Consider the following 55,861-nt stretch of genomic DNA (forward strand, 5'->3'; position numbering starts at 1 on the left):
CTCCCAAACCAAGGTTTGCGAGACCCTGTGCAACAGCTGCAGGACCATCAGCTTTGATATCCGCAAACGGATTCTCTCTGCTGAGAAAAAGCCTGGTGAATGCCGTGAGCAATTGCGTCGCATCTGCCTTATCTGGGTCAATTTCTGCCTGGTCAAGAATATTAAGTAACTCTGACTGAACGGTATTGAACCAGTCAGGGCCCGGATAGGTGGGAGGAATACCATTCCCCCCTTCAGTGAAGAACAGGCGCAAGGCACTGTACAGTGGTGACACGGCGGGCATAACCGGGACGCCCGTATTATTATCGACATGGAACATCAGTTATCTCCTGCATAAATAAATTCATAGCCTGTGCCACCCATACGATACTTTGTCATAACACACTCAAGCTCCCGGGCACGGTCACTGAGTAACGGCGTCATGACCGTATCCATACACGTAAACCGGCCACCACTTGAATCAAGAACCTCTATCTGTAAAAGCCAGCGGTAACGATTGGGCCACAGTGGATACATACAGCTCCGCATACAGTGGTGAGGAAGAATAACGTTTACCTTTACGTTAAAGCCCAGGTCAGCCGCGACAGCCTCTATTTGCCAGGGGGCAAGTCCACCTTTACGATGATATTTCTCAACGACAGCCCGTCTGCGGCCTTCGAAAGTGCTGGCAGGTAATTCACATTCAGGCAGCTCAAGATACCCCTCCCATTCATCCAGTAACTGCCGGGTAGTCTCCGGGCGCATTTCAGGAAGAAGCAGATCTGCATTGGTTTCAACGCGGTTTAAACGGGTTGCAAGAGCCAGTAAAAGACGGGTTAAATCTGAATCGGCTTCACGCGGCCACGCCTTACCTCTGGGCATAACCTGCTGAAGCGCATGTAACCACGCCGCTACGCCGTGAGCCATGTGACATCTCCTGTCGTAATCAGCTCATTGGTTTCTGCCGGAATATCAGCATCAACGGAAAGGGTGTAATCAGTCACGCCGCTGGCTGACCCGACAGCCGTCCTGAGTGCTGAAACAGGTAACTTTTGTCCGGGTGACAGCGTTTTCTGGAGCGTTGACAGGTTGGTCAGCACCGCCGTTCGTGTCGCCGCTGAGTCAGGCGTCAGCTTAATGCTCATATCGACGGGTTTCAGTTGTAGCTCAACAGGCCAAACCTCAATCCCGCCTGGCTTGCCAACATAATTGCCGGTGGCAGGGTCAGCATGCCGGAAGAGATACGTCTCCATGGATGCTCTGTCAGTGGCCGTTGGCGTAATATCGGTACGGTCATCATAGACCCATGCCAGACCAACAGTGCCTGAACCATGCCAGGCATCGAAACACCAGGCACGACTGACACCGGCCATCTCTCTGGCCCAGTTGACATAATCATGGACAGCGCCACCAACGGGCGGGTTACGTTTGCGGAAAAGAAGTCGATCAAGCAACTCAGAAATGGGTTCAATATCTGCACCACCCGTTATCCCGTCACTGGCAACAACCCCATTGCTTTCTGTGCCTGCAACAGGGGAAAGTAACGTTAATATTTCACCGGATGAAAGGTTTCCATCAACACCGGCTTCATCAGCCTGTACCTGAACAGTGACCACACCATCAACGGGTTCAGAAGACGCAGTGATGTGATAGACCACACCGGATGTGGTCTGCATTGATGTATCAAGCTCAAGTGCAGCAGAGCTGGTAAATTCAACCGGGCCTGTTGCGAAAGAGGTCTGTTTACGTATGACGCCTTCAGAAGCAGCAGTATCGATAATGGTCTGGTCATCGGAATCTGGTGAAGGAATTATCTGGTCTGCAATCCAGCTCTGATGGTCATATAAATCACGAACCTGACTGCTTACTGAAATATTGATGGCATTTTCAACGCCGACAGGCGGAAGCTCAGGAATATCGAGTTCAATGACGATATCCTTTTTCCCGTCTGAAATGATTTTTTTTAGCGTGGGAATATTAAATGGCATTCAGCGTCGCCTCCCATCGTTTATTCAGTTGAATGGTCAGCACCGATTTATCCGGGCGGGTCAGGGTTACAGTGAAATTAATGCGGTCACTGGTGGCAATTGTGGCAACCACCTCAGCCGTTCTGGCATAACCGGTACGCAACAAGGGTTGCATGGATAACGTGGCATAGTCCTCCACGCGCTGACGAACTGACTCTGTCAGTTTCTGGCGCTCAAGCAACCAGAGCTTTGAACCCCATGGGTAATCGCTGTAGGTATCACCCGGCCAGCCCCTCAGGTCATCAGAGCCATCAGGAATTTCATCATCTGCATCAGCACGGATATCGGTAAACAGGCAAATAAGCACCAGAGTAACAAGCCCGTCGTCAAGCGCCAGGCCGTCATGTTGAATGGTAATATCACCGCGTGATAAGAGATTTTGCCAGGTCAGTCCGATAGTCATAAGGGTTTGGTTGTATCTTCATTGTCGCCATCCTTATGAATATGGTCGAGGAAGGATTTACTTTTAACAGTAATATCCTCAGTAAACTCAGAAGGACCGACACATTTAAATTGAGCTGTAGTAATCTCAAATAAATCGTCGGCGGTGTAATTAACCGTTTTCCCCCTAACATCAATTATTCCGCCTTTCTTCAGAATAATCATTGACTGACCATCCTGATGATAAAGGCAGACGTCGCCTGCCTCCAGCCCTTTCGGACGACAGCGTTTATCTTCTACGGCAATCGCGACCAGACTTTCCCGACGCCCACCCACGGCCAGCACAATGGCTTCACTGCCTGCAGGTGGAACTGTAGTCAGACCGTATTGCTGAAAACGCTCAACATCGTCGTTCGTCGCATCAGCCAGAGACTGAACCTGGAGATTCTGTCGCCCGAGGCTGTCCGTAACCAGACGAACTACAGCACGATCAACTAACAGGCGTAGACGTCGTGCTATCTGGTTAAGGGTACGGCCAACATTTTCTGGATTCAGTCCCATGTTGCTTTCACCTTTGACTTTTTGGTTTTTTTGCCTTTTGTTTCAGGAAGGTCCAGAGATTCAGGCGGAACCAGTGACAGGACTGTGAGGCGTCCGTTATCACCATCAGTAAACGTCACGCTTTTGATTATCCAGGTGGTATTCAGGTTCTGGACAGGGTCACGGATATCAGCAAGCAGGTTGGTATGCCACAGCGTTCCTGTATTGCCGTTATCACGCCACCCGGACAGGGTAATTTCCGTTGTATTGGATTCACCCAGCATCCTTGCTTTATACCAGTCACCACGAATGCTCGCGCCGCCCACTGTCAGGCTGTCTTCATTGACCAGGATTCTGGGGCGATAACGGTTTATTTCACCGTCATCAATACTGACCTGACGGCCTCCAACAACACTGGCAGGCTGGGCATCCCATGTGGCACCACCCGCACTGGAACTGCCTTTAACAATGTACTGACTGGCCCGTTCACGCCAGCTGAAACGGCCACGGGCGGCGAGAATATTATCCCCAAGTACCAGGGCGACTGGGGCGCGTTTAGTTGAAGCGCGGGTAATAACGAGATTACCGTTTTCGTTCGATGTCAGCAGCACACCACGCTGACGGGCAAGACGATCAAGTAATTCAAAGCCGGTTTCACCCTGTTCCAGTACCACACTGGGAAAAGCCTCGCCAGTATCCGTTTCATTGATGACAGTAATACCATAGGGTTTGGCAACTTCTGTCGCCAGTTGCTCAAGGCGTATGCCTTTCCACTGCCCCGATTTATGCACGACAGAGCTGTCAACAAGGTCGCCCGTCTTATCACGACCTGTTACCCGTAATGACACATTCTCAGCATCATAGCTGGGAATAAAATCATCTATATACCCTGTCATAACGATATCGGTCCCAATCATGACCTTACAGGGTAAGCCTTCTTTTATGGTGCGTGGAGCAGCTTCTGACCACTGGGTTGTCACCGTGAGGTCAAACTCACCCGCTATCGCGTCCAGAGAACGGGTGATGGACATTTCAGTCCAGCCATCCCAGTTTTTCCCGTCCACAATAAGTGAAACGCTTTCTTGCTGGCCGGATTCAGTCATATCAGTCAGTCACCTTTATTGATGTGGAGGGGAGAATAAAAGAAGGATCACGAAGGCGATTACGCGACACAATAGTGTCCCTGTTCTCCGTATCACCCGTTTCACGCCATGCCAGCAGGGCTGCTGTTGTGGTCGTTGTTGGGTTAACCAGACGGGTGTCAGGTAACTGTGCACTACGAACCCTGACATCATTTACAACAGAAAAACGAAGGTCACGTAATGCACGCCACAAATCACGCTGTCCGTTTTCAACGGCAATAGCTGCCTGCTCAGACAGCTGAACGGCCAGCGTATCACCGGCGTTCGTGGCTTCTTCTGCTGTTGCAAAATCCATGGTGGCGACAGCCTCGGCCTTTGCCACCACAGAAGACACAATGACAAGCTGACGGAAGTCGTTGATGTTGTCCTTCATTGATGTGGTCATGGCAACCCCCGTTACCGGGACACTACTCGCCATACCAACGACTCCCTGAGACGGTGAGCTGGCTACAACAGGCATGTCTTTAGGAAGACTTCGGGTTGCGGATTTGGTGGCTTTATCTCCGGCCCACTGGTCACTCAACTGGTCATAAACGCGCAGCGACCAGGGTGGCTCACTGACAATGTCCCGGATACTGCTGGTCAGGCTGGTCATCTGCCTGACCAGTTCTCCGGGTTTAGCAATAATTACACCTGTCAGGTCTTTAAAGCGGCCCAGCCGGTCAACCCAGTCAGTCAGTGCGGAAGGTATGGTTGGGAGGTTCATTACCAGCCCTTCCATATCATCCAGCAGGCTGTCAGTCATATCACCGAGGCCATCAAGAGCGGCAAAATAATCGCCGTTTGCAAAAGCCTCTTTGACAGCATCAGCAGCACTGAGTGAGGTCAGGCTGGTATTTTCCGTTGGGGAAGGGAACAGGCGTTCACCCGCTTCAAAAACTTCAAATGAAATGTAGGCGACGCCGCCTTCCTCAGTGCTGAGTCGGTGAGAAACCTTACCCACCTGCACCTTTTGAACCCCAAACCACGGGTGGACCAGTTCGCCCGGGCCGGGAGTGTTCAAAGCAGACAGCAGGGCATCCAGTTGTTTCTGGTAATTGTTACCGACGAGCTTTCCGTTAATCTGCTGCTGGGACAGCACCGCACCATTGTCTTCGGTCCAGCCCACTTCTTTTTTGGGATATGCCCGAGGGATGGCTCGCCGCCCACTGGTGCCTTCATTATCGACCAGGTAAAACGAGACATTACGGAATGATGCATCACGCAGGGTTTCCCATTTTCCTGTTGCCATCAGTTCTGCTCCACACTGGAAATACCAGCAGAGGCACTGAGTTTCACGCCTGGCTGGTCCATCTTCACACTTTTAACCCGGGCATCACCTTCAACAACCACGCGAATTTCCCCCTGAAGCTGGGGTGGCACCAGAGGGTAATTCGGTGACTGATTTTGCATACTTGCCCATGGCCTTGGGTCCTGCGGCATTGATGATGTATCACTGACAGCAGTGGTAAAAAAGTTGACCAGTGCATCCCATACATCACTTCGTTTTTGTTTTTCCTGGGCAGGTGTATCAAGCTGTAATTCGGATGCCACCCTATACGACCAGTCGCGCGTAGGAGACTGACGCGCCTTTTCCCCAAGCCCGGAACCTTCGTAAATATTTTGGGCAATATAATCAGCCGCCTCACTCTGCAGATAGGTCATACCAACCCCGGTCATGGCACCGAGTGCAAGACCTGTCCAGCGTGTCATGCCTGTTGTAGGTAACTCAGGAAGTTTCGGTGATGAGGGACTGGAACCAGAAGGGACAGGCTTGGTGGGTTCAGCCCCTTTAGGACCTGTTGCCGGTGTCGGGCCATTCTGACTACCCGGACCACCATTACTGAAGCCACCACTCATGTTGACAACATAAACAGGCATCACACCAGATCCAAATGCATCAGAGACGTTCTTTGGAATTCCTTTACTTTTACCGCCGCCAAACAAATCCCAAGCACCTTTTCCAACTTTGAATACTTTTCTGGCCGCAATAAGCCCGCCCACTGCAATAGTGATGTTCTTACCAATATTCAACCAGTTTTGTACCGTTTCATGGTCAACCGAGTTAAGAGCATCAGCCAGTTCCTGTACAGGCTGTGCCAGATTTGATTCAGCAAAACGCTGCCATTCATTATTGAGCGACTGCATGGCTGAATTAAATCCCTCTGCATTGGTCTTTGCTGCATTCTGGGTGGACCCATATTCTACGGTGCCGTAAATCAGCTCCTGCATAAGCCTGATATTCTCAGGCTTGAGTAATGTTGTAATCCCCTGCATCCCTGTCTGGTCAAAGACATCCTGAAGTTTTACTGGATCGTTTTTAGCCCTTGCTAAAATTTCCTTCATCAATTCAAAAGGAAGCTTTAATTCTTTTGTCCCTTTCTGAAACACATCGATGCCATTCGCTTTAAGAAAATCAATGTTCTTTTTATTAGAGAGGGCTGCATACATGGCCTGAATACTGGTAACTGTTTCATCAGCGCTGCCCTTGTTTTTTGCAAATACCTGAGCGAATGCGCCCATCTGGGCAATCGCTACCGGGCCCTGTTGCTGAATAATAGAAAACAATTTTGGGGCAACCCTGGCAATATCGGCCACACTTACCGACCCGACAGCAAACTGGGCATACAACTTATCCAGCATTTTGCTAACGTCACCGGAACCTTTGACACCTTTTTCCCAGAACTGGGCAAGCAAGCCCGCTGCCGTCTGGCCGTCAACCCCAAAGGCCTGCATGAGCAATCCCATATTACGCAGGTTATCTGCCACAAATTTGTAATCACCGGTTTTTCCCAGCAACTCGCTTACACCCTGTCCCAGTGCAGACGCATCAAGGCGAATATCCCCCTGATTCGATATATCCCTGATTTGCTCATGTAAACTGATGACCTGCTCACGGGTTAACTGGGCATCCGTTCCCATACGCCGCATCTGTGCATCGAAATCAGCAACACCTTTTACCGTTGCCCCGGTAGCAAACCCGGCAATCATCCCGGTATAGCGATTACCCAGACTGTCAAGAGCCCGGCCTGCAGCAGCGCTGGTGGATTTAACCACCGACATGGCCCGTTCATTACGCCGGGCGAACTCAGACATATTGGCACCGTATTGCCGCGCTTTTGCTGTCAGGTTACCGGCAAGGTTAATGAGGATTTCTGTGGTCAGGCGGCTTGCCATATTGCTTCCTCAGTTGTTCTGTGAGACGAAACAGTTGCCGCAAGGGCAACTGCTGGAGGTAGGACATATCGAAACGTTGAGACAAATTGACGAGTAAACTACTGAGCGCCGTCGCCAGCGGCATCAGGTCGCCCCCGGGAACCAGTCTCCGCAAGCAGGTCATCCATCTTTGATGCCATGCCCGTCAGTAAATCAAGGTCTTCCGGGTGGAGCCTGTAGAGGTCTTTGATATTCAGCGGGCCGGGGATAGTACCTACAGAAAGTATCTGACGGCGCAACATCTCCAGCCCCATCAGCACCTCAGAGCAGTAAGCAACGGCCTTGCCGTTCTCCCCGATAACCACACGCTCAGCGGCCAGTTGTGATTTGATCACATCCTCTGAGTTCAGTTCACGAAAGGTGACGTCAACATGACATGCTTCATCCGCCGTACCTTTACCGGTCAGCAGGCCATGCTTCAGTGTACAGGTCATCTGAGCCATGTCTTATACCTTAACCAGATTGGTGCCAAGGAAGTTAGCCGATATCGTCCCGGCATCTTCATCCAGTGTTGCCGGGCCTTCTGTTGCTGACCCGGTCATCATATAGTTGAGGCCGTTATCCCCTTCAAACATGACAGTGACCTCTTCCCAGTTACTGATTTCAACCACATCCATGTCTTCTGCAGCCGCAATGGTTAACTGAATTGACGGTGCCGCCATTTTGCGCGACAACCCCCAGACCTTGCCGCCGCCCATATGCTGGGTTCGGGAGAAGCCACCCGGATTCAGGGTGGATTTACCTTCAGTTTTAATTTCACGGCCATTGATACGGATAGAGGCCATTCCCAGAATTGTTGACATACCACTATCCCCTTACTGTTTGAACTGAATAAGACCGGCCAGCACACGCAACTGGTTTACCAGGTTCGGGTGGGCGATAAAGTTGAGCCGGTTGGCATCGTTGCTGTCGATGTCCACCTCAAGCGTGTCTTTGTAATCATCAAAGTCTTCCACCAGACCGGCTGGCACCAGTTCGGTCAGTGCGATATCCAGCAACTCAGCCCGGGCGATTTTGGGTGTCATTACGGGCTGTCCCGGGTCAAGGCGGTCCAGAACGTCATCCCCGGCCAGTTTGTGGCGGGGGTAACGGTTAGTGAAGCGGTTCTTAATGATGTAGCGAATGCGCCCCAGTGTGGCCGGTGACTGGACGTCAAGGTAAGACGTATCCGTATCACCGTACTGATTAACCCGGTACATCGTGACTTCACGCTCAATACAGGCATTATCACCCGCATCAACAAAGTGGGTTGCTATACCGTCATGCAGCAGCAGATTACGTTCCTGCAGATCCCAGCGAATATCTTTAACCGGAACAAGTATCCCGGGAAGAACCAGTGTCTGAAGCGGGCGGGCCGGGTCAACAGCCAGATAGTATGCGGCGATACCCCCGTAAGATGCCGCCCACTGCCAGTGAGGCTGAGGGGCAATATTGGTACTCATGCAGGATATCAGCCAGTCATTACGGGCATGACCAAACGTACCTGATTCAGCATGCGTACCACGAAAAGCAGTCCACAACTGCGCCTCAATCATCTTCAGCGGGCCCCAGCGGGTGACCAGTTCGTCACGGAGGGTGTTAAGGCTCTGGGTGTCATTAAACGGGCACACAATATCGGTAAACCAGTCATCACCCATTGCAGCCACGACAGCCGACATGTCCGGTGTACCCGTACCGCCTGCAAAACCGGCAATGGTCACCCCAAGACCCGAGGGTGTCTGCTCGCCGGTATAATAATTCAGGCGCACGTCCATACCATTTCCCGTACTGCCCGGCCAGTTTGCCGTCAGTTCAACCGTATCTGTCAGCCCTTCTTTCAGGGCGGCAGTGACCTGTGTCTCAGGCTGGGCCGTCATAGCCGTCACTATTGCCCCCGCCACGGTATCCTTGTCGTCACTTTCCGCCACGGCAATCTGTACAGAGATACCGTTCACCAACAGCGCCAGTGTGCCGGCTGCTGAAGCAGAACCGATAATCGTCAGAGAAGCCTTTGCCGCGGCCCCTTCAGGAACAGGCACACTCATTGCCCAGGTCTCGGTGTAACTGTTCGCCTTGCGGAATATTTTCAGCATGGCCGCCAGCATTGAACCTTTACCGTATAACTGCCCGGACATACCATCACCGGTGATCCGGCTGCGGGTCAGTGCCACTGATGTCCCGTCATCATTCTGGTGTCCGATAACCAGTACCTTACGTGACTGAGCCGGTGCGCTGCTCAGGGCCTGAGAATTATCAATTTCGATGACAGCCAGTGGTACGCGGATATCATCAGGAATAGTGCCAAGAGACATGGTTATTTCTCCCCGCCAGTACGTTTCTGTGTACCACTGTCAGTGGACGCAGTGCCTTTTTTTACCTCAGTCATGATCACATCACCCTGAGCCTCACGACGATACCACCAGGCATTGACCTGCAATGGCTCGCCTCCGGCAGCAAGGAGGTCGCCATTCTGTTTTCTGACCCGTAAGTCAGGCCGGGCTGGCGTTATATGCTTAATCATTCATGTTCCTCTCTCACGTCAATATCGCCCTGAATTTCCGTTGCGCCATCGTTAACCACAAACGTGGCACCCAGTCGCAGAAAGTCAGGGAGCGCATTAATATCGATTTCTTCATCCAGCCTGAATTCCTGCTCCCATGTCACCGCCCATAAAGTGAGGCCCAGTTCGTTAAGGCCTGCGGAATAAATGTTGTCAGCGCTGATGGAAACCGGAGCCCGTTCAGCTTTCATACCTGCAGCGGCATCACGGGAGGCAATTCGGCGGACCAGTTTTCCCACGATGACCTCGCAGCGGGTATCCCGGGAATGGCCCCATGAATCTGTTGCCATCACATAGGCACCCCAGATGACATCACCGACCGTACCCCCTGCACGCTGGCGGATATTGCGAATACGCAGAGCGGTAATGCGAATGCAGCCACTGCGGTCAGACAGATAGGTTTTCACCTCAGCAGGTGTATTGAACTGGCCGATATGTCGCTCAATTGCCCTGACCTGATCCGGACTGTCACCCTGCAGGGCAGGGATAAGCCATGACACAATATTCTCAGCAGCGGCAACCGTGCTGCCGGTGGTCAGTAATACGGGACGGTTACTCATGGCAACACTCCATTCCAGAAATCACTGATGACGTGCATCAGCTCATCATTGTTCTCTGCAGATAACCCGAGGTATTCACGCTGCGGGATATTCATCATGCGCTTATGTGCCCCCACGGTTTGCCAGACGCCATGCTTCAGTGCCCGGCCAAATGCCTGGGTGATGAGACGCTTATGCGCACTGACCGACACGTTGCCGGAGAACCCGTCCTGGTGAACGGCTGCATAGGCCAGTGGAGAACCCACGCGAACCCGGCCACGCTCGGTGATGAACTGAATACTGTCCAGTAAGTCACCATTTCCCTGTAACAGACTCTGGTTACCGTTACGGGTCTTTCGGTAGCGCTCTGACCAGTCCTGCCACTTCTCCCCGGCAGGGCTGGTTTTCTCATCACTGATACGACGGCGGGTCTGCGATTCAACCGTGGCACCAATGCTTTCCAGCAGTTCCTGTTGCAGGGCACCGTCGGACAGCTTTTCAACCGCCATACGGACCTTAGCCAGTTGTTCAGTGCCTGATACCTCGACGGATATCGCCATCACAGCACCCCACGCAACTTGTTACGGGTGAAGAGTCGCTCGTTATCGGATACAACAATCAGTCTCCCGTTATCCGTTTCCGGTGCCGGTGTGTCTGTTGGCAGACCCAGGTCACGGGTGCCGTTCGCCATCTCTTTCAGGGTCTGGATGGCACTGTCATACCGTTTCTGAATCAGGTCTGTTATCTGGTTGTCGCGTTCAGATAACCAGTAAATGGCGATGGAGACCGCTACCCGGTGCAGTGGCCGCGGGACAGCTGTAATATTCAGCGGCAGCTGGTAACGCTTGGACAGAAACGAATTGATCTCTGCATCTGCGTCTTCAATCGCTGTGGCAATTTTGGTTTCATCAAGCTGCTCGGTGTCCTTGTCTATAGCCATGTTCCAGACCAGAGAGCCGTCTGCCGCCAGCAGGTCATCACGGGTAACGTAAATCCCCATCAGCCTTTCTCCGCCACAACCGGGACGTCAGTCACTATCAGGCCGGGTTCCGCTTTCAGGCGTTGCGCGGTGGCATGGCTGATGAAGCAACTGATGACCACATCACCGTCCAGAGCATTCGCCTCGTTGTCACCATCCGGGTCATCACTGACAAAAATATGCACGGTCTCATGCGGCCAGAAGCGGCCACAGCGCCAGAAACCACGACGGGATTTTGCCCTGACAGACAGAACCTGCACGTCATCGGTTGCCGGACCAGCCGGGAGAAGACGTGTTTCATCACCGGTACTCAGCGCCTGCAGCGGTGTCATCACACTGATGGCACCCGCACCCACCGGTATGTAATGCCCGGGCAACGCAAGTGACAGTTCAGGTCCCGGCACGTTTGATGCAACATCCGGTGCCACTTTCTCCGCTGATACCTTGCCAGCGCCACCTTTAGTGACTTGCTTACCCGTTGCTTTTGCTTTCGTTCCACTCACTGTTCCATCCTCTTTAAAGGTGGGTTACAGCAGGTATAAAGCCTGCTGTAACGTTGTTTACCGACGCTGAGAATTACGCCGGGGTGGTGATGAACGGTGAGTTGACGATATCCACATCTTTGTAATAGATATTGGAATCCCCACCATCGACCAGCATGGCATCAATGATTTTCTTCGCTGCGGCACGGTTGTTGGGTCCCACCACCAGAGTGGTCGGGCGGATACCCAGAGGCTGGCCGGAGTCACGTTTCATTCCCTGCAACACCTTCACTGCCGCTTCATAGTTTTCAGTGGTCAGGGCCGCTCGTGAGCCACAGGCGGTTTGCCAGAACCCGAACCCGACATTGCAGCGACCATCAACGCCATACAGGAACTCGTTATTTTTGAACGTATGCTCACTGCTCAGGTCGTCCAGCGATTTGAAATCGAAATCACGTCGCTTCTGGTAAATCACCGGCTTCAGTACCTGTGACTCATCAATCAGGAACCAGGGTTCACCGGTATCGGTGGCAATATCCCCGACGATATTGCTGTAGGTGGAACCCGCCATGGGGTGGTCGGTATCAAAGAAATACTGACCGTCAAAGCATTCTGTCGTGAAACCGGCAACCAGCATGGGGAAGCTCAGGGTGTCAGGAAACTCAGCAACCTGCTGGCCGAACGCGGCGGCAATCACGCTGTACTGACCAATCTCGTCATCTTCAATGTTTTCCCGTTTAACCCGAATAGAGTTTTCCCAGGTTTTGTTGGTGATGACGTAGCCATACTGTGCCAGCAGTGCCATCTGGCGTTCGCTGACCCACTCTTTGATGGTCGGTAAATCCGCCAGCCAGCCGTATGTATTGGAGGCGGAACCACTGGGCACTTCAGTCGCAATACGCAGATACTGTGGTGTAACCCCCGTAAGCCCACGGTTAAACGCAGCACTCAGCGACGTGGTGAGTGCGTGCAAAATTTCAGCAGAAGGTGCTGGCATCGTGATTACTCCTGTTCAGGTTTGGCTGCGAGAAACTCTTTTTCGGTAATGCCCATGCTGCGACACATTGCCAGTTCAGTTTCCGTGAGCTTTTTATCGGTGGTGGTGGTTTTCCCTTTTGTGGCGTCTTCATTGTTCACCAGTGCAGGGGCCGTTTTGACAAAGCCGATAAACTGCTCCCGGCCTTCTTTGGTACGACAGGTCGCGAGATACATCTCACGGTTCGCCGGGGCGACCTTCCCGCCTTCAATTGCCGCATCCACCAGAGCCTCAGCATCTTTGTTGTTGCGGGCCTGCAGCTCACCTTCAGCTGTCTCAGCACGGTTCAGTGCCAGCTGGTGTGTCTCAATGGGAATAAACTTCGTCACATCCGGGTTTTCAGCACGGTTCAGCGCCACCGTTTCACGGTCTTTGAGTTGCTGGATAGCTTTAACTGTGTCATCAACAGACGCAGCAGCGGCCAGACCCAGCACTGTCGCAATCTGGACAGGTACGGTCATGTCGTGGTTCTCCGAGTTAAGTGCGGGTAAATCAAGGTTGGGTTTGTTGGTCAGGCCCGCACTGGAAATACGGGTCACCTGACCGTCGGCAGTAAAGCCAAAGGCCGGACTGTAGTAGCGGTATTTTTTGCCACGGATAAGGGCTTCGCCATCGGGCGTCCATTCGATGTGCGCTTCAATGACGCCATCATCACGCAGCCGGTAGTCGTCCAGCCAGGCAAATGCAGGAGCCTCTTCGCCTTTCGGCCCTTTCAGCTCAGTGGCATGCTCCATATCAAACGGCAGTTTGGGATAGCTCAGGGTGGCGCGGATAACAGCTTCCGGCTGGTTATTTACCCAGGAACGGCCATCACGCCCGGTGAATGTGCCAGCCGGTATCATCGGCAGCCATTCTGGCAGCGGGGTGTTAGCTGTCAGTTCCGGCAACTCAAAGCAGAGCGCCAGAAGTTCAATGTTGGGGAGCGGTTTGCCCATGATGCTGTCCGTTTAAAAAAGGTGTACGGACAGTATGAGGAAGGGAAAATAAAAGCCGGATTTACCGGCTTCACTGTAAATTATCGGGTTAACCCCGTTTAAAACACGTTTAAAAACGCCTGTAAGCGTTTAATAAATTTCTGGTGAATCATCGTACCACAAAGCATGACAGCGCCACCATGAAGCGTACAAACGTCTTTCAGGCAACATTATTTATTACTGTCGAACTGCTGCTGCCGGGTTTGTAACTGACGATCCAGTTCACGTTCCCGCCCTGTACCGGGGTTATAATCCCATCCCGGATCAATACCCTGTGGCACCATTTCCTCTTCACCGGTACGTTTGTTCACCCACTTAACCCGTTTTATTTCCGGCGCTTCAGTTTGCACCGGCACTGTCTGCCGGATGACCTGACCCGTTGGATTACCGCTGTCATCGAGCTGCTGAACGTTACGGGTGACACCCTGTTTCAGCAATTGCTGATACTCATACTTACTGACCTGCCGCACACCACATTTACACCCCCAGCCATTTGGTCCCATATGCGTTTTCCAGAAAGGATCATCAACCGGCAGACAGAGGTCAGCCCAGCCAAGGTGTTCCTTGCGGTGTACCCTCGACGGCCCGACAGTATAGAGCAAATACGGCATGGCCCTTTTGGTTCGCTCTATGCGGTCCCACTGACCGGCACTGCGTGCAGTACGCATATTCGTATCGTAAAGGGTGCGCAAACGTCTGTCGCTGCCGAGCTGTACCACCCGGGTTTCCTGCGTCAGTGGGTCATCCATCATCTGAGTGCCCCACCAACCCCGCTTTATCAGCAGCGGTTTCAGTGTTTCGCGGAACTGCGCGAAGGTCTGGCCATTCTCCAGTGCATCCTCCAGGATCATTTTCACATCCTGAAGAAGGTCGAGCTGGGTCATTTTTGCCACGGTAAAGCCGATACGGTGCTCTTCACGCCAGACGTCACGGTAATCAAAACCGGGCTTAAGCTTTTTGGCTTTCATCCAGGCAAGTGCCTCTTCAGGGACAATATCCTGAGCCATAAGTCACGCCTCCTGTTCAGTGATAATGGTCAGGCCATCAGCCTTCCTGAACTGCCGAATGAGCGCGGCAGAACTGTTGAAAAACGGTGTGCGGTAACGCATACAGTCATGCAGTTCAGGGAACATCGCTTTTGCTTTCCGTTTACCAAACAGCTTTTCCAGCTCAGCCACCCGTTTTGCCGAATAATAACGGCGTCTTTTCTCACACCAGAAAAGCCGGGTCAGCGGGTTAAACATATCACTGGCTTCACTACCCCATCCGGCGCACATTTTCCCGTCAAAATAAACAGCGAGAACCGTGCGGCTCTCACCGTCACGCTCCCGCGTAATACTGACCACTGTATCCTGGTAGCGGAACCGGACATGACAAAAGTAGCCTTTCAGCTCATCCGCAATGTTTGTCCACATGGCTTTCGTTACTGGCTTATCAACCATCATTCGCATCCCCCAGCGCCCGGGCTTTAAAACTCAGGAGCGCCAGCTGCTGCACGAACTCATCCGGTTTCAGCGACTGCTGAAGCTCAGGCAGGCGGGCAAGAAACTCTTCATAACTCCCGACATCTTTAGCCAGCTGCAATACCGGACTGGTGAATGCATCACCGGTCTGCTCCCAGTCTTTCATTGCTTCACTGACCATGACATCAATGTCGTCTTCCTGGCTTCGGTTGAGTGCAATGTGTTCACGGTTCAGTGCAGGGGCAGGACTGAAGGCTGTGAACGTGCTTTCAGGCACGAGAACGGCGGCACCGTCTTCGGGCTCTGCCAGCCCGAACCGGTCACGAATTTCTGATTCCTGAATTTTCATGCCCCTGTCTATCAACGGTGTCAGGGCCTCAACAAAGGACTTGAGGTCTTCGGCCTCACTGACTGACATTTTTATCCTGGGGTAATTCTCCTGAGGCCCGTAATTGAACTGGATAAACGGACGAACCAGAAACTCATTGAGCGTATCGGCCAGTTGCCGGGCGTCCCAGTTCACAATGTCCATTCTCACCCGGTCATGAACATCTGCCTGGGCACGGGAACTGCCGTTATCCGTGGTCATCGTCTGACCCAGCACCGCCTTGGATGTCTGGGCATCACACCATTCAGCCATTTCCTTAAACAGTGCGCCGCCATTATTCCGGCTGGCCGTCTCCTGCATATCCAGTTGCATACTCTGTGGAATGGCACACCCGGCATCTGAGGCAATAGAGCTGATGGCATCAATGAGGGTCTTTATCTGTTCAGGGGAGGCATTCGCACCATATTTCCCGACAACAATGGGAATACCGAACTTTTCACCAAAGGCCCACCAGTCACGCACCGTAAAGGACTTGAGCATGTACATCACTGCCACAAGACGGGCTAACCCGTTTCGAATGGGTAACCCTGACTTAAGCCGGGGCTGATGGATAATGAATTTACCCGGGCTCAGTGACACACCCGAAACAGGATTGCTGTCTGTCAGCAGCATAAACTGGCGGAGCGTCTCACGCTCTGGCCTGAGAAAGCGGGGGTCAACCCATTCATAGTCACGGGGTTTCCATTGTGCCTGACGGGTATCCCAGAGAATTTCACAGACACCGATACCTTTTCCCAGCCCGTCTATCAAGAAAGAAACTGAGTGATGAAAGCGCCACACCTGAGGCTGACAGCCACCAGACGAGAAAGGGCTTCTGGCCCGTCTGTCCACATACGGACAGAGAAACCACGACAAACAAAAGCAATGTCCACCCCGAACAAAACAGCTTTGGCAACATCACTTTAATTGAGTTGAACATTCTTTTTTTCCTTGTAACGGTGGCATTGCCAGACAATGTCTCTGACATCAACAGAATCCCATCCCTTGCGGTAATAACTGGCGTGTGTTCCATCGCAGCCGGTGTAGTCTCTTGGGGTTGGAACCGGGCCACCATCGACCCGGTGCAGCACTTCCTGACGGAGGCGATCACGCCGCCCCAAAAGCCGTGAGTTTTCCCAGCTTTTGCACATATCAGCTCCGGGTGACAGAAACCTGCCCACCAATCACTTCCTGACAGGCACTTGCCAGTTCATCCAGTCGGTTGAACCAGCCATTGAGGTATTTCCCCTGAGAAGCATTGGATTTAATGATGTCGGCGTAGTAGCGGGAACGTTTGAGGAAGCAGCGGATCAACAGCCATTCAGCATCTGCGGTACTGACTGCATTGACTGTTTTCGGGCCAATGATGCCATCAGCCTGGACACCAACAGCCTCCTGCAGCAGTTGAATGGCTTTTTTGGAACCATGCTGAACAGCGGAGTCAAAGACAAAAATGGATATGCCGTCAGGCCATGTATCGCACTTGGTTGTAAGCCAGTAGTCACGCTGATAGATTTGACCAGCCTGTTCCTGAGTCAGGTCTTTAATGAGGGTGTCGGGTTTCCCGTCGCCGCTGACATCTGTTTTTCCATCAGCGAGGCCATCCCGAAGGTCTGAAATACCGAACTTTGTTTCACCGCCTTTGTCCGTAGGGTCATTAACATAGCCACCTTCACGGGCAAGGACAAAAGCCAGTGCGTGTTGAAATGCGGGGGAAAACAATTGCTGTGTCATATCGGCACCTGAAGATAAAGTTAAAAACGTTTCTTCAATTTATGCCGGACATAAAAAAAGCCGGATTTACCGGCTTCATTGGTATTGACTATGTCATCATGCTTTTTGTGCAGAGCAGGAAGTATTCATACCTGAGTGTTTTATTTTAACATCCCAGCCATTAATGTTTTTATGCACATAATCACCATTACTCAACTGGAGCTTATCAACAGACATAAAGTCCAGTGGGTCAGTAACATTATCATCCCACGACTTTAATTTCTCAATTTGGTCAGAAGTAAGTACCACATGTCGGAAGACAATATTGCATACGGCTGTGGTGGCAACAAAGAAATCATCATCGCTGGGTTTATCACCGTTACCTGCATACCACATTTTTATATTAACTTCGTTCTTTCTCACTGAAGCTTTAATGTTCTGATAAATCCCTAAGTTACGCCCGGTAAACTCAGCAAATGCGGTGTCTCCTTCGTTGTACCAGTCAGCAGCATCCACGTTCGTGTACTGTTGAAAAACCCCTTTAACATCTTTAATGAAGTCCGTACTTGCGATTGCTGATTGGGATAAAATACTTGCTGCGATCAATATGAAGATTTTCATTAATCTTATCCTCAGAATAATGGCATTTGGTGTTTGCCATGCTCCAGTCTTCTCATCCGTTTGATGGCTTTATACACCGTTTTGTAGGTTACATGATAGCGCTCAACCAGCTCAGGTATATTTTTACCGTTAAAGTCACGCCAGATACGCATATCGCGGATGAGATACTCAAGTGTCTGCCCCCGGGGGAAATAGACCTGCATTCCTCCAATCTTGCTACTGATAGCGGCCACCAGTTCAATTGAGTGGCGGGAGTCATACCCAAGCCGTTCCAGTTCGTTACGTAATAACGCATTCAGCTCAGCCAGGAGTGAAGGAAACCGGGAGGATTCAACCTCATCATCAAGATGTTCCAGAATACTGTCATCCCGTACATCATCAAAAAGCTCACCCGTTTCATTTTTCATTGTTTCCCCCTTGCCCTTGCTGCAATAAAAGCAGAGCGAACAGAGTCATAATCCCTTAGCTCTCTGCCATTAACCGGGCTGACAGGCATCATTATCCCGCGTTCGGTCATCGTTTCACGCATCACTCTAAGGTGCCACTGTTTGAGACTTTCCAGTACAGCAATCACCATATCGCCACGCAGCCATGCCACACTTGCCACACCTTCACCACCGTTCTTCTGGCTGGTTATCCGCTGAACCCAACGGTCAAGGGCAACATCACTGCCGTCAATGACAAAACCATCTATGTGCATGAAACGCCAGATAACGCGAATTTTTGCACTGATATCTGATGGTCGTGAAGTTCTGCGTTTATCCGAACGGGCAGATGTCCGGGAAAAGCCTTTTCCCTCCAGCGCCTTCAGCACTTTTTCAAGTTCCTGAATATTCATGTCCCGGCAACTACTTTTGCCAGGAACAATACTGCCAATCATGGTCCGGTATGTTTCATCATCGAGACCCAGCTTGCGCCGGGCCACATGGATAATCTTAATCAGGGATATACGGCTCATCGTTAATCCCCTCCTGCTGGCGGTCGATACGTTCAATTTCAGCAATAATAAGTGCGCCAGCTTTCACCAGATTACGGCGATAGTCTGATGGCCTGAAGCTGTTGTCATACCAGTCAGCAGGCCAGTAATTTTCCGCTTCCATTGGTTCAATGTAGCTGATTGCCGCCGCTGCCAGTTCACCTCCAATATACGTATCATCCTGCTGAGTGGAGAACCCCTTAATGAGCAACTGGCGGTTACGCTCAACCAGTACATCGTGGGCGGCAGGTGACTGCCATTCTTTTTCATCTGGTCCAGACAATATAAGGGAAACTCTCGTTGCTAATTGCAGTTGCATTTCCTCGGCGTTCTTCGGTTCACCGGGATTACCAATACCGGCGAAGAAATCACTAATTTCACTTAAAATAAGTGAGGAATAGAATTCTTTTTTTGACATGGTATTAGTCTCCATAGTAGCTCAGTGCTTCATCGGCTTCCCACACTGGGTCACACTCACGCCAGTTGTAGAGCTGTTCGCCCCTGAAATCCCACTGCACTGACTCTGCTTTTACAATATCCATGCAATGGGTCCGCAGCCATAACCGCAAGGCGAATCGAATACGCCAGATAATGAATTTTAAATAGTCCATAAATAACCTCATCAGTGGTTTCAGCGCGAGCGAATCCCCGGCGCTCGCGCCGTATTAAGAAAGAAAACATCAGGAATTAATTATCAGAGCCTGGCTATATCCAGAGATATTTGCTTATAAGAGCCGTCAGTCTGGCGCTCATAAATCCGCAAATACTGACTGGTTCCGGTCACCTGGATAGCATCAGCTACCGCATCCATCGCCTCATTCCATTTCCCGTCATCAATGTTCAGCTGGCGTAACCCCAGCACCTGATTGATGTCTATCTTTCCCTGCTTGTTGACCCGGAAAGCATGGTCAACCAGCGCCATGATTTTTTCATCAGCACCACCGGACCATTCACTGATACAGGTATCTATCAGCTTCTTTGCTGCCTGAATTCGCTCATCGAAAACCCGGTGTTCCCCAACAGCACGAATAATTTTGTAACGGCCATCGAAGCTTACCAGCGTGACATTCCCTTTTGCGCCACCATATTCAACACCGTATTCAGCCGCTGAAACATCAATGAAGTCACCCACCTTTGCCATTGAACCGAGTTTGAACTCAGCCAGAGATTTACGCTGAAGATGAGCAGCTTCCACAATGGCAAGAACCACTTCATCACGCAGTTTATCCAGCGGTTTTATTTGGGACTCCGGAACATAATGGCCCTGAGCATTAATCCGGTAACCTTCCGGGATGTTATTTTCAGTATTCATAAAAGCCTCAGTTTAATTTTTACTATATTGTCGCTGAATAAGGTCAGTGAACTTAATTAATGCATCCAGACCTTCATGTTGTCTGGGTGCTTCAGGGATACCGGGCACTAACAACTGGTCACTGTTTCTGGAATGTCTTGCCATGTCTTCAATCAGTCCCCGAACCCGTGTTTCTTCTCCTGACAGAATGGGCAATGCGCCATCAGGTGTCACCGTACCAAACTCAATCAGACCGGATGCCCACGCGTAAGCCGTAATTTTTGCCATGTGCCCCCCTTAGTGTTTCTGTACTGACCGTTCGCAGACACTGCCTTCTGCGTGGTCACCCATGGAACGCATCTCTTCAACCAGTTTCCCCATTACCAGACCCGCTATTTCTTTTTGATTCGCGGCCATTACCATGGCAAGTGCCCCGGTGGGATTGTGCTGGTCACCCTGAAAATCAACCTGAACATTAACCGAAATCCCTTCCATGACGCCGTTTTGCACCCGTTTTGCAAAATCACTTTTAAATTCAAAAATTACTTTAGCCATATACTGATACCCCTTTATTTAAGTAGTCAGGCGATACTTCACTCAGCCTGACAGACAATGTGGAAAACCCGGTTACGGGTCATTTCCATTTTTTGGGCTATGACCGCAATGGACAGCCCCGCCTTATAAAGCTCACGGCAGAGATACTGGTCATGCTCATCTTCCGTGACTATCCGTAATGACAACCCATGGCGCATGGCGCGGTTATAGACAGACTGAGTTGAACGCCCCAGCAGACGGGCCAGTTCACTGACCCCCAGTTTCCCCGCATGCTGCTCAAGGAGACGGAGTTCTTCCCGGGTCCATGTTCTGCCTGATTTACATCCCATATTTACCTCCAGATAACCCGGCAACCCTCAAGGCTGGCAACCCAGACTGACCGGGTTCCCCCTTTGTGGGTTTCCATAATTCGTGAGGCCTGATTCACCAGTTCAGCAGGAGGGCAGGCGATTTCCAGCAAAGGACGGCGCATAAATACGCGGACATCCGTGACACGACTCCCACGCGCCCGAAGCCAGCTCTGTGCTGCCTCAGCCATACTGATATGCTCTGCAATATGTTCGGCTATCATGGTGTTATTCCCCGTTGACATCTGCATGACCGAGTTCAAGCATCGCTGAATGGATGTGCCCCGTATTAACAGGCTCACCTTTACCGCTTGCGTAGATATGAGCCAGCGGCAGGATGTGTGAAAGAGAGCGAAGTGCCCCGGGCCGTTTTGCAATAGCCTTAAGCAGCTGGCGTTCGTCCTTGCCTGCCACATTCCATGCATCACAGAAAGCATCGACATCCCCGGCTTTGATGTTGTTAATCACCACCTTTTTTGCCACCCGGGAAAATAGCCGGGCAAAGTCCACACTGCGTGTTCCACCGGTCAGCCCCGAATCCTGGAGTTCGGCAACTAAAGCGACAGCTTTAGCCCGGTGTTCGGCTCGCAGTCGCTGTTCGTTACTGGCTTTCTCCCAGTGTTGCCAGAGTTTCTGTCTTTCAAAGCTTTCTGCTGAAGCGACAGTTTTCTTGTTATTTTCAGGTAACGTGATCAACCCTACACCAGTTTCAATTAATCCTTTGGATGTAAGAAATTCGGCTCGAACTTGGGGCGGGAGAGCTGATATGTGATACTCAAATGCTTTTGACCCCTCGCGTTTACGGCGTAATTCAGTCCTTCCTGCCACCATTCTTTCAAGAGTGTCCCGGGTTCTTCTGGGGGTTGTTGGCAATCCAGCAATACCGGCGACTTCATTAGCAGATACCCATTCCATTAATTGCACTCCTCTTTGGGATACCTGCTCGGCCAAATCATTTGTGGAGAAGTTCCCAGGGCAGCAGCAATAAGTTGCTCACCTCGGGGCCATTTCCGTGCAAACGTATTACTTAAAGTTCTTGAGCCAAGTCCCGCTTCACGTGAAACACGGGCCAGTGATGTCCCTTTCTTTTTTAAAGCAGCAATTACATCTGCCCGATGCCAGTCTCTTCCATCCATGCAATTTTTTTGAGATGCTACATAATCATTCATAGTAATAAGCCCTTGTGCTTAGACCTAGTAATAAGACGATAGAGACAAAAGGGACGCAAGTCAATAGGACTTCGTCCTTTTTGTCTTTTTAGTGATTCGGCCTCAGATGCCTGTATAGCCTGGCATTTAGTGGAAAAAGACATGTAAGCGGCAAAAAGGACGACTAGTCCCTTTTACCATCGATGAAAAGGACGTAAATATGGAGTTTGAAGAATCTAAAGACTGGTTAACGGCTAAAGATGCAGCCGGTCTACCTGATATGCCTACAACCCCGAGAAGGGCAAGAGACATACTGGACAGAGCCAGCTATGACCGACCTGATTTGCGGAGAAAAAGGAAAGGGACGAAAGCGACGGAATATCATATATCTGTCCTGCCACCAGCAGCAAAGTTGGCGTACAAGAGTGAGGGAAGTAAACAGTCAGTAAATGATGTGCCATCACCTAACTACACTGTAGAAAAAGCAGAACCTGATTCGTATGACAACTTCTTAGATGAATTTGCTCTTATACCAGGTTATCGCATCCAAGTATCGGCTGGATATGGTTCATTTAATGATGATGGCATTTCACCATGTAGACATCTAGCGTTTAGACGTAAGTGGTTGTCATATCGTGGTTTTCATGAAAAAGACCTTGTTGTTGTTTGGGCAAAAGGTGATTCCATGGAACCAACAATCAGCAACAACGACACTTTACTCATTAACACAGCAGATGCCAGGCCATCTGATGGAAACATGTATGTAATCAGACAAGATGACTTGTTGTGGGTGAAAAGGTTTCAGATTCAACCTAATGGCGCCTGGGTTCTTATTAGCGATAACACGACTTATCCACCAATGCCTATTTCAAAAAGTGAGCTTCATAACTTTGAAGTCATTGGCCGTGTTGTTCATATTGCAAAGGATGTTTAAGGTTTAAATGCACTTTAAACCTTGAAATCACCCAGCGGTACTTTCATTTTTTATGTGTCAGTAATCTCGTTTCAAGTTAGGTGATCTAAAAAAGCGTTCGGCATTGACCTCGCTCTGTGTACTTCATAGTAGATTACCTGAAGCCTTTCATATCAAGACTTATCCCACATACTCCCGGTTAAACCCGGATATTCCCGGTACTAGATACTATTCATTACTTATGTGTCACTTAACAACGGGATTGATGAGTCACTAAGATTTGATCTTATCCGGCCCGATGACCGCGGATAATGCCTTCCCGCAAACAGCCAGATTCAATTATTTTGAATAACTACAACAAGGTTTTTACATAGCCACCAGGTGGGAATGACTGAGATAATAGCGCTAACAGAGTAAGACAAGACATATAAAGACGTACCTGCACGGAACCCCCTGTTAAACAGGCTCAGGTTCCACCATCGCTATTTTCGTACAGAACGTTGTTGAGGCCGGTTCTTAATGAGCCGGCCTCAATTTATATGGGTTATATGGGGTGCCTGAAACCACTCCCGTGGGTTGTATTTCTCTGTGTTATTTACCCTTGTTTTTGCCTGAATATCAGGCTCAGCCACCGCCATACCTGCCACTATTTTGCCTGTAACCGGGTATCGTGGCCGGGCCACGCGCGGTGGCTTTTTTATGCTTATGCAGCGCTAAATTAACTGCCCCACCCGCTGTAAACCTTCTTCCAGCGTTGCGACTTCTGCTGCCGCCAGTAAACAACATGCTAACTGAATCTGGATAGATTCCGGAACAGGCTCTTCGCCGCGCAAACAGCGTGTTAACCACTCAACAGTCAGTTGCGGGTCTTTGCCTGAAGGGAAAACCGGTGCCGGGCTGACTTCTGCCTGACGGCTATAAACCACCTGCTCACCTGCGGCATTCACCCAGTTTATTTGCGGGCAACGTAATGGGTTGGCGTACACTTCCCCTTCAGTTCCGTGCATAACCAGTGCCTGACCACCCACAGTCTGGAAAAACTGGCTCACGCGGGATAAGTATTCCGGGTGCGAGACACTCGAAAGCCGTAATGCCGCATTTTCCGGAAAAGGCGTCAGCAATTTTGCCAGCGTGTGAGCGCTGTTACGCACCCCCATTCGCCAGCGCAGTGCCAGTTGAGTTGCCAGTGGCGGGCACAAAGCACTGACAGGTATATAAACAGGTTTATCACCTTCCAGCTCCGCCTGAGCCTTGCCACGAGAATGAACCGCCTCAATGCCCATCATGGAAAACAGCGTTTCCGTGATTACCCTGCCCGGGTCATCGCTCACACCATGGACCACAACCGGGAAACCCAGCCGGGAAAGTAACAAGGCGAGTAGTGGTGTCAGGTTCGGTAACTTACGTGCGCCGTTATAACTGGGAATAACGATGGGCACAGGCCTGCCTGCCGGGGCAGAAAGCTGCAGCGTATGCGTGCGCGTGGCCTGGTAAAAGCCCTGCATTTCGCTTTCGCCTTCCCCTTTGACACGCAAAGCAATTAATACCCCGCCCAGTTCCAGTTCAGGAACGTCTCCGCGTAACATGCTGGCATATAGTGCCTGAGCAGTTTCGCAGTCCAGATCCCGGGCATGATTTTTACCCCGGCCAATTTCTTTGATAACTTTACGGTAATCCATACTTTACTCTCTGCCTTGTTTTTCCCGAGCCTGGCGAGGTGAGCGCCTGCGTTTTTTTTCCGGTTTGCCCGGTTTTGCAGAACATGGGACTGCTGGTAGCTCAGGCTGGCTGATAGGAAATACAGGTAACGCATCCAGCAGCCTTTTACCATAGTTTTTTGTCAATAAGCGCCGGTCATAAATCACCACTTCCCCCCAACAACTGTGGCTACGTATCAGGCGGCCCACTTGCTGAATCAGTGTGAAAGAGGCTCCGGGCAGGCTTTGTACATCGAACGGGTAGCGTTTCAGGCTTTTCAGCCACTCCCCTTCGGTAATCACCACCGGGCTGTCTACCGGGGGAAATGCAATTTTATGGATATGGACCTGGCTTAACAGTTCACCTTTCAAATCCAGGCCTTCGGCAAAAGACTGCAACCCAACCAGCACACTGGTTTCCCCCTGGCTTACACGCTTACGGTGAAGCTCAACCAGCCGGTAACGGGGCTGGTCGCCCTGCACCAGTAACACCAGACGCAGATCCTGCACTTCTTCAAGAAAAATATTCATTGCACGGCCACTGGCAAATAACACCAGCATCCCTTTGTGCTTGCCTGCCTTGAGTTGCTCACGGAAAAACGCCGCCATCTCGGCAATATGCTGGCGCTCTGTTGCTGGCTGAGGGTCGGTTTGCATTTGGGGAATAACAATGCGCCCCTGGTCTACATGGTTAAAGGGGGAATCCAGAGTAACGAAGGTATCCCCCCGTTTTTCATGCAGCCCGGTGAGCTCCTGAATGCGGGTATAACTGTTCAGGGAACGTAATGTGGCTGAAGTCACTACAATATGGGGAATTTGCCGCCACAACAGGCGTTCCAACTGGTCGCTGACACGAATGCCAACACAGTGGAAGAACAGGTGAGCCTGGCCATCCTGAAAAGTACGGGTAAACCATTTTGATACCGGTGCTCCGGAGGCTTTTTCCATTGCCGCCAGCCGCCACAATTTACTCTGCGCCTCAAAGTGGCCAAAAGCCCGGTTAGTTTGCAGAATCAGGCGGTGCAACCGCACAATATCATGCTGCCCGGTGCGTTCACTTAAATCATTCAGGAATGATTCTGCAAGGCCACGCAGTGCATCGGTCAGTTTTGCCAGGCGCTCACAATGGGCCATGATATCTTCGGGCAAAACCCCCATGGGGAAACGGTAATCACCTTCTTCTGTGGCTGGCAGCGCTAAATCAAATTGTGCAACCAGGCCCGCAAGATGTTCAGTGATTTCTTCACAATGGTTTGCCAGGCGCTCGGGTGTTGCCAGCGGAGGAACCGTTTTAGGGCGGAACTGCTCCAGGCAGGTGCTGACCAGTTTGCAAAACAGATCCAGCTGCAGGCGGCTCCAGCCAGGCGTGATTTCCGCACTCATTTCCAGTGCATCACGGGCAACCTCTGGTATATGGTGGCCTTCATCCAGTACCAGTAGCAAATTATCTGGCTCCGGTAACACGGATTCACTCTCCATTGCCGCCAGCACCAGAGCATGGTTCGCCACCACCACTTCAGCTTCACGAATTTCACGGCGGGCCACAAAGAAAGGGCACTCACGGTACCAATGGCAGTTGCTGCCAAGGCAACTGGCGCGGTCTGTGCTCAGGCGCGCCCATAACCCGTCATCAATAACTTTATCTGTGTGGTCACGCAGACCATCCCAACTGTAGCTGTCGAGGTCTTTCTTTAATGCCGCACAGCGCTGTTGTTCTGCTTTATTTTTCGGCGTGAGGTCATCATCAAGAAACGCTAACAGATCCCCCTGGCTGCTGTTATCGCTGGCGAGGGCTTCCAGGTTACGTGGGCAAACATAGCGCCCACGGCCAAAAGCGGCTGTATAACGCAATTCAGGGATTATCTTGCTCAGAAGAGGGAGATCTTTACTGTAGATCTGATCCTGCAACGCGACGTTCGCAGTACTGACCACCAGCGTTTTTTTTTCATCCCGGGCAAGGGCAATCCCCGGAATCAGGTAGGAGAGCGTTTTACCTACGCCCGTTGGCGCTTCAATAACCAAATGCCGGCCGCTGTCACCCGCCAGGTTTTTTGCCACCTCGGCAATCATATGCCGCTGAGGAGGGCGAGGGATAAAATCAGGGATTTGTTGTTGCAGCGCTTTGTACCATGCGGCAATTTGCGCCTTTTGTGCCGCGGATAAGGCCATTGCAGTTCCTGTACTGTATAAACAACCACTATTGTGGCATTTTTTCGTGGCTGGCTGAACTGCTTTTTGGGGCAAATTGGTTTACTGGAAGAGAGCCGGCAATTCTGTGAACCAGAATTGCCGGGAACGGCTAACAGACCGGGGGTTAACCGCAGTGGCAGGCAGTTTTACCAGCCACGCAGGCCATTACTGGCCATTACTGCCATTCTCTTTTCGGGGAGCACGCGAGCGGCGGGGTTTTGCCGGGCGGTTTTCAGGTTTGCCGCTGGCATTTTCAGGCCGGGCACCACGGTTTTCTGGGCGCGGGGTGCGTTTCTTCGCCGGAGCCCCGGCTGAAGGGCGGCTACCACGGCCCTGGCCACCACCACGGCGGCCACGCGACTGGCGGTCTTCCACTGGTTCCGCTTTGATGGACGGGTCTGGCTCATAGCCGTCAATCGCCATGCGCGGTATTGGGCGTTTAAGTAAGCGCTCAATGTCTTTTAACAGTTTGTGCTCGTCTACACACACCAGTGACACCGCCTGCCCGGTTGCTGCCGCGCGCCCGGTACGGCCAATACGGTGAACATAGTCTTCCGGCACATTTGGCAACTCATAGTTAACCACATAAGGCAGTGATTCAATATCAATACCACGTGCAGCAATGTCTGTAGCCACCAGCGCACGAATCGCGCCGGATTTAAAATCGGCCAGCGCACGGGTACGGGCTCCCTGGCTTTTATTACCATGAATAGCCGCAGCGCTGATGCCGTCTTTGTTCAGTTGCTCCGCAAGGTGGTTGGCACCGTATTTTGTGCGGGTGAAGATCAGTACCTGCTGCCAGTTATCTTTACCAATCAGGTGAGACAACAATTCACGCTTACGCTTTTTATCAACCAGGTGCACATATTGTGTCACCTGTTCTGAAGGCGCATTACGGCGTGCAACTTCAATCACTTCCGGGTTTTTAAGTAACCCGGAAGCCAGGTGTTTAATGTCATCAGAGAAGGTTGCGGAAAACAGCAAGTTCTGGCGTTTTGCCGGTAATTTTGCCAGCACACGGCGAATATCATGGATAAAGCCCATATCCAGCATGCGGTCTGCTTCATCCAGCACCAGTACTTCTACTTTATCCAGGCTGACTGCATTTTGGTGCACCAGATCCAGCAAGCGGCCAGGAGTGGCGACCAGAATATCTACGCCACCACGCAGCTTCATCATTTGTGGGTTGATGCTGACACCGCCATACACCACCAGTGAACGCAGTTTCAGGTGGCTGCTGTAGGCACGCACATTTTCCCAAACCTGTGCAGCAAGCTCGCGGGTAGGCGTCAGAATCAGAGCACGAACAGGGCGTTTGCCACTGACCGCATGCGGAGACTGAGACAATTTCTGCAACAATGGCAAAGTAAACCCGGCGGTTTTCCCGGTCCCGGTCTGTGCGCTGGCCATTAAATCGCGCCCGGCAAGCACTGCCGGAATCGCCTGTTGTTGAATTGGGGTTGGCTCGCTATAACCCTGTTCAGCTACTGCCTGTAAAATTGCCGGATTTAACCCGAGTGATTCAAAAGACATAACAACTCCTCACTCACCCTGCCCGCAGTTTACGGCGTAGTTCCAGGGATCGTCGTTTTAGTGGCAAGGGAACCCCTTAACCAAACAACAGCGACACAACCACAGTGTCATGAAGCGGCGGAGTGTAACAGCTTTTCCGTCGCGCTGCATAAATTCCCGCGAACAGAAATTTCTGCAAAATAATACGCTGCCAGTAGCCATATACCAAAAGCTGGCATAAACTTAATCAAACGATTGATTAACTTTTACTTGCTCTGGTGATGAATACGATGAATACGCCCGTCACCTCTCGGGGTGAACTCGCTAAAAACCAATTAATTACTGCCGCTATAGCGCAGTTTGGTGAGTTTGGTTTGCATGCAACCACACGAGATATTGCAACACAGGCCGACCAAAATATAGCTGCCATTACTTACTATTTTGGTTCAAAAGAAGAACTGTATATGGCCTGCGCGCAATGGATAGCAGATTTTATCAGCCATAATTTCCAGCCACATGTTGCTTCCGCGGTACAGCTACTTTCCCGGGAACAACCAGACAAAACGGCAGTGCGCGAGTTAATTCACCTGGCCTGCGGCCATATGTGCAAATTGCTGACCTCAGATGAAACCCTCAACCTGAGTAAATTTATTTCCCGCGAACAGCTTTCCCCCACTTCCGCTTACACCCTGATTCATGACCAGGTGATCGCCCCCATGCATGATCACCTGTGCGCATTAATCGCCTGTTACTGTGGGCGGGATCCACTGGATACAGAAACCATTTTGCATACCCATGCCTTGTTAGGTGAGATCCTTGCGTTCCGCCTTGGGCGCGAAACCATTTTATTACGCATGGGCTGGACCCAATTCGATAATCAAAAAGTTGGGCTGATTAGCAACGTTATCGCATCGCATATTGATTTTATTTTATACGGACTGTCTCAACACTGAGGAACGCTGGCATGAAACACCGCAAGCCACTGATTGCAGCTGTGATTTTATTAGTTCTCATTGTAGCTGGTGCCGGTGTCTGGTGGTACCAGCAACACCAGGATGACACACTGACACTCTACGGCAATGTCGATATTCGAACAGTGAACATGAGCTTCCGGGTTGGAGGCCGCCTTGAAGAACTGAATGTGGACGAAGGCGATAAAATCACGGCAGGCGAAACACTCGGTATGCTGGATAAAAAGCCTTACACCATTGCGCTGGCACAGGCACAGGCTAATGAAGACGCCGCTCAGGCCAAATATGACCTGGTGATGGCCGGCTACCGTAGTGAAGAAATCGCCCAGGCCGCCGCCGCCGTGAAACAAGCCCAGGCAGCAGCCCAGTACGCCACTCGTTACTACCAGCGCCAGCAGGCGTTATGGCAACAACGGGTAAATTCCGCCGATGATTTAGCCAATGCCCGCTCGGCGAGTGTTCAGGCTCAGGCCAACCTGAAAGCCGCCAAAGATAAACTCAGCCAGTACAAAGCGGGTAACCGCCCGCAGGAAATTGCTGAAGCCAAAGCCAGCCTGGAGCAAGCCCAGGCAGCCCTTGCCCAGGCGCAACTGGATTTACACGATACCACCCTTACCGCTCCGTCAAGTGGCACGCTGCTGACACGCGCGGTAGAACCTGGCACGATGTTAAGTGCTGGCAGTACGGTGCTGACATTGTCATTAACCCGCCCGGTTTGGGTGCGCGCTTATGTAGACGAAAAAAATCTCGGCCAGGCAGTGCCCGGGCGTAATGTGCTGATTTATATCGATGGTCGCCCTGGGAATCCGTGGAAAGGTAAAATTGGTTTTGTTTCACCCACGGCCGAATTTACCCCGAAAACCGTCGAAACGCCGGACCTGCGAACTGACCTGGTTTACCGCCTGCGTATCATTGTCACCCACCCCGACGATACGCTACGCCAGGGCATGCCAGTAACCATTCGGTTTGAAGGAGAGCAGTAATGAGCCAGGCGGCGACAATCAGGCTGGAGAATGTCGTCAAACATTTTCGCGGGCTCGACCGCCCCGCCGTTGCCAGCCTGAATACGGAAATTACAGCGGGCGCTGTCACTGGCCTTGTTGGGCCCGATGGTGCCGGTAAAACAACATTAATGCGTATGCTGGCCGGGTTACTGACACCGAGCGAAGGCAAGATTGAAGTACTGGGCCTTGACCCCATTCGCGACGATACGCAACTGCACAGCATGCTGGGTTATATGCCACAGAAATTTGGCCTGTACGAAGATTTAACGGTGATGGAAAACCTGAACCTGTACGCCGATTTGCGCAGTGTCCGTGGCAAACTGCGCCAGCAAGTATTTAACCAGCTTCTGGAATTTACCGACCTGGGGCCGTTTACCAAACGCCTGGCCGGGAAATTGTCGGGCGGGATGAAGCAAAAGCTGGGGTTAGCCTGCACCCTGGTCGGCCAGCCCAGTGTGCTGTTACTGGATGAACCCGGAGTGGGTGTTGACCCTATCTCACGGCGGGAATTGTGGCGCATGGTGCATGAACTGGCCAGTGACGGCATGCTGATTTTATGGAGCACGTCCTACCTGGATGAAGCGGAACAGTGCCGGGAAGTGTTGTTGATGAATGAAGGCGAGCGCCTGTACCAGGGCGCACCAGACGCACTGACACAGCAAATTGCCGGGCGCACCTGGCTGGTTACCAGCCCGGAAGGGAAAAACCGCCCACTGCTTCAGCATGCTCTGCGCCAGCCCTGTGTGAGCGACGGAATGATTCAGGGCCACTCGGTTCGCCTGATTGTTAATTCCCCATCCGCTATTCCCGAGCTTGCAACCAGCCTGTCGTTACCCGAAAACTGTTTTCGGGAAACCCAGCCACGCTTTGAAGACGCCTTTATTGACTTGTTAGGCGGAACCAAAACCCGGGAATCCCCTCTTGGTGCCATTTTGCATCAGGTTGAGGGCAGCAAAGGGGAAACCGTGATTGAAGCCCGTAACCTGACCAAGAAATTTGGGGATTTTGCAGCAACTGACCATGTTGACTTCGCGGTCAGGCGTGGCGAAATCTTCGGCCTGTTGGGGCCAAATGGTGCCGGGAAATCCACAACATTTAAAATGATGTGTGGGTTGCTGGTACCCACCGATGGCCAGGCACTGGTGCTGAATATGGATTTAAAAACCAGTTCAGGGAAAGCCCGCCAGCACCTGGGTTATATGGCACAGAAATTCTCATTGTATGGCAACCTGACGGTTACCCAGAACCTGCGTTTTTTTGCCGGGATCTACGGTTTACGCGGCGCACGTCAGCAGGAAAAGATCCAGCGCATGACCGATGCCTTTAACTTACAGGCCGTAGCACACCAGGCAACTGATGCCCTGCCATTAGGGTTTAAACAACGCCTGGCACTGGCCTGCTCATTAATGCATGAGCCGGATATTCTGTTTCTTGATGAGCCGACATCGGGCGTTGACCCCCTCACCCGCCGCGAATTCTGGTTGCACATTAACAGTATGGTGGAGCGGGGTGTCACCGTGATGGTCACAACCCACTTTATGGATGAAGCCGAATATTGCGACCGTATTGGGCTGGTTTACCGCGGGAAGTTAATTGCCAGTGGTTCCCCGGACTCACTTAAAGCCAGCGCGGCCAACGACGAAATGGCCGACCCAACCATGGAGCAGGCATTTATTCAACTGATTCACCAGTGGGATAAGGAGCATGACAATGGCCGCCAATAGCATCCTTGCCTGGCATCGAGTCAGGGCGCTGTGCATTAAAGAAACCCGCCAGATTATTCGCGACCCGAGTAGCTGGCTGATTGCGGTGGTTATCCCGCTGATGCTGCTGTTTATCTTCGGCTATGGCATTAACCTGGATTCCAGCCGGTTGCATGTGGGTGTATTACTGGACCAGCAAAGTGAGGAAGCACTCTCTTTTGCTCACACGGTCAGTGCTTCGCCTTTCATTGCCCCGACAATCAGCGATAACCGCCAGTATTTGGTTGACCTGATGCAGGCCGGGAAAATACGCGGCATCATTACCATTCCGGTCAACTTTGCGGCGCAAATGGCCCGTCATGGAGATACGGCGCCCATTCAGGTGATAACCGATGGCAGCGAACCCAATACCGCCAACTTTGTGCAGGCCTATGCTCAGGGTGTCTGGCAAATCTGGCAGCAACAACGTGCTGAAGACCGTGGTGAAACCTTCGAACCTCTGATTGATGTGCAAACCCGTTACTGGTTCAACCCGGCCGCTATCAGCCGCCATTTTATTATTCCTGGCGCGATTACTATTATCATGACGGTTATTGGCGCAATTCTCACTTCACTGGTGATTGCCCGTGAATGGGAACGCGGCACTATGGAAGCGCTGTTGTCCACTGAAGTAACCCGGACTGAGTTACTACTGTGTAAACTGGTTCCCTATTACTTTCTCGGTATGCTGGCTATGTTGCTGTGTATGCTGGTGTCGGTGTTTATTCTGGGTGTTCCCTGGCGTGGCTCGCTGCTGATCTTATTTCTTATCACCAGCCTGTTTTTGCTCAGCACGCTGGGTATGGGCCTGCTGATTTCCACGCTGACACGTAACCAGTTTAATGCCGCGCAGGTTGCGCTGAACGCCGCTTTTTTGCCTTCCATTATGTTGTCCGGTTTTATATTCCAGATAGACAGCATGCCCGCCATTATCCGTATCGTGACCTACATTATTCCGGCCCGTTATTTTGTCAGTACACTGCAAACACTGTTTCTCGCGGGCAATATCACTTCGGTGCTGGTGGTCAATGTGCTGTTTTTAATTGCCTCTGCGGTACTGTTTATTGGGCTGACCATGTTGAAAACCAGCCGCCGTCTCGACAGGGAGTAACACGCTATGCTGCACCGCTTGTGGACGCTTATCCGTAAAGAGTTACAGTCGCTGTTAAGGGAGCCGCAAACCCGCGCAATCCTGATAATGCCGGTGATTCTTCAGGTGGTGCTGTTTCCGTTTGCCGCCACACTGGAAGTCACCAACGCAACCGTGGCTATTTATAATGAAGATAACGGCAAACACTCAGTTGAACTGACCCAGCGTATTGCGCAGGCAAAAGCGTTTTCCCATATTTTACAGCTCAACAGCCCCAGTCAGATTCGTGATGTTATTGATAACCAGCGAGCGCTGTTGGTAGTGCGTTTCCCGCCCACGTTTTCCCGCAACCTGGACCAGCTAACTCCCGCACAAGTGCAGTTACTGCTGGACGGGCGCAATTCAAACAGTGCACAAATTGCCGCCCGTTACGTGCAGCAGATAATCAATGATTACCAGCAATCGCTGCTGAACGGGCAGAAACAGAACAACAGTGAACTGGTGATACGCAACTGGTATAACCCGAATCTGGACTACAAGTGGTTTGTTGTTCCTTCGCTGATTGCCATGATTACCACCATAGGCGTGATGATTGTCACTTCATTGTCTGTTGCCCGGGAACGTGAGCAAGGCACACTGGACCAGTTACTGGTTTCTCCGCTCGCCACCTGGCAGATTTTTGTTGGCAAAGCAGTACCGGCCTTAATTGTCGCCTGTTTTCAGGCGTCGATTGTGTTGGGCGTGGGGATATGGGCTTACCAGATCCCCTTTGCCGGTTCTCTGCTGCTGTTTTATTTCACTATGCTGGTTTACGGGTTATCGCTGGTGGGGTTCGGCCTGCTGATTTCGTCGCTGTGTTCAACCCAGCAACAGGCGTTTATTGGCGTATTTGTGTTTATGATGCCAGCCATTTTGCTTTCCGGGTATGTTTCCCCGGTAGAGAATATGCCGGTGTGGTTACAGGACCTGACGTGGGTAAACCCGATTCGGCATTTCACCGATATCACCAAAGAGATTTACCTGAAGGATGCGAATTTCAGTATTGTGTGGCAAAGCTTATGGCCGCTATTAGTTATAACGGCCATAACAGGTTCAGCGGCGTACGCTATGTTTCGCAGAAAAATCGCCTGACCGGCGCCGTTTGCTGTCTTTTGCCAGTAACGACACAACTGCAGGCCCGGCGAGGATAACCACGCCGGCAAGCACCAGCACCAGATGGCTCTGAAAAACACGGGATAACAGCCACAGGCCAATTAACGCCGTACCAAAATACCATGTGGTGGTGAGCTCTTCGAGAAAATCACCCAACTCCCTGAGCCAGCCATCATGAAAACGCTGTAACGCCAGCATCATCACTAAAGTCAGTGTGTATAACAAACACAGACCAATACCGACCTGGACCAGAGACTTACTCATCCAGCCGGCAACCAGCACGGCTATAACCAGCAAATGCAGCATAATTTGCCAGCAACTCAGGCCTGTTGCGACACGAAGTCGTTGTTGCCATTTCATGTCTTATCTCCTGATGGATTTTTTGACTACTAATCAGAGTACCGCACTTTACGGAAAATTCCGTATCCCGCCAGTTTTTTGTGACAAACACTACACTTTATTTGCACACAGAAACAAAACAAGGAGGAAATCGGCACTATGCCTTCACAGTCAATTATCAAAATCTTAACAATAAACACACATAAAGGATTTACTGCTTTTAACCGCCGCTTTTCACTGCCCGCCCTGCGCGATGCTTTGCGTGCAACACTTGCCGACGTTGTTTGCCTGCAGGAAGTTAGTGGTGAACACCAGGCTTTGGCCCGGGCAACACCCGGCTGGCCAACAACCAGCCACTATGAATATCTGGCCGATACAGTGTGGCGCGATTATGCCTATGGGCGCAATGCGGTTTATCCGGAAGGTCACCACGGGAATGCGGTTTTATCGCGTTTCCCAATTGAACATAGCGAAAATATCGACGTATCCATAGAGGGCCATGAGCAGCGGGGCCTGCTTTATTGCCGCATCTCCGTACCCGGCAAACCAGCGTCGCTCCATATTATTTGTGTTCATCTGGGGCTGAAAGAGGCCCATCGCCGGGCACAACTGGAAAAGCTGTGGGCAGTGATTCGCCAACTGCCTGAGAATGCCCCACTGGTTGTGGCAGGCGATTTTAATGACTGGCGGCAACGGATCCACCCACGCCTGCATGAGCATGATGGCATGGAAGAAGTATTCAGCCGTGAGTTTGGCAAACCCGCCCGCACATTCCCGGTTTGGTACCCTTTTTTGCGCCTGGACAGAATTTATGTGCGCCATGTGCAACAGTGCAGACCTTTGCCCTTCTCATCTGGTCCGTGGCGTGGGTTATCGGATCATGCGCCATTAGCCGTGGAGATTAGTCTGTGAAAACGACATGGAGAAGCGGTAACCAGATTACGTTACTGGAAAATGGCGATGCCTATTATCCGGCGGTATTCAAAGCCATAAGCCAGGCAAAAAAACAGGTATTACTGGAAACATTTATCTGGTTTGACGATAACGCAGGCCAGGCGCTGCACCAGGTCTTGTTGGAAGCGGCGAAGCGTGGTGTGCAGGTGGAGGTATTAATGGATGGCTATGGTTCCCCCGACCTGAGCGAGACATTTATTAATACACTCACCCAGGCGGGCGTTGTAGTACGTTATTACGACCCGTCACCGCTGTTTCTTGGTATGCGAACGAATCTGTTCCGCCGGATGCACCGCAAAATAGTGGTGATTGATGGCGAACTGGCGTTTGTTGGCGGCATTAATTACTCAGCAGAGCACATCACCAGTTACGGGCCAGAGGCCAAACAGGATTATGCCGTTGCCATTCGTGGCCCGGTGGTCAGTGATATTCAGCAGTTTGTTATTGATAACCTGCCGGAAAGTACCCGAACACGCCGCTGGCGCTGGCGGCGGCATAAGGCACAGGACCAGAACCAGGCCGGAGAAGCACAGGCACTGTTTATCTGGCGGGATAACAACCACCACCCGGATGACATTGAGCGTTATTATTTGCGCATGCTGGCACGGGCTCGCCGTGAGGTGATTATCGCCAATGCCTATTTCTTCCCGGGATACCGGCTGTTACATGCCATGCGCAACGCAGCACGCCGTGGTGTCAGCGTTAAACTAATTTTGCAGGGCGAACCGGACATTCCGGTGGTAAAGACTGCAGCCCGCCTGCTCTACCCTTACCTGCTTAAAGCTGGTGTCCATATTTATGAATACCAGCAGCGCCCGTTACACGGAAAAGTCGCTGTGATGGACAGCCACTGGGCAACCGTTGGCTCCAGTAACCTCGACCCACTGAGTTTGTCGCTCAACCTTGAAGCCAACCTGGTGATTCATGACCGTGAATTCAACCAGACATTGCGCGACAACCTGATGAAGCTGATAAGCCACAGCACAGAGCAGACACAAGCCGACCGCGTGTTGCTGCCAGGCCCGCGCTGGTGGGGGCTTACCTGTAGTGTTCTCGCCTTCCACTTTGTGCGGCATTTCCCGGCCATGGTGGGCTGGTTGCCTGCCCATACGCCACGTATTACCCGCGTCCCGCCGCCAGTTCAGCCTGAGCTTGAGCAGCAGGACCAACATGCCACCACGGACTCAGGAGGACAATAACGATGTCGTTACTGCACCGTTCATTGAGCGCTCACACCCGCCGCCGGATCAAGCAAGGGCTGTCTGGCGCTTTTTTACTGGTCGTTGTGGTACTGCTTGTACTTTATGCCCGCCAGGTGGACTGGCAGGAAGTCTGGCAAGCGTTACTGACCTATAACCGCAATGCGTTGCTCAGCGCCGCAGGTCTGGTGGTGGTCAGTTACGCTATCTATGGCCTGTATGATTTGTTGAGCCGGTCATGGTCCGGGCATGGTCTTCACGCCCGGGTAGTCATGCTGGTTTCTTTTATTTGCTATGCCTTTAACCTGACACTGAGCACCTGGGTCGGCGGTATTGGTATGCGTTACCGGTTATATTCGCGGTTAGGTCTGGGTAGCGGTACTATCGCCCGGATTTTTTCCTTCAGCATTATGACTAACTGGCTGGGTTATATCCTGGTTGGCGGGGTACTGTTTACTTTTGGTTCACTACACCTGCCCTCTGGGTGGTATATCGATACGCTGACACTGCGCTGTATTGGTGGTGTATTGCTCACTATGAGCATCGGCTGGTTGTTGCTGTGCTCTTTCTCCCCAAAAAGAACCTGGCGAATCCGTGGGCGACGAATACGCCTGCCTGGTGCCCGTTTCGCCATAATGCAGTTTTTGTTGTCTGCAGTTAACTGGCTGATTATGGGCACTACAATTTGGCTGCTCATGCAGCAACAGGTTGATTTTATGACGGTGCTGGCAGTGACATTACTCAGCAGTATTGCAGGGGTGATTATTCATATTCCGGCAGGGATTGGGGTACTGGAAGCGGTGTTTCTGGCATTGCTGCCTGCCTCGCAAATCAGCCATGGCAGTATTATTGCCGCGTTACTGGTCTGGCGGGCGTTGTATTACTTTATCCCATTAATCATTGCGGCGGTGTGTTATGGGGTACTGGAAGGCCGGGCGGAAAAATTACGCAAGGAAGGCGAGGTAAAGCGCAACCAGGCGGGCGCGGTTAAAACGCGCGCCACCGGGTTACAATAAGCGCTTAACGGCGGTTGCCGAGAATACGCAGCATCATCAGGAACAGGTTGATGAAATCAAGGTACAACGTCAGAGCACCCATAATGGAATAGCGGCGCAGGTTGGTGCTGTCACGGGTATCAATCTGGCTGCCAATGTTTTTCAGTTTCTGGGTGTCCCAGGCAGTCAGGCCAACAAAAACGACCACACCAATGTAGGTTACAGCCCACATTAACGCAGTGCTTTTCAGCCAGATGTTAACTACAGATGCCAGAACAATACCAATCAGCGCCATAAACAGCATGCTGCCGAACTTGCTCAAGTCGCGCTTAGTGGTGTAGCCATACAGGCTCATTGCACCAAACATACCGCCGGTAACAATAAACGTACTGGCGATGGACGAATAAGTATAAGCGACAAAAATACTCGATAACGTCAGCCCTGTAAGCGCGGAATAAAGCATAAACAGCGTGGTTGCCATCGCGCCACTCAGTTTATGCACCATACCGGACAGAACAAATACCAGTGCCAGTTGAGCAATAATCAAACCGAAGAAGGTTAACTGGCTGGAAAAAACGAACATCAGTACTGCCGGAGTCGCTGCGGCATACCAGGCGACAAACGCCGTCAGTAACAGGCCACAAGTCATCCAGCCATACACCTGCGCCATATAGGTTTGCAGCCCGGTGCGGGTGTTCTGGACGATTGTGCCATTGGCGTGTGGGAAGCGGTCCATGACATATCCTCTGATTTTGATGGAAAAACAGGCCTTCAGACTACCACATTCAGTTGTAATGCGCAGTCTTACCAGCGCTCTGCTGCGACTTTATCGCTTTCACGTGCTTCAACCCAGCGAGCGCCCTGCTCAGTAGACTCCCGTTTCCAGAACGGAGCCCGGGTTTTCAGGTAATCCATAATGAATTCTGCTGCGGCAAAAGCGCTGCTGCGGTGTGCACCAGTCACGCCGACAAACACGATTTCTTCACCGGGATACATTTCACCAATGCGGTGAAGGACGGTTACACGTTGCAGTGGCCAGCGTTCCCGCGCGGTAGCAACAATTTCTTCCAGCGCCTTTTCTGTCATGCCCGGGTAGTGTTCCAGGCACAGTGCGCTGACGTTATCGCCCAAATTGTGGTTACGCACTTTACCGGTAAATGTCACCACGGCGCCATCGTCATCGCAAGCCGCCAGCCACTGGTATTCTGCGCCGACATCAATGTTGCCGTGCCCCACACCAATGCGTGTTTGATCTGCCATATCAGCCTCCGGTTACCGGGGGGAAAAAGGCCACTTCGTCGCCCGCCTGAATAGCGTGGTCGAGAGGAACCAGCGTCTGGTTAACGGCTGCTAACAACTTGCCGCTTTCCAGTGCCAAAGCCCAGCGCCCACCCTGGTTTTCCAGGTGCTGGCGCAGCGCTTCAACAGAAGAGAATGAGGCGTCAAGGCGCAAAGCGTCACAGCCAACCAGTTCACGCACTTGCGCGAAAAAAAGTACATCAATCATCTTGCACCGCCCTGAAATCACCTGACTTTCCACCCGATTTCGCCAGCAGGCGTACCGGGCCAATGACCATATCTTTCTGAACTGCTTTGCACATATCGTAAATGGTCAGCGCAGCAACTGAAGCAGCAGTGAGCGCTTCCATTTCGACACCGGTTTTACCGCTCAGGCGGCAAACTGATTCAATACGCACCCGGTTTTCCGCAGGCAGCGCTTCCAGGTGAACTTCCACTTTGCTGAGCAATAATGGGTGGCACAGAGGGATCAATTCCCAGGTGCGTTTCGCGGCCTGGATACCGGCAATACGCGCTGTGGCGAAGACATCACCTTTGTGATGACGCCCTTCAACAATCATTGCCAGTGTCTCCGGATGCATAGTGACAAACGCTTCCGCTCTGGCTTCCCTGGCTGTTTCAGCTTTGGCGGAGACATCCACCATATGCGCTTCGCCAGCCGCATTAATATGGGTTAATTGCGACATAACTATTTCTTGAGATGAGGATGGAAGTTACACGGGCGCTGGCGTGCATCGAGTTGCTGCTGGATGATATTTTCCCAGGCAGTACGGCAAGCTTTGGTTGAACCCGGCATGGCGAAAATTACCGTGCGGTTTGCCATGCCAGCTACAGCCCGCGACTGCAATGTCGCCGTGCCGATTTCTTCATAAGACAGCATGCGGAACACTTCGCCAAACCCTTCAATTTCACGGTCAAACAGGGGCAACAGGGCTTCAGGAACCTGATCGCCATCCGTTAACCCGGTTCCGCCGTTAATCAGTACCACCTGGACATCATCACTGGCAATCCACTGTGATACCTGGGCGCGAATGGCATAGCGGTTTTCACTGACAATAGATTTAGCCACCACCTGATGGCCTGCTTCTATAGCGACATCACGCAAATAATGGCCTGATGAATCTTCTTCTTCAGTGCGGTGTGAAGTCACTGTCATGATTGCGACACGCGCCGGAATAAATGTACTGCTTACCTGACTCATGATTCTCTCCTTACGAACGCTTACCCGCCGATATACGACAGATTCTGCGTGATACCCGTGTTTCCCTGATGCAGGAAATGGGTCTGTTTTTTGCCTGCCAGCGCCTGGCTGATACGTGCCTGCAATTCGCCCTGTTGCTGGTCGTTTGCCAGCAAATCACGCAGCGGAATGCCGCCATCACCAAACAGGCATAAATGCAGATTGCCAATGGATGACACTCTCAGGCGGTTGCAACTGGCACAGAAATCTTTCTCATAGGGCATGATGAGGCCAATCTCCCCCTGGTAATCCGGGTGGCAGAATACCTGGGCTGGCCCATCACTGCGCTGGCGAATCTGATGGATCCACCCGCGTTCCAGAAGCTGGTCGCGAATCACCATGCCGGAAACATGGTGCTGGCGAAACAGTTCACTGCCCTCGCCGGTTTCCATCAGTTCAATAAAGCGTAATTGAATTGGCCGGGTTTTAATCCAGCCGAGAAAGGTGTCCAGTTGGTGATGGTTCACGTCACGCATCAGCACGGTATTGACTTTCACACGCTCAAACCCGGCAGCAAACGCAGCATCAATCCCGTCCATAACCTGGCGGAATTTATCCTGCCCGGTTATGGCGTAGAACTGCCTGGCATCAAGGCTGTCGACACTGACGTTAATTGCTGTCAACCCGGCATCGCGCCATTGCTGCACATCACGCGCCATGCGGTAACCGTTGGTGGTCACAGCGATTTGGCGCAAAGAAGCATTTTCACGAACGGCAGCAATGATATCGGTAAAGTCGCGGCGTAAAGAGGGCTCACCACCGGTCAGGCGAACTTTTTCGGTGCCTGCAGCGGCAAACGCGCGGGTAACCCGGCGAATTTCATCGAGGCTGAGAAAGCTTTTGTTCGCCACGCCGTGCGGTTTGTAGCCATCAGGCAGGCAATATGTGCAACGAAAGTTGCAAACATCAGTCACGGACAGACGCAAGTAATAGAACTTACGCGCCCATGCATCGGTAAGTTGAGAGACCATGTACACCTTTCCAAATACGGGAGATGCAGGCATTTCTTTCTGCACCCTGGTGGCGACGCATCGCCACGGCCAGGGCACCATATCTTGCGACACAGGTGCCAGGGCTTGAGTGTCAGTTTCAGATTTCTGAAACCGGGTTAGCAGGATAGTAGCGCTTTCTGGCATGAAGTGCCAGGCGACTTTCGTTATATAAACAAGTATATAGCGACACAATTCTGCATTTTCGCGACAAAATAGCTGCTGTTTCCCGGCATTGCTTTGACAGATGTCATTTTCCCTTGCCAAAGGTTCGTCTTTTAACCGCTATTCAGGTAATTTAGGGGGTAAATCTGTTTTATAAGGAAATCCTATGCGCAGTCGGGCTCTGGCCGATTTGGATTGTGTGGTCACTCTGGGTGGTGGTCATGGGCTTGGGCGGGTTATGTCGGCCCTGGGGTTTTTAGGCCAACGCCTGACTGGCATTGTCACCACCACGGACAATGGCGGTTCAACCGGGCGCATTCGCCGTTCAGAGGGTGGAATTGCCTGGGGCGACCTGCGTAATTGCGTAAACCAGTTGATTACTGACCCAAGCGTGGCATCGGCGTTATTTGAATACCGCTTTAGTGGCAATGGCGAGTTAGCCGGCCACAACCTGGGGAATTTAATTCTTAAAGCCCTCGACCACCTGAGCGTGCGCCCGCTGGAAGCGATTAACCTGATCCGCACCTGGTTGCACGTAGACGCCTTTTTAATCCCAATGTCTGAGCAACCGGTGGATTTACTGGCAATAGATGACGAAGGCCACGAAGTTTGGGGAGAAGTAAATATTGACCAGCTTACGGTGCCACCACAAGGGTTGCAGTTATCCCCGCAGGTTAGTGCCACCCGTGAAGCAGTGCTTGCCCTGGAAAAAGCCGACCTGGTAATTATTGGCCCGGGAAGTTTTTATACCAGCCTGATGCCTATTTTATTAATGCCCGAGTTAACCGCAGCACTGCGCCGTACCCAGGCAAAAGTGGTGTTTATTGACAATCTGGGAAAAGAACACAGTGCTGCGGCGCTACTGACGCTGGATGAACGGCTGGACATAATGGAGCAGGCAATAGGCAAACCTGTTATCAGCACGGTGATTACCGGGGAGTATAACACCCTGCCCGCAAGCCATGATGCCAAAACAGTGATTCAGACTGCCCTGGCAGCCAGTGATGTGCCTTACCGCCATGACCGGTTACGGCTACGCCAGGCCATTGACCTGGCGCTACAGAAGTAATTCCCATTAATTTATGAGGCGGCAATAAACAACGCGCGCAATTGCTGTAGCTGGTCGCGCAACTTAGCCGCCTCTTCAAACTCCAGATTCTGCGCGTGAGTCATCATCTGTGTTTCCAGCTCATGGATTTTCTGCTCCATAGCCTTAGGTGACATATCCTGTGCAACAGTGCGTGCAGCAGAGTCTCCCCCACGTGTTTTGCCCCGTTTCGCTTTGGTTTTCATCACCCCTTCGCCCAGCGCCAGGATATCCACCACTTTCTTATTCAGGCCTTTTGGCACCAGGCCATGCTCTTTGTTGTAGAGCTCCTGTTTTTCGCGACGGCGTTCAGTTTCACCAATGGCTTTTGCCATCGACGGCGTGATTTTGTCCCCATACAGAATCGCCATGCCATTGAGGTTACGCGCCGCGCGGCCAATGGTCTGAATCAATGAGCGCTCAGAACGCAGGAAGCCTTCTTTGTCGGCGTCCAGAATAGCCACCAGCGACACTTCCGGCATATCCAGGCCTTCACGCAACAGGTTAATCCCAACCAGCACATCAAACTCACCCAGGCGCAAGTCACGGATAATTTCCATGCGCTCGACGGTGTCGATATCTGAGTGCAGGTAGCGTACACGGGCACCGTGCTCTTCAAGGTATTCCGTGAGGTCTTCCGCCATGCGTTTCGTCAGGGTAGTAACCAGCACACGTTCATTAATTGCCGCACGCTTGCGAATTTCTGAGAGCAAATCGTCTACTTGTGTTGCTACCGGTCGCACTTCTATCAGTGGGTCCAGCAAACCTGTAGGGCGCACAACCTGGTCTATTACTTCACCGCCGGATTTATCCAGTTCGTAATTCCCTGGTGTGGCAGAAACATAAATGGTTTGCGGTGCCAGGGCTTCAAACTCTTCGAATTTCATCGGGCGGTTATCCAGCGCTGAAGGCAACCGGAAACCATATTCAACCAGTGTTTCTTTACGCGCCCGGTCGCCTCGGTACATCCCGCCGATTTGCGGCACAGTAACGTGAGATTCATCAATAACCAGCAGGCCATCTGCCGGCAGGTAGTCAAACAATGTTGGTGGCGGCTCGCCCGGGCCGCGCCCGGAGAGAAAGCGTGAGTAGTTTTCAATACCCGAGCAATACCCGAGTTCATTCATCATTTCGAGGTCAAACTGCGTGCGCTGGGTGATGCGTTGCTCTTCGAGTAGTTTATTATTTGCCAGTAACACCTTGCGCCGGTCTGCCAGTTCGACTTTGATTTCTTCCATTGCCTGCAAAATACGTTCACGGGGTGTGACGTAATGGGTTTTCGGGTAAATGGTAAAGCGCGGAATAACAGACTCCACCTGCCCGGTCAGCGGGTCAAATAGCGACAACCGCTCAACTTCTTCATCAAACAATTCAACCCGCAGGGCGATGTCATCAGATTCCGCCGGGAAGATATCGATAACCTCGCCACGCACACGGAAAGTACCGCGCTGGAACACCTGATCGTTGCGGGTGTACTGCAATTCAGCCAGGCGACGCAGAATAGCGCGCTGGTCAATAATCATGCCGGCGGTCAGGTGCAGCATCATTTTCAGGTAGAGATCCGGGTCACCCAGGCCGTAAATCGCAGAAACAGACGCCACCACGACTACATCTCGCCGCTCCAGCAATGCTTTGGTGGCTGAAAGCCGCATCTGTTCGATGTGCTCATTCACGGACGCATCTTTTTCAATAAAGGTGTCCGAACTGGGTACATAGGCTTCAGGCTGGTAGTAATCGTAGTAAGAAACAAAATACTCAACAGCATTTTCCGGGAAAAATGCCTTCATTTCGCCATAAAGCTGCGCCGCCAGTGTTTTGTTAGGCGCCAGCACCATTGTAGGGCGCTGCAGGTCTGCAATGACGTTCGCAATGGTAAATGTCTTCCCTGACCCGGTTACACCGAGCAGCGTTTGGTGAGCCAGGCCATCTTCCAGCCCTTCAGACAGGCGGCGAATGGCATCAGGTTGGTCCCCGGATGGCGTAAAGCTGGAGTGTAATTTGAACAATTTACTCATAAGACATGACCTGTTGCACCATGGCGGAAGGAAGAAGCAATTTTAACTGCCGTACTGTTTTTTGCCAACCTTAATTACTGGCTAAATAACCAGTAACTAATGGTGAGCACGCTAAATAACAGCACAAAATGACACCGTTTTGTACAAACACCCGGCGTTTATACCAGCAAGATCCACGCTTACCAGGTTATCCCCAGATTTTTTCCATTTTTAACATTTGTCAAGAGACGTCATGAAAGTTTTATGAAACAACACACGGCACGATATCCAAGGATTGATTTTATATAACTATTTGATATTTATATTTTTTTAAATAAAGGCGGCTTTAACATCAATTCAGGCGAAAGCCGCGTATTCTCTCGCCTGCAGCTAGTTTTCTAACTCTAATACACAAGGTTATCCACAGGAATAGTGGATAACTGCTTTAAGCCCTGTAAGGGCATACTCCGATGGTTTACCGTTTTCTTGCAAAAACACCGCATAAAAAATTTTCTGGCAAAATTTTTTCGCAGGCAGCCATCTTTTTTGTCGATGACCTGACAACAAAATCTGCACTGCACCACACAGGCATTTGTTTTGCGTCAGCACGCTGCACCAAAATTATCCTCAGGGAAGCACTGCCAAAGTGCACAGTGCTACCAAAGTTGTAGTTGCAGCCGTGAAAACCAGTATTTTTTGTAAGTATCGTCCTGGTTCGTGGAAATTTCTGTCGTGATTACGCTTTCTGGCAAGAGAATTGCACAGACTACCAGACTGGAGCTCAACCCCTTTCCTGTTGGCAGAAAGTGATGCAGGACGCAGTGGTTATATGAGTGGTTACCAGCGCTGGGCGAATTTACGCCTTAGTGGAATAGCCTGACGTAGAGCCGGTCCGGGAGGAGGACATTATGTTGAGTTTGCGTGCTGTTAACCAATTTTATGGTGAAAAACATACATTATGGAATGTTGACCTGGACTTGCCCACAGGACAATGTATTTGCCTGCTGGGAGCACCTGGTGTTGGCAAAACAACGCTGGTGAACTGTATTACCGGCCATATTCCGGTACAAAGTGGCAGTATGCTCTGGCAGGCACAAGGGCACCCACCAGAAGATTTACTGACCCGCCCACCAGAGGGGCGCACTGCTCTGGGGATAGGCTATGTTCCTCAGGATAAACGGATTTTCTCGCAACTGAGTGTGGAAGAGAACCTGCATATTGCCATGATGGCGGCTGGTGAACAGCATAAGCGAATTTCGCCGCTGGTTTACGAGTTATTCCCGGAATTATATACCCTGCGCCAGGTGCGTGGCGGTGACCTGGCCGGAGATACACAACAGCAACTGTCACTGGCAAGAGCACTGGTAAACGACCCGAAATTGTTGATTCTGGACGAACCGACTAATGGCCGCGGAACCAGTTTCATTCAGGACCTGGGCCAGACATTGCGCCGCCTGAACCAGGAATTTGGCCTGACAATACTGCTGGTTGAACAACGGTTGTCATTTATCCGTTGGGTGGCGGATAAATTTTGCCTGCTGCATCGCGGGCGCAATGTTGCGCAGGGCGACCTGACAATGCTGGATGACAATATGGTTTCAGACTGGATAGCACCGTAATGCCGCAAGATTAAATCAGGGCAGTGATATCAATATACTGCCCAAGATTGGTGTGTGTTTCCGCGTGTTCCAGAAAGGGAATTTCTCCCAGAAATGGCACGTCCAGCCGCTGGCGTAATGTTGACAGATAATCCAGATGACGCGCGCCTGGCGGTAATACCGTATTGGCAATCCAGCCGGCAACAGGTAACCCGGACTGGCGAATTGCCTGTAAAGTCAGCATGGCGTGATTGATACACCCAAGCTTGACCCCCACCACCAGAATCACTGGCAATTGTTCCTGCACCACCCAGTCAGCAAAAGTGGTTTCCTCGCTCAGAGGCGTAAACCAGCCACCGGCACCTTCAACCTGTACCCAACTGGCAAGAGGCTCCAGCGCAGCTAACCCGGCAGATATTGCGGGAAAGGTAATGGGTTGCCCGGTATCCCTGCTGACCAGATGCGGAGAAGTGGGTTCCAGAAAGACCAGTGGGTTTACCTGGTGGTAGGCCAGCGGTACGGTACTATTACGCTGCAAAGCCAGCGCATCGCTGTTACGTATTCCTTCCGGCGTGGCTTCACTGCCTGACGCCACAGGCTTGTAACCTGCAGTATGAAATCCGTGCTGTGCTGCCGCCTGTAACAGTGCACAACTGGCAACGGTTTTCCCAACTTCCGTATCCGTGCCAGTAACAAACCAACGTTTACTCACGCGTAATCACTCCTACTATTAATTGGTAACTTAACAGGTACTCGCCTGCCTCCTGCGGCCAGGCCAGTGAGAGTGCCTGAAGTTGTTTCCGGGTTAAGGTGGAAGAGGCGCGCCCGGCGTGTAAATGCGTGGCGCCAATCCCTTTCAGGGAACGCATTGCGCTCAGCACATCAGCCCAGCGTTCACGCACAGTGACTGTACTTATGTGGCACTGCCACCCACAGCAGGCATCGTCAATGGCTTGCCGGGGCAGAAAGTGGTTGCCATGGCTGTGCTGGTCAACCGCACGCCATGCCTGATGTAATTCACACAGTGAACCCGCCGCCAGTGTTGTGAACGCGACATGCCCTCCGGGGCGGGTTACCCGGCAGAGCTCACTCAGCGCCAGGCGTAGATCTGCGCACCACTGAATAGCAAGATTGCTCCAGGCAAGATCAACACTGGCATCGGGAAGTGGCAATGCTTCTATATCGCCACACAGGAATTCTATTGCCGGGTTCTGCAGGCTTGCCTGCTCCAGCATGGCAACCGAGAGATCCAGCCCGGTAACAGTTGCACCACGCTGATGCCAGTAGCGGCTGAACCAGCCGGTACCGCACCCGGCATCCAGTACCCGGGAAGGAGAAATGTCACCCAGCATGGTAATAAGCTGCTGGCCGCTTTCACGTTGAAATTGCGCATGTTTGTCGTAACCAGAAGCAGCACGCCCAAAGGCTGCCGCCACGGCGGCTTTATTCACGGGCAAGGGCATACAGCACCTCCAGTAAGCGGTCGATATCTTCTGGCTGGTGAGCCGCTGTCAATGTAAAACGCAACCGGGCGGTACCGGGTGGAACTGTCGGCGGGCGTATCGCGGTTACCCAAATGCCCTGCTCACGCAGGCATTGGGCAAGGTGCAATGCGCGGGCATTATCACCAATTATCAGTGGCTGAATCGCTGTAGATGATTCACACAGCGCCCAGGGCAACCCTGCCGCTCCGGCCCGGAAATGGCCAATATGGCGCTGAAGTGTTTCCCGGGACTCATCTGCATGGCGGATCACTGCCAGCGCAGCGCTGAGTGCTTCGGCCTGGGCTGGGGGAAGCGATGTGCTGTAAATCAGGTGGCGGGCAAACTGGACCAGATAATCAGCAACAGCTTCACTACACAATACCGCAGCCCCACTGGCACCGAAGGCTTTACCAAAGGTCACTACCAGAACATCTGGCCTGATACCAGCCTGCCAGCAACTCCCTCGCCCTCCCTCGCCCAGCACGCCAATACCATGGGCGTCATCCACCATCAACCACGCTCCAGACTGCCCGGCAAGCCGGGCAAGTTCCGGTAGTGGGGCCTGGTCGCCATCCATACTGAACACCCCTTCCGTAACGACCAGTTGCTCTCCGGTGTGCCCGCCAGCAAGTAAGCGGCCCAGTGAACCGGCATCGTTATGTGCAAAACGGCGTAACACGGCTGGCGACTGCATGGCAGCTTCCAGTAACGAGGCATGACTGAGCTTATCGGCCAGCAGCCTGTCGCCTTGCTGCATTAGTGCGCTGATTACTGCATGGTTGGCTGCGAAACCAGAAATAAACAGTAAGGCGCGCGGGTAGCCCAGCCAGTCGGCCAGAGACGTTTCCAGTTCAGCATGGGCGCGGGTGTAGCCAGTGACATGGCCGGAGCCACCACTTCCCACCCCATAGCGTGCAGCACCTGCTTGCCAGGCGCGGATAACCGCAGGGTGCTGGCTCATCCCTAAATAATCGTTACTGGCAAAATTAAGCCACTGCTGCTGGCCGTCGGAAAACATACGCTCAGTGCCCGGGTGGCGTACTCGCCTTGTGCGCCACAGACCTTGCTCGCGCCGTGCTGACAGCGCGTTATCAATACGTTGCGACCAGCTCATCAGAGTGCGGCATTGTAAAATTGTTCGGTGTCTGCATGTAATAACTGCTCAGTTAATTCACTTTCCTGGGCGTTATCACCATGGCTGACTTGTGTAGTTTGCGGGTTGATCCCCAGTTTGCGGAACAATTGCAGGTCTTTGTCTTCTTCAGGGTTAGGCGTGGTGAGCAGTTTGCAGCCGTAGAACACCGAGTTAGCCCCTGCCATAAAACACATGGCCTGGGTTTGTTCATTCATTTGCTCGCGCCCGGCGGATAAACGAACCCAGGAAGAAGGCATCATGATACGGGCCACCGCAATGGTGCGGATAAAATCAAAAGGATCAACATCGTCGTTGTCTGCCAGTGGTGTGCCCTTCACTTTCACCAGCATATTAACCGGTACACTTTCCGGTGGTGTGGGCAGGTTTGCCAGTTGCAATAACAGGCTGGCACGGTCGTTTACGCTTTCCCCCAGCCCGACAATTCCCCCTGAACATACTTTAATTCCGGCATCGCGTACTTTGCCCAGAGTATCGAGGCGCTCCTGGTAAGTACGGGTAGTAATAATGTTGCCGTAAAATTCGGGCGAAGTGTCCAGATTATGGTTGTAGTAATCCAGCCCGGCGTCCGCCAGCCGTTGTGCCTGGCTGCCACTCAGTGTGCCCAGTGTCATACAGGCTTCCAGCCCCAGTGCTTTAACCCCTTTCACCATTTGTTCCAGGTATGGCATATCGCGGTCCTGAGGGTTTTTCCACGCAGCCCCCATACAGAAGCGGCCTGAACCTGCTGCTTTCGCTTTTTCGGCAGAAGCCAGCACCTGCTCCACTTCCATCAGGCGTTCAGATTCCAGGCCTGTTTTATAACGGGCACTTTGTGGGCAGTACTTACAATCTTCCGGACAGGCCCCGGTTTTAATCGACAGCAAGGTGCTAACCTGAACCTGCTGAGGATCAAAATGCTGGCGATGTACCTGTTGAGCTTCGAACAGAAGTTCAAGAAGCGGTTTTTCAAACAGAGCGGTAACTTGCGACATTGTCCAACGTTGAGTATGTGCCACTGGCATCTCCAGAATAAGTGATATGAGCTGTAATCTGAGCCGATAGTTGTAAACTAAAGACTGTTATTTTTGGTTTACATGCTTTAGTGTCGTAAACTAAATCTTTTTAAAATGGTTTACAAGAATATGATCGATCAACATGGTCTGGATTTCGACCGGCGCCATATCTGGCACCCGTATACGTCGATGACCAATCCGTTGCCGGTTTACCCGGTCACCAGCACGCAAGGTTGTACTCTGACACTTGCGGATGGCAGGCAACTGGTAGACGGGATGTCTTCATGGTGGGCGGCAATTCATGGCTATAACCACCCACACCTGACACAGGCAATGAAGCAGCAAATTGATGCGATGCCCCATGTGATGTTTGGTGGCATTACCCATGCGCCCGCCATAGCGTTGTGCCGCAAGTTGGTTGAGATGACCCCGGACGGGCTGGAGTGTGTCTTTCTGGCTGATTCTGGCTCGGTAGCTGTTGAAGTCGCCATGAAAATGGCATTGCAATACTGGCAGGCAAAAGGCCAGCCGCGCCGCCGCTTTATGACTTTTCGCCACGGTTACCATGGCGATACGTTTGCTGCTATGTCGGTCTGTGACCCGGATAACTCCATGCACAGCCTGTGGAAAGGCTACCTGCCGGATAATATTTTTGCCCCGGCCCCGCAAACCAGGTTCGATGACGAATGGAATGAACAGGATGTTATTGCCTTCGCCCGGCTGCTGGCGGCACACCGTGACGAAATTGCCGCGATCATCCTGGAGCCGGTAGTCCAGGGCGCTGGTGGCATGCGGTTCTACCACCCCAACTGGCTTAAGCGCGTGCGGCAAATGTGCGACCGCGAAGGCATTTTGCTGATTGCCGATGAAATTGCCACTGGCTTTGGCCGCACCGGGAAGCTGTTCGCTTGTGAACATGCACAAATTAGCCCCGATATTCTGTGCCTGGGGAAAGCGCTGACTGGCGGTACAATGACCCTGTCAGCCACACTGACCCGCAGGGAGATTGCCGAGACTATCAGTAATGGCGAGGCAGGCTGTTTCATGCATGGTCCGACATTTATGGGGAACCCGCTGGCCTGTGCCGCAGCTTGCGCCAGCCTGGATATTCTGGAAAGTGGCGAGTGGCAAACACAGGTTGCCAACATTGAACACCAGTTGCAGGAGCAGCTACAGCCACTGGCACAGTCAGCGTTAGTAAAAGATGTGCGGGTACTGGGGGCAATTGGTGTTGTAGAAACAGTGCATCCGGTAAATATGGCCGCATTGCAACGCTTCCTGGTAGATGAAGGTGTCTGGATAAGGCCCTTTGGGCGGCTAATCTACCTGATGCCGCCCTTTATCATCAGTGAGCAGGAACTTACCAGGCTTACCCGGGCCACAGCCCTTGCCGTGGAGCAGCCCGCGCTCTTTAACATTAATGGCGGCTGAATTTCCCCGCTGCAGGCAGATGCTCTACACTTGCCAGACGACCAATAACGGGAGATATCATGAAACTGTTTAGCAAGGATTTTCAGGACGGGCAAACCCTGCCTGACCGCCATGTATTTAATGACATGGGTTACCACGGAGATAATGTCTCTCCTCACCTCGCCTGGGATGATGCCCCGGCAGGCACTAAGAGTTTTGTGGTTACCTGTTATGACCCGGATGCACCGACAGGTTCAGGCTGGTGGCACTGGATAGTAGCCAATATTCCTGCAGACATCCGTGAACTGCCACAGGGTGCTGGTTCTGGTATTGCCCCGCTGCCGGGTAAAGCATTACAGACACGCACCGACTTTGGTAACAGCCAGTATGGTGGCGCGGCACCACCAGCCGGTGAACGCCACCGCTATATTTTCACGGTGCATGCGCTGGATGTCGAACAGATTGATGTCGATGCTCAGTCCAGCGGTGCGATGGTTGGCTTCAATGTACATTTCCATACCTTAGGGAATGCCACGCTGACCGCAATGTACCGCTGAATATGCTTTTTTGGGGGCCGATACATAAATCGGCTTCCTGTTTTGCTCAACTTAGTATAAAAAAGCAAACTTTACTGAATCGTTCTCTTTTTTTGCTAAGCAAGGAGCAACCCTTGAACACTCTTTCGGTTTCTCGCCTGGCACTGGCTCTTGCCTTCGGCCTGACTTTAACGGCATGTAAATCTGTACCGCCTCAGGACCGTCCGTCAGAACAGGTTGCGCCGGGAAGCCAGTCACGCCCGGTGCTGTCTGCGGATGAAGCGCAGAACTTTGTGCCTTCTCGCTATTTTTCCAGCATGACGCCCAGCGCTCAGCCCTGGAAACCCACGGGTATCACCTTACCTGCTCAGGCTGATTTTGTCGTTGGGCCAGCCGGTACGCCTGGCGTGACACAAAATACCATCCAGTCTGCAGTTGATGCAGCGATGGCCCGCCACTCCAGCCGCCGTTTGTATATCGCTATTATGCCGGGCGATTATCAGGAAGCGGTGTATATTCCTGCGGCTCCGGGCAGCCTGACGCTGTACGGAACCGGCAGCCAGCCTGCCGATGTTAAAATTGGCCTGGCGCTGGATGCGCGTATGGACAAAGCAACCTGGCGTAAAACCCTTAATCCTGCCGGGCAGTTTATGCCGGGTAAATCTGCATGGTACATGTACCAGAACTGCCTGAATCAGCGTGGTGCGGATATGGGGATTATGTGTTCAGCTGCCGTCTGGTCGCAAAACAGTGGTCTGCAATTGCAGAACCTGACCATTCAGAACACCCTGGGTGACAGTGTGGATGCAGGTGACCACGAAGCGGTGGCCTTGCGCAGCGATGGCGACCAGGTTCAGATTAACAATGTGAACATTCTTGGCCGCCAGAACACCTTCCTGGTAACTAACAGTGATGTGAATAACCGGATGATGACCACCGGCCAGCCACGCACACTGGTAACTAACAGCTATATCGAAGGGGATGTTGACCTGGTTTCTGGCCGTGGTGCCGTGGTGTTTGAACACACTCGTTTCAATGTGGTGAACAGCCGCACCCAGAAAGAAGGTTATGTGTTCGCACCAGCAACCCTGCCTAACATTTACTATGGCTTCCTGGCGGTTAACAGCGAATTCAACGCAGCCGGTGAAGGTGTGGCTCAACTTGGCCGCGCGTGGGATTTAGGTGCCGAAAATGGTTATGTTCCGGGGCAAAGCGCCAATGGCCAGGTGGTCATTCGCGACAGCGTAATTAACGCCGGGTTTAACACCGCACAACCATGGGGTAATGCCAAAGTCTCCCAACGCCCGTTTGCCGGTAATACTGGCAGCGAGCAGGATAAAAAATGGGTTCGTGACCTGAACGATGTGAATTTCAACCGTATGTGGGAATTCAACAACCGTGGGTTAGGCAGCAAAGTGGTTTTTAATACCAACAAATAACTGCCCAGGTTAGCCTGAAAAAAAACGCCGCAGAGTCATTCCTGCGGCGTTTTACTTTGGTGGAATGTGCCACGGGCAGTGGCACACATAGCTACCCGTATTTTACAGCGAGTTCACCACCACCCACATTGGTCCCTGGCCGGTGGCATAACGCCCTTTTTCTTCCAGCAAACCTTGCTCGCCTTTAATTTCATAAACCGCGATATGGTGCGATTTCTGGCCTGCCGCAATCAGATACTTGCCGCTGTTATCAATATTGAAGCCACGCGGCTGCGTTTCTGTTGGCTGGAAGCCTTCCAGCGCCAGTACACTGCCATCTTCCGAAACAGTGAAAATGGTTAGCAGGCTGGAGGTTCTGTCGCAGGCATATAAATGCCTGCCGTCAGGTGTGATGTGAAGGTCTGCCGCCCAGCGGGTGTCGGTGAAATCGGACGGCATCATGTCAATGGTCTGCACACAGGCGACCTGGTTGTGTGGGTCACTCAGCGCCCAAACATTAACGGTACCATTGAGCTCATTCACGCTGTATGCGAATTTCCCGCCCGGGTGGAAAGCCATATGGCGAGGACCAGCGCCTTCCACTGTAGTGACTTCTGCCGGTTTTTGCGGTGTTAATTTACCGCTGTCTTCCAGGGAAAACAGGCAGATGCGATCCTGTTTTAATGCCGGAACCCACAAAGTTTTGTTATCCGGGCTGATGTTGGCAGAGTGGCACCCTTCCAGGCCTTCAATCACTTCAACCACTTCACCCGGCAGGCCGTCGTTCAGTGGGGTCACACTGACACAACCACCATTATAAGAGCCACAGAATAAGAAACGCCCGGTGTGGTCGGTTGAGATATGCGTAGGGCTGCCAGGTAAAGCAGCATGGCCTGCATCGGACAGTGTGCCGTCTTCCGGGGAGATATGCCAGGCGATAACCCTGAATTCAGGGCGTACACCGGCATAGAGAAAACGCTTGTCCGGACTGATAACCAGGGGCTGAACCTGGCCTGCGACATCCACAACCTGGCGCAAGGTCAGCTCACCGCTGGCATCAAGTTGCCATACATGGATTTGCTGGCTTTCAGGACTGGCGGTATAGACGATTTGTTTCATGAATACTCCTGTTATCACGGTAGCCTGGTAGCGACGGGCAGAAGGACAGCCGACAGTACCCGGTGCAAGTGGCGCCGGGAGTTTTCCTGTTGGCGCCAACGGTGTACCATCGAACCAGACCCTTTCGTAATGGAACCTTAAATGACTTATCGTGTTATTGCACTTGATTTAGATGGCACTTTACTGACGCCACAAAAAACCATCTTGCCTGAATCCCTTGCTTCACTGCAAAAAGCAAAACAGGCAGGTTATCAGGTTTTGATTGTGACGGGGCGCCATCACGTCGCTATACATCCTTTTTATCAGGCTCTGCGCCTGGATACACCTGCCATCTGCTGTAATGGTACTTATTTGAATAACGGCCAAAGTAAACAAACAAATTCATCACATGCACTAAGTCTGTTCAACCGTTGTACCAGTGCTCAAAAATTTTCGTCATAGCAGCAAAGCCGTGTACTATCCGTATAACGTCCAAATCTCACGCAAAAACACTATATGAACTATAAAGTTATCGCCCTCGATCTTGATGGTACTCTATTAACACCAGAAAAAACCATTCTGCCAGAATCACTTATAGCACTTCAACATGCACGAAAAGCTGGTGCAAAAGTTGTTATAGTCACTGGACGGCATTTTGTTGCTATCCATCCTTTTTATCAGGCTCTGAACCTTGATACACCAGCCATCTGTTGTAATGGCACGTTGCTGTACAACTACCAAGAGAAGAAGGTAATTGCTTCTGATCCCCTTCAATCTGAGCAAGCTAAACAGTTAGTTGACCTACTTGACCATTATGATGTTCATAGCTTGATGTATGCCGATGATGCCATGTTTTATAAAGAACCTACGGGGCATATTATACGTACTGAAAATTGGGCAAAATCATTACCAGAATCACAACGCCCTGTTTTCAGACATGTAAATTCACTACGTGAAGCCGCTCATGAAGTAGATTCAATCTGGAAATTTGCTCTTACTGATACTGACGTAGAAAAATTAAATAACTTCACTCAGGTTGTTGAACGTGAACTTGGCCTTACCTGTGAATGGTCATGGCATGATCAAGTTGATATCGCCCAAGCTGGAAACAGCAAAGGAAAACGCCTGGCACAATGGGTTGAATCTCAGGGTTTATCAATGAACCAAGTGATTGCTTTTGGCGATAACCATAATGATCTGAGTATGCTGCAAAGTGCCGGGCTTGGTGTGGCTATGGGGAATTCAGTAGAAGAACTTAAAGCCTGTGCTGATATGGTGATTGGTGATAATACGCAAACTGGTATTGCTGACCTGATTAAGAAATACTTTTGATTTTCTAGTAC

Annotated in this window: 65 protein-coding genes, 1 pseudogene and 1 riboswitch; of the genes and pseudogenes, 16 read left to right on the forward strand and 50 right to left on the reverse strand. The window is 51.7% G+C overall.

The window, feature by feature from the left end; translation table 11 throughout:
- The 34 genes and pseudogenes from DT73_RS12075 to DT73_RS25550 form a co-directional block, all read right to left on the reverse strand.
- Positions 1-319: pseudogene (locus DT73_RS12075) on the reverse strand (integrase); the annotation flags it as partial.
- Positions 319-906 carry a YmfQ family protein gene (locus DT73_RS12080; protein WP_036108929.1) on the reverse strand — a complete coding sequence of 196 codons (588 nt, stop codon included), beginning with the start codon at positions 904-906 and terminating at the stop codon, positions 319-321. The gene DT73_RS12080 and the pseudogene DT73_RS12075, both read right to left, overlap by 1 nt.
- Positions 891-1,967 (reverse strand): baseplate J/gp47 family protein, encoded by a 1,077-nt coding sequence (locus tag DT73_RS12085; RefSeq protein ID WP_036108932.1) that lies wholly within the window; start codon positions 1,965-1,967, stop codon positions 891-893. The genes DT73_RS12080 and DT73_RS12085 overlap by 16 nt, the downstream gene beginning before the upstream one ends.
- On the reverse strand, positions 1,957-2,409 hold the full coding sequence (locus tag DT73_RS12090; protein WP_036108935.1) for a phage GP46 family protein: 453 nt from the start codon (positions 2,407-2,409) through the stop codon (positions 1,957-1,959). Before DT73_RS12090 ends, DT73_RS12085 begins: the two co-directional genes overlap by 11 nt.
- Positions 2,406-2,948 carry a phage baseplate assembly protein V gene (locus DT73_RS12095; protein ID WP_036108938.1) on the reverse strand — a complete coding sequence of 181 codons (543 nt, stop codon included), beginning with the start codon at positions 2,946-2,948 and terminating at the stop codon, positions 2,406-2,408. The genes DT73_RS12090 and DT73_RS12095 overlap by 4 nt, the downstream gene beginning before the upstream one ends.
- Positions 2,939-4,030 (reverse strand): phage baseplate assembly protein, encoded by a 1,092-nt coding sequence (locus DT73_RS12100; RefSeq protein ID WP_036108941.1) that lies wholly within the window; start codon positions 4,028-4,030, stop codon positions 2,939-2,941. The genes DT73_RS12095 and DT73_RS12100 overlap by 10 nt, the downstream gene beginning before the upstream one ends.
- A 1-nt stretch (position 4,031) precedes the next feature.
- Positions 4,032-5,300 (reverse strand): DNA circularization protein, encoded by a 1,269-nt coding sequence (locus DT73_RS12105; protein ID WP_036108944.1) that lies wholly within the window; start codon positions 5,298-5,300, stop codon positions 4,032-4,034.
- A complete protein-coding gene (locus DT73_RS12110) occupies positions 5,300-7,225 on the reverse strand; it encodes a phage tail tape measure protein (protein WP_036108948.1) in 1,926 nt (641 codons plus the stop codon). Before DT73_RS12110 ends, DT73_RS12105 begins: the two co-directional genes overlap by 1 nt.
- Before the next feature lie 98 nt (positions 7,226-7,323).
- A complete protein-coding gene (locus tag DT73_RS12115) occupies positions 7,324-7,707 on the reverse strand; it encodes a phage tail assembly protein (protein ID WP_036108952.1) in 384 nt (127 codons plus the stop codon).
- 3 nt (positions 7,708-7,710) lie between these two features.
- Positions 7,711-8,067 (reverse strand): phage tail tube protein, encoded by a 357-nt coding sequence (locus tag DT73_RS12120; RefSeq protein ID WP_036108954.1) that lies wholly within the window; start codon positions 8,065-8,067, stop codon positions 7,711-7,713.
- A 12-nt stretch (positions 8,068-8,079) separates the two neighbouring features.
- Positions 8,080-9,555 carry a phage tail sheath subtilisin-like domain-containing protein gene (locus DT73_RS12125; protein ID WP_036108957.1) on the reverse strand — a complete coding sequence of 492 codons (1,476 nt, stop codon included), beginning with the start codon at positions 9,553-9,555 and terminating at the stop codon, positions 8,080-8,082.
- Positions 9,556-9,557: 2 nt separating this feature from the next.
- Entirely contained in the window at positions 9,558-9,764 is a 207-nt protein-coding gene (locus tag DT73_RS12130; RefSeq protein ID WP_036108960.1) for a DUF2635 domain-containing protein, read from the reverse strand.
- The gene (locus DT73_RS12135; protein ID WP_036108962.1) at positions 9,761-10,363 is read right to left on the reverse strand and encodes a hypothetical protein; all 603 of its coding nucleotides are present in this window, start codon (positions 10,361-10,363) and stop codon (positions 9,761-9,763) included. Before DT73_RS12135 ends, DT73_RS12130 begins: the two co-directional genes overlap by 4 nt.
- On the reverse strand, positions 10,360-10,902 hold the full coding sequence (locus DT73_RS12140) for a phage virion morphogenesis protein (protein ID WP_036108967.1): 543 nt from the start codon (positions 10,900-10,902) through the stop codon (positions 10,360-10,362). Before DT73_RS12140 ends, DT73_RS12135 begins: the two co-directional genes overlap by 4 nt.
- The gene (locus DT73_RS12145; protein ID WP_036108970.1) at positions 10,902-11,342 is read right to left on the reverse strand and encodes a gp436 family protein; all 441 of its coding nucleotides are present in this window, start codon (positions 11,340-11,342) and stop codon (positions 10,902-10,904) included. Before DT73_RS12145 ends, DT73_RS12140 begins: the two co-directional genes overlap by 1 nt.
- Positions 11,342-11,824, reverse strand: a complete 483-nt coding sequence (locus tag DT73_RS12150; protein WP_036108972.1) for a hypothetical protein — start codon at positions 11,822-11,824, stop codon at positions 11,342-11,344. The genes DT73_RS12145 and DT73_RS12150 overlap by 1 nt, the downstream gene beginning before the upstream one ends.
- Before the next feature lie 73 nt (positions 11,825-11,897).
- Entirely contained in the window at positions 11,898-12,800 is a 903-nt protein-coding gene (locus tag DT73_RS12155) for a Mu-like prophage major head subunit gpT family protein (protein ID WP_036108974.1), read from the reverse strand.
- A 5-nt stretch (positions 12,801-12,805) separates the two neighbouring features.
- Complete coding sequence (locus DT73_RS12160; protein WP_036108976.1) at positions 12,806-13,774, reverse strand: phage protease; 969 nt, start codon at positions 13,772-13,774, stop codon at positions 12,806-12,808.
- A gap of 209 nt (positions 13,775-13,983) precedes the next feature.
- Positions 13,984-14,820, reverse strand: coding sequence for a phage minor head protein (locus DT73_RS12165; RefSeq protein ID WP_036108978.1), 837 nt, complete (start codon positions 14,818-14,820; stop codon positions 13,984-13,986).
- A 3-nt stretch (positions 14,821-14,823) separates the two neighbouring features.
- Positions 14,824-15,258: a hypothetical protein gene (locus DT73_RS12170; protein WP_235234496.1), complete on the reverse strand. Its 435-nt coding sequence runs from the start codon at positions 15,256-15,258 to the stop codon at positions 14,824-14,826.
- Positions 15,248-16,444: a DUF935 domain-containing protein gene (locus DT73_RS12175; RefSeq protein WP_235234497.1), complete on the reverse strand. Its 1,197-nt coding sequence runs from the start codon at positions 16,442-16,444 to the stop codon at positions 15,248-15,250. Before DT73_RS12175 ends, DT73_RS12170 begins: the two co-directional genes overlap by 11 nt.
- Before the next feature lie 122 nt (positions 16,445-16,566).
- A complete protein-coding gene (locus DT73_RS12180) occupies positions 16,567-16,794 on the reverse strand; it encodes a hypothetical protein (protein WP_036108996.1) in 228 nt (75 codons plus the stop codon).
- Between the two features lies 1 nt (position 16,795).
- Positions 16,796-17,377: a glycoside hydrolase family 108 protein gene (locus DT73_RS12185; RefSeq protein ID WP_036108998.1), complete on the reverse strand. Its 582-nt coding sequence runs from the start codon at positions 17,375-17,377 to the stop codon at positions 16,796-16,798.
- A 96-nt stretch (positions 17,378-17,473) separates the two neighbouring features.
- Positions 17,474-17,977 carry a hypothetical protein gene (locus tag DT73_RS12190; RefSeq protein ID WP_036108999.1) on the reverse strand — a complete coding sequence of 168 codons (504 nt, stop codon included), beginning with the start codon at positions 17,975-17,977 and terminating at the stop codon, positions 17,474-17,476.
- A gap of 11 nt (positions 17,978-17,988) precedes the next feature.
- A complete protein-coding gene (locus DT73_RS12195) occupies positions 17,989-18,384 on the reverse strand; it encodes a Mor transcription activator family protein (RefSeq protein WP_036109000.1) in 396 nt (131 codons plus the stop codon).
- Entirely contained in the window at positions 18,381-18,935 is a 555-nt protein-coding gene (locus DT73_RS12200; protein WP_036109001.1) for a gp16 family protein, read from the reverse strand. Before DT73_RS12200 ends, DT73_RS12195 begins: the two co-directional genes overlap by 4 nt.
- Entirely contained in the window at positions 18,913-19,371 is a 459-nt protein-coding gene (locus tag DT73_RS26765; protein WP_235234498.1) for a hypothetical protein, read from the reverse strand. Before DT73_RS26765 ends, DT73_RS12200 begins: the two co-directional genes overlap by 23 nt.
- Before the next feature lie 276 nt (positions 19,372-19,647).
- Entirely contained in the window at positions 19,648-20,265 is a 618-nt protein-coding gene (locus DT73_RS12215) for a DUF3164 family protein (protein ID WP_036109005.1), read from the reverse strand.
- Positions 20,266-20,277: 12 nt separating this feature from the next.
- Positions 20,278-20,532 carry a hypothetical protein gene (locus tag DT73_RS12220; RefSeq protein WP_036109009.1) on the reverse strand — a complete coding sequence of 85 codons (255 nt, stop codon included), beginning with the start codon at positions 20,530-20,532 and terminating at the stop codon, positions 20,278-20,280.
- A 9-nt stretch (positions 20,533-20,541) separates the two neighbouring features.
- Positions 20,542-20,799 (reverse strand): hypothetical protein, encoded by a 258-nt coding sequence (locus tag DT73_RS12225; protein WP_036109011.1) that lies wholly within the window; start codon positions 20,797-20,799, stop codon positions 20,542-20,544.
- Between the two features lie 38 nt (positions 20,800-20,837).
- Positions 20,838-21,128 (reverse strand): hypothetical protein, encoded by a 291-nt coding sequence (locus tag DT73_RS12230; RefSeq protein WP_036109013.1) that lies wholly within the window; start codon positions 21,126-21,128, stop codon positions 20,838-20,840.
- Positions 21,129-21,130: 2 nt separating this feature from the next.
- On the reverse strand, positions 21,131-21,397 hold the full coding sequence (locus DT73_RS12235; RefSeq protein WP_369792608.1) for a hypothetical protein: 267 nt from the start codon (positions 21,395-21,397) through the stop codon (positions 21,131-21,133).
- Complete coding sequence (locus DT73_RS26205) at positions 21,375-22,061, reverse strand: DNA-binding protein (RefSeq protein ID WP_152552519.1); 687 nt, start codon at positions 22,059-22,061, stop codon at positions 21,375-21,377. Before DT73_RS26205 ends, DT73_RS12235 begins: the two co-directional genes overlap by 23 nt.
- Positions 22,061-22,282 carry a helix-turn-helix transcriptional regulator gene (locus DT73_RS25550; protein ID WP_072006966.1) on the reverse strand — a complete coding sequence of 74 codons (222 nt, stop codon included), beginning with the start codon at positions 22,280-22,282 and terminating at the stop codon, positions 22,061-22,063. The genes DT73_RS26205 and DT73_RS25550 overlap by 1 nt, the downstream gene beginning before the upstream one ends.
- Positions 22,283-22,514: 232 nt before the next feature.
- Between DT73_RS25550 and DT73_RS12245 the strand changes: the two genes are divergently transcribed.
- Positions 22,515-23,228, forward strand: coding sequence for a S24 family peptidase (locus DT73_RS12245; protein ID WP_084172279.1), 714 nt, complete (start codon positions 22,515-22,517; stop codon positions 23,226-23,228).
- Between the two features lie 692 nt (positions 23,229-23,920).
- On the opposite strand, the gene ybiB is transcribed toward DT73_RS12245, so the two are convergent.
- The 3 genes from ybiB to rhlE form a co-directional block, all read right to left on the reverse strand.
- Positions 23,921-24,886, reverse strand: coding sequence for a DNA-binding protein YbiB (gene ybiB, locus DT73_RS12250; protein ID WP_036109015.1), 966 nt, complete (start codon positions 24,884-24,886; stop codon positions 23,921-23,923).
- Positions 24,887-24,889: 3 nt separating this feature from the next.
- On the reverse strand, positions 24,890-27,073 hold the full coding sequence (gene dinG, locus DT73_RS12255; RefSeq protein WP_051691361.1) for an ATP-dependent DNA helicase DinG: 2,184 nt from the start codon (positions 27,071-27,073) through the stop codon (positions 24,890-24,892).
- A 186-nt stretch (positions 27,074-27,259) separates the two neighbouring features.
- On the reverse strand, positions 27,260-28,627 hold the full coding sequence (gene rhlE, locus DT73_RS12260; protein WP_036109016.1) for an ATP-dependent RNA helicase RhlE: 1,368 nt from the start codon (positions 28,625-28,627) through the stop codon (positions 27,260-27,262).
- A gap of 260 nt (positions 28,628-28,887) precedes the next feature.
- Between rhlE and cecR the strand changes: the two genes are divergently transcribed.
- Genes cecR through DT73_RS12285 form a run of 5 tightly spaced genes read left to right on the forward strand, consistent with a single transcriptional unit; the run spans position 28,888 to position 34,544 of the window.
- Positions 28,888-29,559 (forward strand): transcriptional regulator CecR, encoded by a 672-nt coding sequence (gene cecR, locus DT73_RS12265; RefSeq protein WP_036109020.1) that lies wholly within the window; start codon positions 28,888-28,890, stop codon positions 29,557-29,559.
- Between the two features lie 11 nt (positions 29,560-29,570).
- Positions 29,571-30,560 carry a secretion protein HlyD gene (gene hlyD, locus DT73_RS12270; RefSeq protein ID WP_036109023.1) on the forward strand — a complete coding sequence of 330 codons (990 nt, stop codon included), beginning with the start codon at positions 29,571-29,573 and terminating at the stop codon, positions 30,558-30,560.
- Positions 30,560-32,305: an ATP-binding cassette domain-containing protein gene (locus DT73_RS12275; protein WP_036109025.1), complete on the forward strand. Its 1,746-nt coding sequence runs from the start codon at positions 30,560-30,562 to the stop codon at positions 32,303-32,305. The genes hlyD and DT73_RS12275 overlap by 1 nt, the downstream gene beginning before the upstream one ends.
- Positions 32,292-33,434, forward strand: a complete 1,143-nt coding sequence (locus tag DT73_RS12280; RefSeq protein ID WP_235234500.1) for an ABC transporter permease — start codon at positions 32,292-32,294, stop codon at positions 33,432-33,434. The genes DT73_RS12275 and DT73_RS12280 overlap by 14 nt, the downstream gene beginning before the upstream one ends.
- 6 nt (positions 33,435-33,440) lie before the next feature.
- On the forward strand, positions 33,441-34,544 hold the full coding sequence (locus DT73_RS12285; protein ID WP_036109031.1) for an ABC transporter permease: 1,104 nt from the start codon (positions 33,441-33,443) through the stop codon (positions 34,542-34,544).
- Here the strand turns inward: DT73_RS12285 and DT73_RS12290 are convergent.
- A complete protein-coding gene (locus tag DT73_RS12290; protein ID WP_036109034.1) occupies positions 34,506-34,925 on the reverse strand; it encodes a YbhQ family protein in 420 nt (139 codons plus the stop codon). The two genes, DT73_RS12285 and DT73_RS12290, sit on opposite strands and share 39 nt — an antisense overlap.
- A 138-nt stretch (positions 34,926-35,063) precedes the next feature.
- Here DT73_RS12290 and DT73_RS12295 point away from each other — a divergent pair, with 138 nt between their 5' ends.
- From DT73_RS12295 to DT73_RS12305, 3 genes are read left to right on the forward strand one after another with little or no spacing between them, the layout of a single operon-like run.
- Positions 35,064-35,816, forward strand: a complete 753-nt coding sequence (locus DT73_RS12295) for an endonuclease/exonuclease/phosphatase family protein (RefSeq protein WP_036109038.1) — start codon at positions 35,064-35,066, stop codon at positions 35,814-35,816.
- On the forward strand, positions 35,813-37,057 hold the full coding sequence (gene clsB, locus DT73_RS12300) for a cardiolipin synthase ClsB (protein WP_036109040.1): 1,245 nt from the start codon (positions 35,813-35,815) through the stop codon (positions 37,055-37,057). Before DT73_RS12295 ends, clsB begins: the two co-directional genes overlap by 4 nt.
- 2 nt (positions 37,058-37,059) lie before the next feature.
- Positions 37,060-38,073 carry a lysylphosphatidylglycerol synthase domain-containing protein gene (locus DT73_RS12305; RefSeq protein WP_036109043.1) on the forward strand — a complete coding sequence of 338 codons (1,014 nt, stop codon included), beginning with the start codon at positions 37,060-37,062 and terminating at the stop codon, positions 38,071-38,073.
- A gap of 4 nt (positions 38,074-38,077) precedes the next feature.
- Here DT73_RS12305 and DT73_RS12310 read toward each other — a convergent pair whose 3' ends face one another.
- The 6 genes from DT73_RS12310 to moaA all read right to left on the reverse strand — a co-directional run bounded on the left by DT73_RS12310 (position 38,078) and on the right by moaA (position 41,562).
- Complete coding sequence (locus DT73_RS12310) at positions 38,078-38,788, reverse strand: Bax inhibitor-1/YccA family protein (RefSeq protein ID WP_036109045.1); 711 nt, start codon at positions 38,786-38,788, stop codon at positions 38,078-38,080.
- Positions 38,789-38,856: 68 nt separating this feature from the next.
- The gene (moaE, locus tag DT73_RS12315) at positions 38,857-39,312 is read right to left on the reverse strand and encodes a molybdopterin synthase catalytic subunit MoaE (protein ID WP_036109048.1); all 456 of its coding nucleotides are present in this window, start codon (positions 39,310-39,312) and stop codon (positions 38,857-38,859) included.
- Position 39,313: 1 nt separating this feature from the next.
- Positions 39,314-39,559 (reverse strand): molybdopterin synthase sulfur carrier subunit, encoded by a 246-nt coding sequence (gene moaD / locus DT73_RS12320; RefSeq protein WP_036109070.1) that lies wholly within the window; start codon positions 39,557-39,559, stop codon positions 39,314-39,316.
- Positions 39,552-40,037, reverse strand: a complete 486-nt coding sequence (gene moaC, locus DT73_RS12325; protein WP_036109073.1) for a cyclic pyranopterin monophosphate synthase MoaC — start codon at positions 40,035-40,037, stop codon at positions 39,552-39,554. The genes moaD and moaC overlap by 8 nt, the downstream gene beginning before the upstream one ends.
- A gap of 2 nt (positions 40,038-40,039) precedes the next feature.
- A complete protein-coding gene (gene moaB / locus DT73_RS12330; protein ID WP_036109076.1) occupies positions 40,040-40,552 on the reverse strand; it encodes a molybdenum cofactor biosynthesis protein B in 513 nt (170 codons plus the stop codon).
- A 20-nt stretch (positions 40,553-40,572) separates the two neighbouring features.
- Positions 40,573-41,562, reverse strand: a complete 990-nt coding sequence (gene moaA, locus DT73_RS12335) for a GTP 3',8-cyclase MoaA (RefSeq protein WP_146211543.1) — start codon at positions 41,560-41,562, stop codon at positions 40,573-40,575.
- Positions 41,550-41,686: riboswitch (molybdenum cofactor riboswitch) on the reverse strand. Its footprint overlaps the gene before it by 13 nt.
- Before the next feature lie 225 nt (positions 41,687-41,911).
- Between moaA and yvcK the strand changes: the two genes are divergently transcribed.
- A complete protein-coding gene (gene yvcK, locus DT73_RS12340) occupies positions 41,912-42,814 on the forward strand; it encodes a uridine diphosphate-N-acetylglucosamine-binding protein YvcK (RefSeq protein WP_036109079.1) in 903 nt (300 codons plus the stop codon).
- An 11-nt stretch (positions 42,815-42,825) separates the two neighbouring features.
- Here yvcK and uvrB read toward each other — a convergent pair whose 3' ends face one another.
- Positions 42,826-44,847, reverse strand: coding sequence for an excinuclease ABC subunit UvrB (gene uvrB, locus DT73_RS12345; protein WP_036109080.1), 2,022 nt, complete (start codon positions 44,845-44,847; stop codon positions 42,826-42,828).
- 887 nt (positions 44,848-45,734) lie between these two features.
- Here uvrB and DT73_RS12355 point away from each other — a divergent pair.
- Positions 45,735-46,445: an ATP-binding cassette domain-containing protein gene (locus tag DT73_RS12355; RefSeq protein WP_036109087.1), complete on the forward strand. Its 711-nt coding sequence runs from the start codon at positions 45,735-45,737 to the stop codon at positions 46,443-46,445.
- A 10-nt stretch (positions 46,446-46,455) separates the two neighbouring features.
- Here the strand turns inward: DT73_RS12355 and bioD are convergent, their stop codons facing one another.
- Genes bioD through bioB form a run of 4 tightly spaced genes read right to left on the reverse strand, consistent with a single transcriptional unit; the run spans position 46,456 to position 50,059 of the window.
- Positions 46,456-47,136, reverse strand: coding sequence for a dethiobiotin synthase (bioD, locus tag DT73_RS12360; protein ID WP_036109092.1), 681 nt, complete (start codon positions 47,134-47,136; stop codon positions 46,456-46,458).
- On the reverse strand, positions 47,129-47,887 hold the full coding sequence (gene bioC, locus DT73_RS12365) for a malonyl-ACP O-methyltransferase BioC (protein ID WP_152552520.1): 759 nt from the start codon (positions 47,885-47,887) through the stop codon (positions 47,129-47,131). The genes bioD and bioC overlap by 8 nt, the downstream gene beginning before the upstream one ends.
- A complete protein-coding gene (bioF, locus tag DT73_RS12370) occupies positions 47,868-49,022 on the reverse strand; it encodes an 8-amino-7-oxononanoate synthase (RefSeq protein WP_036109094.1) in 1,155 nt (384 codons plus the stop codon). Before bioF ends, bioC begins: the two co-directional genes overlap by 20 nt.
- Positions 49,022-50,059, reverse strand: a complete 1,038-nt coding sequence (gene bioB, locus DT73_RS12375) for a biotin synthase BioB (RefSeq protein ID WP_072006954.1) — start codon at positions 50,057-50,059, stop codon at positions 49,022-49,024. Before bioB ends, bioF begins: the two co-directional genes overlap by 1 nt.
- Positions 50,060-50,170: 111 nt before the next feature.
- On the opposite strand from bioB, the gene bioA reads away from it, so the two are divergent.
- The 3 genes from bioA (at position 50,171) to DT73_RS12390 (ending at position 53,441) form a co-directional block, all read left to right on the forward strand.
- The gene (gene bioA, locus DT73_RS12380) at positions 50,171-51,487 is read left to right on the forward strand and encodes an adenosylmethionine--8-amino-7-oxononanoate transaminase (protein WP_051691362.1); all 1,317 of its coding nucleotides are present in this window, start codon (positions 50,171-50,173) and stop codon (positions 51,485-51,487) included.
- Positions 51,488-51,546: 59 nt separating this feature from the next.
- Entirely contained in the window at positions 51,547-52,023 is a 477-nt protein-coding gene (locus DT73_RS12385; RefSeq protein WP_036109103.1) for a kinase inhibitor, read from the forward strand.
- Positions 52,024-52,136: 113 nt separating this feature from the next.
- A complete protein-coding gene (locus tag DT73_RS12390) occupies positions 52,137-53,441 on the forward strand; it encodes a putative acyl-CoA thioester hydrolase (RefSeq protein WP_036109105.1) in 1,305 nt (434 codons plus the stop codon).
- 102 nt (positions 53,442-53,543) lie between these two features.
- Here DT73_RS12390 and pgl read toward each other — a convergent pair whose 3' ends face one another.
- Positions 53,544-54,539, reverse strand: a complete 996-nt coding sequence (pgl, locus tag DT73_RS12395) for a 6-phosphogluconolactonase (RefSeq protein WP_036109108.1) — start codon at positions 54,537-54,539, stop codon at positions 53,544-53,546.
- Positions 54,540-54,680: 141 nt separating this feature from the next.
- Between pgl and DT73_RS12400 the strand changes: the two genes are divergently transcribed.
- Complete coding sequence (locus tag DT73_RS12400) at positions 54,681-54,980, forward strand: HAD-IIB family hydrolase (RefSeq protein WP_036109110.1); 300 nt, start codon at positions 54,681-54,683, stop codon at positions 54,978-54,980.
- Between the two features lie 54 nt (positions 54,981-55,034).
- Positions 55,035-55,850, forward strand: coding sequence for a pyridoxal phosphatase (locus DT73_RS12405; RefSeq protein ID WP_036109112.1), 816 nt, complete (start codon positions 55,035-55,037; stop codon positions 55,848-55,850).
- The last annotated feature ends 11 nt before the right edge of the window (positions 55,851-55,861 follow it).

It is taken from the genome of Mangrovibacter sp. MFB070 (genome assembly GCF_000705335.1).
Lineage (GTDB): Bacteria > Pseudomonadota > Gammaproteobacteria > Enterobacterales > Enterobacteriaceae > Mangrovibacter > Mangrovibacter plantisponsor.

Bases quoted from the DNA above. Each gene is read 5' to 3' on its own strand.
- DT73_RS12080 (WP_036108929.1), bottom strand. From the start codon at position 906: ATGGCTCACGGCGTAGCGGCGTGGTTACATGCGCTTCAGCAGGTTATG.
- DT73_RS12085 (WP_036108932.1), bottom strand. From the start codon at position 1,967: ATGCCATTTAATATTCCCACGCTAAAAAAAATCATTTCAGACGGGAAA.
- DT73_RS12090 (WP_036108935.1), bottom strand. From the start codon at position 2,409: ATGACTATCGGACTGACCTGGCAAAATCTCTTATCACGCGGTGATATT.
- DT73_RS12095 (WP_036108938.1), bottom strand. From the start codon at position 2,948: ATGGGACTGAATCCAGAAAATGTTGGCCGTACCCTTAACCAGATAGCA.
- DT73_RS12100 (WP_036108941.1), bottom strand. From the start codon at position 4,030: ATGACTGAATCCGGCCAGCAAGAAAGCGTTTCACTTATTGTGGACGGG.
- DT73_RS12105 (WP_036108944.1), bottom strand. From the start codon at position 5,300: ATGGCAACAGGAAAATGGGAAACCCTGCGTGATGCATCATTCCGTAAT.
- DT73_RS12110 (WP_036108948.1), bottom strand. From the start codon at position 7,225: ATGGCAAGCCGCCTGACCACAGAAATCCTCATTAACCTTGCCGGTAAC.
- DT73_RS12115 (WP_036108952.1), bottom strand. From the start codon at position 7,707: ATGGCTCAGATGACCTGTACACTGAAGCATGGCCTGCTGACCGGTAAA.
- DT73_RS12120 (WP_036108954.1), bottom strand. From the start codon at position 8,067: ATGTCAACAATTCTGGGAATGGCCTCTATCCGTATCAATGGCCGTGAA.
- DT73_RS12125 (WP_036108957.1), bottom strand. From the start codon at position 9,555: ATGTCTCTTGGCACTATTCCTGATGATATCCGCGTACCACTGGCTGTC.
- DT73_RS12130 (WP_036108960.1), bottom strand. From the start codon at position 9,764: ATGATTAAGCATATAACGCCAGCCCGGCCTGACTTACGGGTCAGAAAA.
- DT73_RS12135 (WP_036108962.1), bottom strand. From the start codon at position 10,363: ATGAGTAACCGTCCCGTATTACTGACCACCGGCAGCACGGTTGCCGCT.
- DT73_RS12140 (WP_036108967.1), bottom strand. From the start codon at position 10,902: ATGGCGATATCCGTCGAGGTATCAGGCACTGAACAACTGGCTAAGGTC.
- DT73_RS12145 (WP_036108970.1), bottom strand. From the start codon at position 11,342: ATGGGGATTTACGTTACCCGTGATGACCTGCTGGCGGCAGACGGCTCT.
- DT73_RS12155 (WP_036108974.1), bottom strand. From the start codon at position 12,800: ATGCCAGCACCTTCTGCTGAAATTTTGCACGCACTCACCACGTCGCTG.
- DT73_RS12160 (WP_036108976.1), bottom strand. From the start codon at position 13,774: ATGGGCAAACCGCTCCCCAACATTGAACTTCTGGCGCTCTGCTTTGAG.
- DT73_RS12165 (WP_036108978.1), bottom strand. From the start codon at position 14,820: ATGGCTCAGGATATTGTCCCTGAAGAGGCACTTGCCTGGATGAAAGCC.
- DT73_RS12170 (WP_235234496.1), bottom strand. From the start codon at position 15,258: ATGATGGTTGATAAGCCAGTAACGAAAGCCATGTGGACAAACATTGCG.
- DT73_RS12180 (WP_036108996.1), bottom strand. From the start codon at position 16,794: ATGTGCAAAAGCTGGGAAAACTCACGGCTTTTGGGGCGGCGTGATCGC.
- DT73_RS12185 (WP_036108998.1), bottom strand. From the start codon at position 17,377: ATGACACAGCAATTGTTTTCCCCCGCATTTCAACACGCACTGGCTTTT.
- DT73_RS12190 (WP_036108999.1), bottom strand. From the start codon at position 17,977: ATGAAAATCTTCATATTGATCGCAGCAAGTATTTTATCCCAATCAGCA.
- DT73_RS12195 (WP_036109000.1), bottom strand. From the start codon at position 18,384: ATGAAAAATGAAACGGGTGAGCTTTTTGATGATGTACGGGATGACAGT.
- DT73_RS12200 (WP_036109001.1), bottom strand. From the start codon at position 18,935: ATGAGCCGTATATCCCTGATTAAGATTATCCATGTGGCCCGGCGCAAG.
- DT73_RS26765 (WP_235234498.1), bottom strand. From the start codon at position 19,371: ATGTCAAAAAAAGAATTCTATTCCTCACTTATTTTAAGTGAAATTAGT.
- DT73_RS12215 (WP_036109005.1), bottom strand. From the start codon at position 20,265: ATGAATACTGAAAATAACATCCCGGAAGGTTACCGGATTAATGCTCAG.
- DT73_RS12220 (WP_036109009.1), bottom strand. From the start codon at position 20,532: ATGGCAAAAATTACGGCTTACGCGTGGGCATCCGGTCTGATTGAGTTT.
- DT73_RS12225 (WP_036109011.1), bottom strand. From the start codon at position 20,799: ATGGCTAAAGTAATTTTTGAATTTAAAAGTGATTTTGCAAAACGGGTG.
- DT73_RS12230 (WP_036109013.1), bottom strand. From the start codon at position 21,128: ATGGGATGTAAATCAGGCAGAACATGGACCCGGGAAGAACTCCGTCTC.
- DT73_RS12235 (WP_369792608.1), bottom strand. From the start codon at position 21,397: ATGCAGATGTCAACGGGGAATAACACCATGATAGCCGAACATATTGCA.
- DT73_RS26205 (WP_152552519.1), bottom strand. From the start codon at position 22,061: ATGGAATGGGTATCTGCTAATGAAGTCGCCGGTATTGCTGGATTGCCA.
- DT73_RS25550 (WP_072006966.1), bottom strand. From the start codon at position 22,282: ATGGATGGAAGAGACTGGCATCGGGCAGATGTAATTGCTGCTTTAAAA.
- DT73_RS12245 (WP_084172279.1), top strand. From the start codon at position 22,515: ATGGAGTTTGAAGAATCTAAAGACTGGTTAACGGCTAAAGATGCAGCC.
- ybiB (WP_036109015.1), bottom strand. From the start codon at position 24,886: ATGGATTACCGTAAAGTTATCAAAGAAATTGGCCGGGGTAAAAATCAT.
- dinG (WP_051691361.1), bottom strand. From the start codon at position 27,073: ATGGCCTTATCCGCGGCACAAAAGGCGCAAATTGCCGCATGGTACAAA.
- rhlE (WP_036109016.1), bottom strand. From the start codon at position 28,627: ATGTCTTTTGAATCACTCGGGTTAAATCCGGCAATTTTACAGGCAGTA.
- cecR (WP_036109020.1), top strand. From the start codon at position 28,888: ATGAATACGATGAATACGCCCGTCACCTCTCGGGGTGAACTCGCTAAA.
- hlyD (WP_036109023.1), top strand. From the start codon at position 29,571: ATGAAACACCGCAAGCCACTGATTGCAGCTGTGATTTTATTAGTTCTC.
- DT73_RS12275 (WP_036109025.1), top strand. From the start codon at position 30,560: ATGAGCCAGGCGGCGACAATCAGGCTGGAGAATGTCGTCAAACATTTT.
- DT73_RS12280 (WP_235234500.1), top strand. From the start codon at position 32,292: ATGGCCGCCAATAGCATCCTTGCCTGGCATCGAGTCAGGGCGCTGTGC.
- DT73_RS12285 (WP_036109031.1), top strand. From the start codon at position 33,441: ATGCTGCACCGCTTGTGGACGCTTATCCGTAAAGAGTTACAGTCGCTG.
- DT73_RS12290 (WP_036109034.1), bottom strand. From the start codon at position 34,925: ATGAAATGGCAACAACGACTTCGTGTCGCAACAGGCCTGAGTTGCTGG.
- DT73_RS12295 (WP_036109038.1), top strand. From the start codon at position 35,064: ATGCCTTCACAGTCAATTATCAAAATCTTAACAATAAACACACATAAA.
- DT73_RS12305 (WP_036109043.1), top strand. From the start codon at position 37,060: ATGTCGTTACTGCACCGTTCATTGAGCGCTCACACCCGCCGCCGGATC.
- DT73_RS12310 (WP_036109045.1), bottom strand. From the start codon at position 38,788: ATGGACCGCTTCCCACACGCCAATGGCACAATCGTCCAGAACACCCGC.
- moaE (WP_036109048.1), bottom strand. From the start codon at position 39,312: ATGGCAGATCAAACACGCATTGGTGTGGGGCACGGCAACATTGATGTC.
- moaD (WP_036109070.1), bottom strand. From the start codon at position 39,559: ATGATTGATGTACTTTTTTTCGCGCAAGTGCGTGAACTGGTTGGCTGT.
- moaC (WP_036109073.1), bottom strand. From the start codon at position 40,037: ATGTCGCAATTAACCCATATTAATGCGGCTGGCGAAGCGCATATGGTG.
- moaB (WP_036109076.1), bottom strand. From the start codon at position 40,552: ATGAGTCAGGTAAGCAGTACATTTATTCCGGCGCGTGTCGCAATCATG.
- moaA (WP_146211543.1), bottom strand. From the start codon at position 41,562: ATGGTCTCTCAACTTACCGATGCATGGGCGCGTAAGTTCTATTACTTG.
- yvcK (WP_036109079.1), top strand. From the start codon at position 41,912: ATGCGCAGTCGGGCTCTGGCCGATTTGGATTGTGTGGTCACTCTGGGT.
- uvrB (WP_036109080.1), bottom strand. From the start codon at position 44,847: ATGAGTAAATTGTTCAAATTACACTCCAGCTTTACGCCATCCGGGGAC.
- DT73_RS12355 (WP_036109087.1), top strand. From the start codon at position 45,735: ATGTTGAGTTTGCGTGCTGTTAACCAATTTTATGGTGAAAAACATACA.
- bioC (WP_152552520.1), bottom strand. From the start codon at position 47,887: ATGCCCTTGCCCGTGAATAAAGCCGCCGTGGCGGCAGCCTTTGGGCGT.
- bioF (WP_036109094.1), bottom strand. From the start codon at position 49,022: ATGAGCTGGTCGCAACGTATTGATAACGCGCTGTCAGCACGGCGCGAG.
- bioA (WP_051691362.1), top strand. From the start codon at position 50,171: ATGGTTTACAAGAATATGATCGATCAACATGGTCTGGATTTCGACCGG.
- DT73_RS12385 (WP_036109103.1), top strand. From the start codon at position 51,547: ATGAAACTGTTTAGCAAGGATTTTCAGGACGGGCAAACCCTGCCTGAC.
- pgl (WP_036109108.1), bottom strand. From the start codon at position 54,539: ATGAAACAAATCGTCTATACCGCCAGTCCTGAAAGCCAGCAAATCCAT.
- DT73_RS12400 (WP_036109110.1), top strand. From the start codon at position 54,681: ATGACTTATCGTGTTATTGCACTTGATTTAGATGGCACTTTACTGACG.
- DT73_RS12405 (WP_036109112.1), top strand. From the start codon at position 55,035: ATGAACTATAAAGTTATCGCCCTCGATCTTGATGGTACTCTATTAACA.